Source organism: Streptomyces roseochromogenus subsp. oscitans DS 12.976 (assembly GCF_000497445.1).
GTDB lineage: Bacteria > Actinomycetota > Actinomycetes > Streptomycetales > Streptomycetaceae > Streptomyces > Streptomyces oscitans.
In genome coordinates this window covers 9,108,161-9,163,835 of sequence record NZ_CM002285.1, presented here as the reverse complement: position 1 = coordinate 9,163,835, position 55,675 = coordinate 9,108,161, and the positions used below count along the sequence as shown (strand labels likewise).

General features: G+C 70.7%; 52 protein-coding genes and 3 pseudogenes (1 of these 55 only partly in view). 27 read left to right on the top strand and 28 right to left on the bottom strand.

From position 1 onward, the window contains the following. A protein-coding gene (locus tag M878_RS89345; protein ID WP_023553418.1) for a hypothetical protein crosses the window boundary here: on the top strand, positions 1-251 show its 3' portion. Its footprint begins 28 nt before the window's first position; the window shows 251 of its 279 coding nt (coding positions 29-279); the start codon falls outside the window, past its left edge; the stop codon is at positions 249-251. Positions 252-341: 90 nt separating this feature from the next. Here the strand turns inward: M878_RS89345 and M878_RS89340 are convergent, their stop codons facing one another. Then, a complete protein-coding gene (locus tag M878_RS89340; RefSeq protein ID WP_031227211.1) occupies positions 342-863 on the bottom strand; it encodes a GNAT family N-acetyltransferase in 522 nt (173 codons plus the stop codon). On the opposite strand from M878_RS89340, the gene M878_RS89335 reads away from it, so the two are divergent. Then, entirely contained in the window at positions 862-1,452 is a 591-nt protein-coding gene (locus M878_RS89335; RefSeq protein WP_031227210.1) for a helix-turn-helix domain-containing protein, read from the top strand. The genes M878_RS89340 and M878_RS89335 overlap by 2 nt on opposite strands. Here the strand turns inward: M878_RS89335 and M878_RS95530 are convergent. Then, positions 1,430-2,161: an alpha/beta fold hydrolase gene (locus M878_RS95530; RefSeq protein WP_158692849.1), complete on the bottom strand. Its 732-nt coding sequence runs from the start codon at positions 2,159-2,161 to the stop codon at positions 1,430-1,432. The genes M878_RS89335 and M878_RS95530 overlap by 23 nt on opposite strands. Positions 2,162-2,216: 55 nt before the next feature. Continuing rightward, positions 2,217-2,666 carry an Lrp/AsnC family transcriptional regulator gene (locus M878_RS89330; protein ID WP_023553414.1) on the bottom strand — a complete coding sequence of 150 codons (450 nt, stop codon included), beginning with the start codon at positions 2,664-2,666 and terminating at the stop codon, positions 2,217-2,219. Between the two features lie 120 nt (positions 2,667-2,786). On the opposite strand from M878_RS89330, the gene M878_RS89325 reads away from it, so the two are divergent. The 4 genes and pseudogenes from M878_RS89325 (at position 2,787) to M878_RS89310 (ending at position 5,710) form a co-directional block, all read left to right on the top strand. Further along, positions 2,787-3,479: a hypothetical protein gene (locus tag M878_RS89325; protein WP_023553413.1), complete on the top strand. Its 693-nt coding sequence runs from the start codon at positions 2,787-2,789 to the stop codon at positions 3,477-3,479. 587 nt (positions 3,480-4,066) lie between these two features. Beyond that, positions 4,067-4,282, top strand: a complete 216-nt coding sequence (locus M878_RS89320; protein ID WP_023553412.1) for a hypothetical protein — start codon at positions 4,067-4,069, stop codon at positions 4,280-4,282. A 228-nt stretch (positions 4,283-4,510) separates the two neighbouring features. Beyond that, positions 4,511-5,081 (top strand): annotated as a pseudogene (locus tag M878_RS89315) (LysR family transcriptional regulator); the annotation flags it as partial. A 113-nt stretch (positions 5,082-5,194) separates the two neighbouring features. Further along, on the top strand, positions 5,195-5,710 hold the full coding sequence (locus tag M878_RS89310) for a DUF2231 domain-containing protein (protein WP_023553409.1): 516 nt from the start codon (positions 5,195-5,197) through the stop codon (positions 5,708-5,710). A gap of 67 nt (positions 5,711-5,777) precedes the next feature. Here M878_RS89310 and M878_RS89305 read toward each other — a convergent pair whose 3' ends face one another. After that, positions 5,778-6,200 carry a CBS domain-containing protein gene (locus M878_RS89305; protein WP_023553408.1) on the bottom strand — a complete coding sequence of 141 codons (423 nt, stop codon included), beginning with the start codon at positions 6,198-6,200 and terminating at the stop codon, positions 5,778-5,780. 239 nt (positions 6,201-6,439) lie between these two features. On the opposite strand from M878_RS89305, the gene M878_RS89300 reads away from it, so the two are divergent. Beyond that, positions 6,440-7,099, top strand: a complete 660-nt coding sequence (locus M878_RS89300) for a dienelactone hydrolase family protein (RefSeq protein ID WP_031227205.1) — start codon at positions 6,440-6,442, stop codon at positions 7,097-7,099. A gap of 25 nt (positions 7,100-7,124) precedes the next feature. Here the strand turns inward: M878_RS89300 and M878_RS89295 are convergent, their stop codons facing one another. After that, positions 7,125-8,261 (bottom strand): CapA family protein, encoded by a 1,137-nt coding sequence (locus M878_RS89295; protein WP_023553406.1) that lies wholly within the window; start codon positions 8,259-8,261, stop codon positions 7,125-7,127. 240 nt (positions 8,262-8,501) lie between these two features. Between M878_RS89295 and M878_RS89290 the strand changes: the two genes are divergently transcribed. Beyond that, on the top strand, positions 8,502-9,536 hold the full coding sequence (locus tag M878_RS89290) for a sphingomyelin phosphodiesterase (protein ID WP_023553405.1): 1,035 nt from the start codon (positions 8,502-8,504) through the stop codon (positions 9,534-9,536). A gap of 103 nt (positions 9,537-9,639) precedes the next feature. Here the strand turns inward: M878_RS89290 and M878_RS89285 are convergent, their stop codons facing one another. Then, positions 9,640-11,223, bottom strand: a complete 1,584-nt coding sequence (locus tag M878_RS89285; RefSeq protein ID WP_037730275.1) for an alpha/beta hydrolase — start codon at positions 11,221-11,223, stop codon at positions 9,640-9,642. Positions 11,224-11,546: 323 nt separating this feature from the next. Here M878_RS89285 and M878_RS89280 point away from each other — a divergent pair, with 323 nt between their 5' ends. Continuing rightward, positions 11,547-12,362, top strand: a complete 816-nt coding sequence (locus tag M878_RS89280) for an SAM-dependent methyltransferase (protein ID WP_023553403.1) — start codon at positions 11,547-11,549, stop codon at positions 12,360-12,362. A gap of 231 nt (positions 12,363-12,593) precedes the next feature. On the opposite strand, the gene M878_RS89275 is transcribed toward M878_RS89280, so the two are convergent. Next, entirely contained in the window at positions 12,594-13,451 is an 858-nt protein-coding gene (locus tag M878_RS89275) for a winged helix-turn-helix transcriptional regulator (protein ID WP_031227201.1), read from the bottom strand. Between the two features lie 120 nt (positions 13,452-13,571). Between M878_RS89275 and eno the strand changes: the two genes are divergently transcribed. Beyond that, a complete protein-coding gene (gene eno / locus M878_RS89270) occupies positions 13,572-14,855 on the top strand; it encodes a phosphopyruvate hydratase (protein WP_023553401.1) in 1,284 nt (427 codons plus the stop codon). A gap of 42 nt (positions 14,856-14,897) precedes the next feature. Here the strand turns inward: eno and M878_RS89265 are convergent, their stop codons facing one another. Together M878_RS89265 and M878_RS89260 are read right to left on the bottom strand one after the other, a co-directional pair. Next, a complete protein-coding gene (locus M878_RS89265; RefSeq protein ID WP_023553400.1) occupies positions 14,898-16,118 on the bottom strand; it encodes a cysteine desulfurase family protein in 1,221 nt (406 codons plus the stop codon). Further along, positions 16,115-16,792, bottom strand: coding sequence for an ArsR/SmtB family transcription factor (locus M878_RS89260; RefSeq protein ID WP_023553399.1), 678 nt, complete (start codon positions 16,790-16,792; stop codon positions 16,115-16,117). Before M878_RS89260 ends, M878_RS89265 begins: the two co-directional genes overlap by 4 nt. A gap of 60 nt (positions 16,793-16,852) precedes the next feature. Between M878_RS89260 and M878_RS89255 the strand changes: the two genes are divergently transcribed. After that, a complete protein-coding gene (locus tag M878_RS89255) occupies positions 16,853-18,223 on the top strand; it encodes an MBL fold metallo-hydrolase (RefSeq protein ID WP_023553398.1) in 1,371 nt (456 codons plus the stop codon). Next, the gene (locus M878_RS89250; protein ID WP_023553397.1) at positions 18,220-19,482 is read left to right on the top strand and encodes an MFS transporter; all 1,263 of its coding nucleotides are present in this window, start codon (positions 18,220-18,222) and stop codon (positions 19,480-19,482) included. The genes M878_RS89255 and M878_RS89250 overlap by 4 nt, the downstream gene beginning before the upstream one ends. A 334-nt stretch (positions 19,483-19,816) precedes the next feature. On the opposite strand, the gene M878_RS89245 is transcribed toward M878_RS89250, so the two are convergent. The 4 genes from M878_RS89245 to M878_RS89230 form a co-directional block, all read right to left on the bottom strand. Next, entirely contained in the window at positions 19,817-20,584 is a 768-nt protein-coding gene (locus tag M878_RS89245; protein ID WP_023553396.1) for a CBS domain-containing protein, read from the bottom strand. 141 nt (positions 20,585-20,725) lie between these two features. Continuing rightward, a complete protein-coding gene (locus tag M878_RS89240) occupies positions 20,726-22,447 on the bottom strand; it encodes a sensor histidine kinase (RefSeq protein ID WP_023553395.1) in 1,722 nt (573 codons plus the stop codon). A gap of 382 nt (positions 22,448-22,829) precedes the next feature. Then, on the bottom strand, positions 22,830-23,516 hold the full coding sequence (locus M878_RS89235) for a pyridoxamine 5'-phosphate oxidase family protein (RefSeq protein WP_031227196.1): 687 nt from the start codon (positions 23,514-23,516) through the stop codon (positions 22,830-22,832). A gap of 99 nt (positions 23,517-23,615) precedes the next feature. Beyond that, positions 23,616-24,686 carry a zinc-dependent alcohol dehydrogenase family protein gene (locus tag M878_RS89230; RefSeq protein WP_031227195.1) on the bottom strand — a complete coding sequence of 357 codons (1,071 nt, stop codon included), beginning with the start codon at positions 24,684-24,686 and terminating at the stop codon, positions 23,616-23,618. A gap of 231 nt (positions 24,687-24,917) precedes the next feature. Between M878_RS89230 and M878_RS50165 the strand changes: the two genes are divergently transcribed. The 3 genes and pseudogenes from M878_RS50165 to M878_RS89220 all read left to right on the top strand — a co-directional run bounded on the left by M878_RS50165 (position 24,918) and on the right by M878_RS89220 (position 26,547). Further along, the gene (locus tag M878_RS50165) at positions 24,918-25,310 is read left to right on the top strand and encodes an STAS domain-containing protein (protein ID WP_023553391.1); all 393 of its coding nucleotides are present in this window, start codon (positions 24,918-24,920) and stop codon (positions 25,308-25,310) included. Positions 25,311-25,354: 44 nt separating this feature from the next. Next, positions 25,355-25,663, top strand: a pseudogene (locus tag M878_RS95520) (CBS domain-containing protein); the annotation flags it as partial. Positions 25,664-25,845: 182 nt separating this feature from the next. Beyond that, positions 25,846-26,547, top strand: coding sequence for a response regulator (locus M878_RS89220; RefSeq protein WP_023553389.1), 702 nt, complete (start codon positions 25,846-25,848; stop codon positions 26,545-26,547). 44 nt (positions 26,548-26,591) lie between these two features. Here M878_RS89220 and M878_RS89215 read toward each other — a convergent pair whose 3' ends face one another. The 4 genes from M878_RS89215 to M878_RS89200 form a co-directional block, all read right to left on the bottom strand. Beyond that, a complete protein-coding gene (locus tag M878_RS89215) occupies positions 26,592-27,035 on the bottom strand; it encodes a universal stress protein (protein WP_023553388.1) in 444 nt (147 codons plus the stop codon). Positions 27,036-27,205: 170 nt separating this feature from the next. Further along, entirely contained in the window at positions 27,206-29,956 is a 2,751-nt protein-coding gene (locus M878_RS89210) for a bifunctional YncE family protein/alkaline phosphatase family protein (protein ID WP_023553387.1), read from the bottom strand. Positions 29,957-29,963: 7 nt separating this feature from the next. Beyond that, entirely contained in the window at positions 29,964-31,346 is a 1,383-nt protein-coding gene (locus M878_RS89205) for an ABC transporter permease (protein ID WP_023553386.1), read from the bottom strand. Continuing rightward, positions 31,343-32,332 carry an ABC transporter ATP-binding protein gene (locus M878_RS89200; RefSeq protein WP_023553385.1) on the bottom strand — a complete coding sequence of 330 codons (990 nt, stop codon included), beginning with the start codon at positions 32,330-32,332 and terminating at the stop codon, positions 31,343-31,345. Before M878_RS89200 ends, M878_RS89205 begins: the two co-directional genes overlap by 4 nt. A 303-nt stretch (positions 32,333-32,635) precedes the next feature. Here M878_RS89200 and M878_RS89195 point away from each other — a divergent pair, with 303 nt between their 5' ends. After that, positions 32,636-33,175 (top strand): hypothetical protein, encoded by a 540-nt coding sequence (locus M878_RS89195; RefSeq protein ID WP_280923676.1) that lies wholly within the window; start codon positions 32,636-32,638, stop codon positions 33,173-33,175. Positions 33,176-33,755: 580 nt separating this feature from the next. Beyond that, positions 33,756-35,000, top strand: a complete 1,245-nt coding sequence (locus M878_RS89190; RefSeq protein WP_342452761.1) for a pyridoxal phosphate-dependent aminotransferase — start codon at positions 33,756-33,758, stop codon at positions 34,998-35,000. A 50-nt stretch (positions 35,001-35,050) separates the two neighbouring features. Here M878_RS89190 and M878_RS89185 read toward each other — a convergent pair whose 3' ends face one another. After that, a complete protein-coding gene (locus tag M878_RS89185; protein WP_023553382.1) occupies positions 35,051-35,950 on the bottom strand; it encodes a MurR/RpiR family transcriptional regulator in 900 nt (299 codons plus the stop codon). Between the two features lie 43 nt (positions 35,951-35,993). Continuing rightward, positions 35,994-37,133, bottom strand: coding sequence for a C45 family autoproteolytic acyltransferase/hydrolase (locus M878_RS92625; protein WP_023553381.1), 1,140 nt, complete (start codon positions 37,131-37,133; stop codon positions 35,994-35,996). Between the two features lie 154 nt (positions 37,134-37,287). Between M878_RS92625 and M878_RS89180 the strand changes: the two genes are divergently transcribed. Next, on the top strand, positions 37,288-38,703 hold the full coding sequence (locus M878_RS89180; protein ID WP_023553380.1) for an amino acid permease: 1,416 nt from the start codon (positions 37,288-37,290) through the stop codon (positions 38,701-38,703). A gap of 628 nt (positions 38,704-39,331) precedes the next feature. Here the strand turns inward: M878_RS89180 and M878_RS89175 are convergent. From M878_RS89175 to M878_RS000000100755, 3 genes are all read right to left on the bottom strand, one after another. Next, positions 39,332-40,189, bottom strand: a complete 858-nt coding sequence (locus M878_RS89175; RefSeq protein ID WP_023553379.1) for an SAM-dependent methyltransferase — start codon at positions 40,187-40,189, stop codon at positions 39,332-39,334. A 38-nt stretch (positions 40,190-40,227) separates the two neighbouring features. After that, positions 40,228-40,437 (bottom strand): hypothetical protein, encoded by a 210-nt coding sequence (locus M878_RS97965; RefSeq protein ID WP_023553378.1) that lies wholly within the window; start codon positions 40,435-40,437, stop codon positions 40,228-40,230. Positions 40,438-41,155: 718 nt separating this feature from the next. Beyond that, entirely contained in the window at positions 41,156-41,425 is a 270-nt protein-coding gene (locus M878_RS000000100755) for a hypothetical protein (protein ID WP_245238317.1), read from the bottom strand. Between the two features lie 412 nt (positions 41,426-41,837). Between M878_RS000000100755 and M878_RS89160 the strand changes: the two genes are divergently transcribed. The 3 genes from M878_RS89160 to M878_RS000000101210 all read left to right on the top strand — a co-directional run bounded on the left by M878_RS89160 (position 41,838) and on the right by M878_RS000000101210 (position 44,255). Then, positions 41,838-43,148 carry a hypothetical protein gene (locus M878_RS89160; protein ID WP_158692848.1) on the top strand — a complete coding sequence of 437 codons (1,311 nt, stop codon included), beginning with the start codon at positions 41,838-41,840 and terminating at the stop codon, positions 43,146-43,148. A 182-nt stretch (positions 43,149-43,330) separates the two neighbouring features. After that, positions 43,331-43,957, top strand: a complete 627-nt coding sequence (locus M878_RS97960; RefSeq protein ID WP_158692847.1) for a hypothetical protein — start codon at positions 43,331-43,333, stop codon at positions 43,955-43,957. A gap of 175 nt (positions 43,958-44,132) precedes the next feature. Then, on the top strand, positions 44,133-44,255 hold the full coding sequence (locus M878_RS000000101210) for a hypothetical protein (RefSeq protein ID WP_280923675.1): 123 nt from the start codon (positions 44,133-44,135) through the stop codon (positions 44,253-44,255). 243 nt (positions 44,256-44,498) lie between these two features. Here M878_RS000000101210 and M878_RS89150 read toward each other — a convergent pair whose 3' ends face one another. Next, on the bottom strand, positions 44,499-45,404 hold the full coding sequence (locus tag M878_RS89150; protein WP_023553373.1) for a LysR family transcriptional regulator: 906 nt from the start codon (positions 45,402-45,404) through the stop codon (positions 44,499-44,501). Between the two features lie 146 nt (positions 45,405-45,550). Here M878_RS89150 and M878_RS89145 point away from each other — a divergent pair, with 146 nt between their 5' ends. From M878_RS89145 to M878_RS89135, 3 genes and pseudogenes are all read left to right on the top strand, one after another. After that, the gene (locus M878_RS89145; protein WP_023553372.1) at positions 45,551-46,669 is read left to right on the top strand and encodes a PrpF domain-containing protein; all 1,119 of its coding nucleotides are present in this window, start codon (positions 45,551-45,553) and stop codon (positions 46,667-46,669) included. Beyond that, positions 46,666-47,004: pseudogene (locus M878_RS89140) on the top strand (cation:dicarboxylate symporter family transporter); the annotation flags it as partial. The gene M878_RS89145 and the pseudogene M878_RS89140, both read left to right, overlap by 4 nt. Positions 47,005-47,206: 202 nt before the next feature. Next, positions 47,207-48,076: an alpha/beta fold hydrolase gene (locus tag M878_RS89135; protein WP_023553370.1), complete on the top strand. Its 870-nt coding sequence runs from the start codon at positions 47,207-47,209 to the stop codon at positions 48,074-48,076. A gap of 535 nt (positions 48,077-48,611) precedes the next feature. Here the strand turns inward: M878_RS89135 and M878_RS89125 are convergent. Beyond that, the gene (locus tag M878_RS89125; RefSeq protein ID WP_023553368.1) at positions 48,612-50,021 is read right to left on the bottom strand and encodes a hypothetical protein; all 1,410 of its coding nucleotides are present in this window, start codon (positions 50,019-50,021) and stop codon (positions 48,612-48,614) included. A 273-nt stretch (positions 50,022-50,294) separates the two neighbouring features. Between M878_RS89125 and M878_RS89120 the strand changes: the two genes are divergently transcribed. Continuing rightward, on the top strand, positions 50,295-51,203 hold the full coding sequence (locus tag M878_RS89120) for a PD40 domain-containing protein (protein WP_078630697.1): 909 nt from the start codon (positions 50,295-50,297) through the stop codon (positions 51,201-51,203). Between the two features lie 48 nt (positions 51,204-51,251). Here M878_RS89120 and M878_RS89115 read toward each other — a convergent pair whose 3' ends face one another. Further along, a complete protein-coding gene (locus M878_RS89115; RefSeq protein WP_023553366.1) occupies positions 51,252-51,767 on the bottom strand; it encodes a hypothetical protein in 516 nt (171 codons plus the stop codon). Positions 51,768-51,947: 180 nt separating this feature from the next. Here M878_RS89115 and M878_RS89110 point away from each other — a divergent pair, with 180 nt between their 5' ends. Beyond that, positions 51,948-52,997 (top strand): alpha/beta hydrolase, encoded by a 1,050-nt coding sequence (locus M878_RS89110; protein WP_023553365.1) that lies wholly within the window; start codon positions 51,948-51,950, stop codon positions 52,995-52,997. A gap of 103 nt (positions 52,998-53,100) precedes the next feature. Here the strand turns inward: M878_RS89110 and M878_RS000000100750 are convergent, their stop codons facing one another. Continuing rightward, the gene (locus M878_RS000000100750) at positions 53,101-53,730 is read right to left on the bottom strand and encodes an FUSC family protein (RefSeq protein ID WP_023553364.1); all 630 of its coding nucleotides are present in this window, start codon (positions 53,728-53,730) and stop codon (positions 53,101-53,103) included. Further along, positions 53,676-54,053: an FUSC family protein gene (locus M878_RS000000100745; RefSeq protein WP_023553363.1), complete on the bottom strand. Its 378-nt coding sequence runs from the start codon at positions 54,051-54,053 to the stop codon at positions 53,676-53,678. The genes M878_RS000000100750 and M878_RS000000100745 overlap by 55 nt, the downstream gene beginning before the upstream one ends. On the opposite strand from M878_RS000000100745, the gene M878_RS000000100740 reads away from it, so the two are divergent. Further along, positions 54,028-54,243 (top strand): hypothetical protein, encoded by a 216-nt coding sequence (locus tag M878_RS000000100740; RefSeq protein ID WP_023553362.1) that lies wholly within the window; start codon positions 54,028-54,030, stop codon positions 54,241-54,243. The two genes, M878_RS000000100745 and M878_RS000000100740, sit on opposite strands and share 26 nt — an antisense overlap. Before the next feature lie 1,018 nt (positions 54,244-55,261). Here M878_RS000000100740 and M878_RS89100 read toward each other — a convergent pair. Then, positions 55,262-55,675, bottom strand: a 414-nt coding sequence (locus M878_RS89100; RefSeq protein ID WP_023553361.1) for a 5-oxoprolinase subunit C family protein, incomplete at its 5' end; no start/stop codon positions are given.

Sequence of the window (55,675 nt, the reverse complement as noted above, 5' to 3'; positions counted from 1 at the left end):
GCGACGCGGTGCGCCAGGCCGCCCGGCAACTGGCCGCCGACGCCCCGAGGCTCACCGCCGGCTCAGCGAGCGCCCTCAGGGCCGGGCTCGCCGTCCGCTCCGCGTGTCTCCGCCGAGCCGCACTCGCCGCCTGGCGCACCGGCGTACCGGAGCACGTGATCGCCGCTGACGGCCGCGTGCCCGTGACGGTCGTACGCCGCTGGATCGCGTCGGGATGCCCGCGACACCCCGACGACGGGCAGCCGGGCTGACGTACGCGGTGCGTAGAGGTGCGTGGAGGGTGGAGTCGACCGGCGTCGCGGTCCTGTGGCTCATGTGCCGACAAGGCGGCGTGACGCCGGTCAGGTCAGGGGCAGGCGCATGAGCGTCAGGGCGAGCCGGCGGCCGAACTTGATGCCGGCCTCGGGGACCGTGCCGACGTGCTGGAACCCGAACCGTTCATGGAGCCGGATCGAGGCGGCGTTCTCGGCTTCGATGCCGGCGATCATGACGTGGTGGCCGGCCTCACGGGCCGCGGTGACGAGGGCGGCCAGGAGCGCGGATCCGATGCCGAGCCCGTGCCGGTCCTCGCGGACGTAGACCGAGTTCTCCATCGTGTGCCGGTATCCCTCCAGTTCGCGCCATGGGCCGTAGACCGCGAACCCGGCCACCTCGCCGTCGGCCTCGGCGACGAACGCCGAGCCGCGCTCCAGGTGGGCGGCGAGCCAGGTGACGCCCTGGGCCGGGTTCTGCGGCGTGTCGGTCCACAGGGCGGTCGAGTGCTCGATCGCGTGATTGCGGATCGAGCGGACAGCCTCCGCGTCATCGGGCCGGGCGGGGCGCACGGTCACGGCGGCCGAACTTCTTGCATATATTGAATCCATGTCCAACATAGTAGATCCCCTGGTGGAGCGGATCGCGGCACGTGTCCGCACCGAGCGGGAACGCCGCCGCTGGACTCTGGCGCAGCTCGCCGATGCCTCCGGTGTCTCCCAGGCCATGATCAGCCGGATCGAGCGCGGCGAGAGCAACCCCACAGCCGTCGTTCTCGGCAAGCTGTCCGCCGCCTTCCAGCTCAGCGTCGCTTCCTTGCTCGCCCTCGCCGAAGGGCCGCAGGACGACTTCGAGGGTGCGGCAGGGGTGCGTCGCGGGACCGACACGGCCGAGTGGCGCGACCCCGCGACCGGCTACCGGCGCCGCCAGATCACCGGCCCGCACTTCCCCGCGGAGATCGCCGAGATCCGCCTGCCCGCCGGCGCCCGCGTGCCGTATCCGGCCGCCGCCTTCGCCTTCGTACGACAGGTCGTCTGGGTCCTCGACGGACGGCTGACCTTCCATGACGGCGACGCGGTCCATGAACTCGGCGCGGGCGACACCATCGAACTCGGCGAGCCCGCCGAGCGAGTCTTCACCAACACCACCGACACCGAATGCCGTTACGCCGTCATCCTCACCCGCGACACCACCCCGTGACCCGGCCGGCCCCTCCCCCGCGGGGGTTCCGGGGTACCAGGGGTTCCGGGGCGAGGAATGCCCGGACGATGGCATTGAAGGCATGCGGCGCCGCCATGGGCAGCAGATGGCCGCTGTGCGGAACCACGGACAGGTGGGCTCCCGGGATGGCGGCCGCGGCCCGTCGGGCGTCCGGCAGACCGGCGCGATCCCGCTTTCCGCACAGCACGAGCGTGGGCACGGCGATCCGCGGAAGTACCTGGGTGAGGTCGCTGGTTCGCAAGCCGTCCAGCATGTCGATCCACCCCTTGCGATCGCCGAGGTCGGAGGTCGCGCGGACCAGCCGGCCGAGGCGATGCCGTTCGATCCGCAGCCGCCGCGGCGACGTCCTGCCCGGGGCGATCTCAGGCCCACCGGACAGAATCAATCGGGCTACGAGGTCCGGGTTCTCAGCCGCAACCCGTGCCGCCACGATCGCCCCAAGCGAGTGACCGCACAGGTGAGTTGGCCGTAGCTGTCGGGTGATCTCGGTGACGGATTCGACTGCCGCCGCCAAGGTGAACGGCCCCGGCATGCCGCCGAACCCCGGCAGATCAGGGGCGACAACGTGAAAGCCGCCGGACAAGTCGCCCAGCTGTCGTCGCCACATCCGGCCGCCTTGCCCGGCCCCGTGCACCAGGACGAGCGCCGGACGCTCCGCATCGCCCGCTTCCAGAGCATGCGTCCTCACGATCACACGATGTCAGCCTCACAGGCGCCGGACCAGCCCCACCCGAGTCCTGCCATCAGGGCTCCAGGACGCGGTCAGGCCCCAATGGCACCTCGTGCAGGAGGAGCCGGCTGCGCAACTCCCGTACGCCGAGGTCGGCCTTGAGCCGGTCGATGACCGTTTCGAACTCGCGGGCGTCGGTGCAGGCCACGCGTAGCTGGTAGTCGTAGTCCCCGGTCAGCCGCATCGCGCCGACGACCTGGGGCACTTGATGCAGCTGAGCCTCGAAGGCCTGGCGGTCCACGCCCTCGCGCAGACGGATGTCGCTGAGCAATTCCATCCCGCGCCCGAACGCCGCCAGGTTCAGCTCGGCCCGGTATCCGCGGACGACTCCAACGGCCTGGAGCCGGCGTACGCGGTCGGCGACGGTGTTGGCCGAGAGCCGGACCTGACGGCCCAACTCCTGATAGGTCGCCCGGCCGTCGCTGAGGAGGATCGAGAGGATCTGCCGATCGATGCGGTCCATGGCGCCATGCTACAAATACTCGGCCAGATACGGGGATGGCCGCGTTTTTCTCGGCAGAGCGGCCCGATGTGCCGAGAAGTCCGAGCCAAAATCGGCGTCATCGGTGCCAGGCTCGCAGGCATGGAGATACTGCTCCTCCGGACCGCCCTCGCCCCCTCCCTCGTACTCCTCGTCTCCGTCGTCGCCCGGCGTTCGGGCCCGCGCCGCGGCGGGCTCCTGCTGGGCGCACCGACGACGTCAGGGCCGTTTCTGGCCCTCATGTGGCTCAACGGCGGGAGTGAGGCGGCCTCGCGTGCCGCACACGGCAACGTCGCGGCACAACTGATCGTCGCGGCCTTCTGCCTCGTCTACGGCCGCCTCGCTCCCGTCCTGCGTCCGGCGCGGACACTGACGGCGGCTCTGGTCTGCGCGGCTGGAGCCGGTCTGCTCGCTGCGATGTGCGCGAACGTCTGGCTCACGGCGGCGCTGGGCCTGGCCGTCATCTTCGCCGGTCTGCGGACCTGGCCCGCTCCCGCCCACACGGACCGGCCGCCGGACCACGCCCGGCGCTGGGACATCCCGGTGCGGATGGCGGTGTCGGCGACGACCGTCCTGCTCGCCGTGCACGCAACGGAAGCCCTCGGCTCCTTCACGGGCGGCATCTTCTCCGCCCTCCCGGTCCTGCTGGCCGTCATGGCCCTCTCGACCCACCGCTCCACCGGTGCGGCGGCCGCCGCCGCGATGATGCGCGCCGCACTGACCGCCACCCCGTGCACTCTCGGCTTCCTCCTCATGATCTATACCGCCCTTGCCGCTTCCGTGACGAGGAGTTGACGAGGAGTCAGGGCAGTGAGGCTCTCCCATAGGCTCCGGAGACCAGCCTTTGCACAGCATCGGTGGCGAAGCTTCCGGGAGTACTCGCCGATATGCGCGGAACCCATGAAGGCTTTCCCGCCTCGTATCGCGGAGACACAGTCCGCCGACGAGAACGAACCGTCCGGGTCGGCCACCACCGTCTCGCGCAGATCTTGCTCAGGCCCCTGCCCGCGCGCCCCCGCGACCTCAAGCGGGTGTCGAACCTCCGCTACGGCGATGGGGTGCAGCGGCATCTGCTCGATCTCGGCCGCCACCATTCCCGTCCGGTCGGCCACCCATGCGGATGCACGTGCACCGCGGTCGCTGCTGTCGGGCCGCAAGAGCACCCCGGCGCTGCCCGTGCTGTACCGGTTCGCCGGCCGGGGCTGGGGTTGTGTGAGCGCCGACTGCCGTCTGCGGCTCCAGACAGGTGCGCTGTCCCGATTGCGGGGTGAGCGGCGGGGCCATCAGGATGTTGTCAGGTGGTGTCCATCGGTCGGCGCGGGCCGGTTTGGTCATGGTGGGCCAGGAAACGGCGCGCACCCCCCTGTGGCAAGGAGCACGGTATGGCCACGGACTCGCTCGGACGATTCATGGCGGCCCTGAACCCGGACAACCGGGAGGCCGTCCGCGCCAAGCCGCCTCAGGAGCAGAAGCGCCTTGCGGCGGCATGGGAGCGGGAACTGGAAGCGGATGACGAGCTCGACACCCTCGACGAGCTGTCCCCGCCGGCGGCGGAGGCCGAGGCGGCCCGCCGCGTCCTGCGCCAGGGAGCCGACTAGCGCCTGCCCGGCGGATCATGTCGCAGGAGATCGACGGCACCTCATCAGCGCAGGTGAACGGGGGCGATGGGGGTGCCCCCGCGATGGGGGTGCCCCCGCGGTGGGGGTCCCCCCGCGCGAGCGCAGCCGAGCGTGCGGGAGTATTCGAGCGGGGGAGAGACCAGCTGCAAGGCAGAGGAGGGCGGCGACGCGATGGGGGTCTCCCCGTTATGTTCTTCGCGGTCCTGCGTGGACGCCTGCGTCGCCCCCTCGCACGCGCAGGCCGCCCGCGTCGCCGACGGCGGCCTGGACCTCGCCGTGTGCTGGGTGGGGACCGGGGATCTGGAGCGGCTGGGCCTGGTGGCCGGGCTGATCGGCGCGGACCGGCGCTACGCCGTCGCCACCGGTGACGACACCGGCGAGGTGTCCGCCCGTGGCACCGCCGTCCTGATCGACGCCGACACGACCTCGTGGTCGTCCTGGAACGTCTGAGCAGAACAGCTGGCCCGGGACACCGGGGCCCGCCCGGTCCTTGTCCCGACGGCGGCCTCACCGGGCCCGCGTTCTTCGACCACGTCCGCCGCAGCGACCGGCCGGTCATCAATTCCCCCAAGGGCCAGACCAGCCTTCTCCCGCCCGATCTGGTACGACGCCCGGTCGTGGCGCCGGAGATCGACTGGACCCGGTCCGTGGTCCGGCGCGCCGACGAGGCCCGTCCCGCGGTCCTGGCCGTCGTCGACGCCCTCTGCTCCACGGCCGCAGACCTCGGCCTCCATGGCCCGGACGCCTGGCTGCCCCCGGCGATCCGCACCGGCGCTGACCGGCTGACCTGGGCATCGGGCTCAATGCCTGCGCGAACCCTGGTCGGCTGAGAGGGAACTGAGAGCCGGCTGTGCCAGGCTGACGCGCCCCATCCCCCTCAGGAGCGCCTGGATGACACTGATCAACGGTCTGCCCGCCCATGTCCTGCTGGTCCATGTGGTCGTCGTGCTGATACCGCTCGCCGCGCTGGCCCTGGTGGCGGCCGCGCTGTGGCCGCAGGCCGCCCGTCGGCTGGGCGTGCTGCTGCCTGTGCTGGCCTTCGTCGCCCTGGTCAGCGTGCCCCTGACCACGAACGCCGGTGAGTGGCTGGAACGGCATGTGGAGGAAGACGCGCTGGTACGTCGGCACACCGAATTGGGCGACGGTCTGCTGCCGTGGGCCCTGGGCCTGTTCGTGCTGGCGGCGGTCGTGTGGTGGGCGGGGCGGCGCGCACCTGCGGAGCCCGGACAGGGCGGCAGCGGCATGCGCTGGTCCGCCCTGCCGGTACGGATCATCGTCGGCGTACTCTCGCTGGCCGTCGCGGTGGGAGCCGTCGTGGACGTCTACCGGATCGGCGACTCCGGAGCGAAGGCCGCCTGGCACGACGCCTACTCGAAGACGGCGACCGGGTCAGAGAACGGCTCCTGAATCGACTGTCTTCTGATCGACTGTCGCCTGGACGACGCGCCACGCCGATCGGGCGTCTCGCGGGGGATCACGCTGCGTACACGCGCTGCACGAACTCCGCGAGCTGGTCGTCGGAGAGGTGCCGGGCGATGTCGGTCTCGCTGATCATCCCGATCATTCGCTTGTTCTCGACCACCGGGAGGCGCTTGATCTGGTGGCTCTCCATCTCGCGCAGCGCCTCGGAGATGTCGGAGCCGGCGTCGATCCAGCGCGGGGTGCCCTCGCACAGGTCACCGCAGGTCATCTGCGCGGGGTCGTGGCCATAGGCGACACACTTCACCACGATGTCGCGGTCGGTGATGATGCCGCACATCCGGTCCTTGTTGTCGGGGTCGCTGACCGGGAGCGCGCCCAGCCCGTGGTCCCGCATCATCTGTGCCGCACGGTCCAACGTCTCGTACCTGGGTATCCACTGGGCACCCGGGTGCATGATGTCCTTCGCAGTCGTCATCGCTCGTCCCTCCATCTCGAGCGCGGAGAATCCGGCTCCCTCAGGGATCGCCGGCGCCGTGCACCAGCACATCGAGTACCCCTCGCACGGCCTGTAGCCATCGTGCGCGCGGCGCGTTGCGCATGTCTTGTTGGGCTTTCAATCGTGGGTTCGGCGAGCACGGTGGGCCGGTGCGGGGTACGCAGTGAGTACGAGGAGACGACCGAGGTCTTCGGAGTCTGTCGGGGAAGTTGATGGCCATGAAGTCCGAGACGGTTGTGGTGCCGGCCGACGGCGCCGCGCTCCCAGGTGATCTCGTGGTGCCGGAGTCCGCGGGTGCCGTGGTGCTGTTCGCGCACGGCAGCGGCAGTTCCCGGCACAGTCCGCGCAACCAGGCGGTCGCCGCGGCGTTGCGGGAGGCCGCGCTGGGCACCTTGCTGATCGATCTGCTCACCGAGGAGGAGGAACGCCGGGACGTCGTGACCGCCGAGCACCGCTTCGACGTCGCGCTGCTGGGGCGTCGTCTGGTGGCGGCCATGGAGTGGCTGGGCGACCGGCCCGGCACCAGTGAGCTGCCGGTCATCCTCTTCGGCGCGAGTACCGGCGCCGCCGCTGCCCTGCGGGCCGCCGCCGAGCGTCCCGACCGCGTCCTGGCCGTGGTCTCCCGGGGCGGACGGCCCGATCTGGCGGGCGACGCGCTGCCCGCCGTACGCGCACCCGTCCTGCTGGTCGTCGGCGGCAGTGACACCGAGGTGCTGCGGCTCAACGAGGAGGCCGCGCGACAGCTGCAGACCCCGAACACCCTGCGGGTGATCCCGGGAGCCACCCACCTCTTCGAGGAACCCGGCGCCCTGGAGCAGGTCGCGGAGACGGTGCGGGAATGGTGCGTGGAGTGTCTGGGCGCGGCATCGGCCGAGTAGGAGAAGCTTGTGCTCGGGCGGCCGTTCACCGGCGGGGCTCCGGTCCGGGGGCGGCGGCCTGGGGTACGAGGCTGAGCATGCCGTCGGCGTCCACGTCGATGTGTACGCCCTTACTGATCCGGTCGAGGGTCGTACGCAGCCATGCGCGGTCCTCGTCCGCCGCGGTCTCCAGCCGCATCCGGCGTGCCCGCAGCGGGAACATCCGCAGGCCGGTCGGGCACCCGGTGTCCGCCGCCACCGAGACGAGGTAGCCGAGCCGGAGGTCGTCGCGGTACTCCTCGTAGCCCGAGATGCCCTCGTAGTCGTCGATGAAGTCGCCGCAGCCGTAGAGGATCAGGCGGTCTCGGTACAGCTCGACGGGGCGGGGATGGTGCGAGGAGTGTCCGTGGACGATGTCGACGCCGCCGTCGATCAGGGCGTGCGCGAAGCGCTTCTGGTCGCGGGGGACGAGATAACCCCAGTTGGAGCCCCAGTGCACCGACACGACCACGATGTCGCCCGGTCGTCTCACCCGCCGCACCCGCTGGAGGGCGGCCTCGGCAGCCTCCGATGACAGCTCACGTGCGTAGGCGACGCCGGGCCAGTCGGTGCTCGCGGCCCAGTCGGGCGGGACGCCGCTGGACAGCGTGCCGAGGGCGAAGACCAGGATGCGGCGGCCGGGGCCGACGGGGACCTCCGCGGGTGCGTAGGCTTCGTCGGCGTCCCGTCCCGCGCCCGCGGTCCGCAGCCCCGCGCCCGCGAGCGAGTCGAGCGTTTCCGCCAGGCCCGGCCGGCCGAAGTCCAGCACATGGTTGTTGGCCAGCACGCACACGTCGGGGCGCGCCACCGCCAGGGCGGGCAGGTTGGCCGGGTGCATCCGGTAGTGGACCGCCTTGCCCGGCGCGAACGCGTCACTGCGTGTGACCGCCGTTTCCAGATTCACGATCCGGGTGTCCGGGGCGGCCCGCTCCAGCACCCGCAGCGCCTCGCCCCATGGCCAGGCGGGGTCGACAGGCGCGGGAATCGGACCGCTGACCGCCTCGGCCAGCTCCACGTACGACCGGGCGTCCGTGACGTACCCCTCGCGCAGCACCGGATGTCCGGGGTGCGGGAGGATCTGGTCTACGCCGCGCCCGAGCATGACGTCGCCGCACAGGAACAGCGTCACCACGCCGCCGCTCATACCCCCACCCTAGGCGTGCTTTCCCAGCCGGCTTCACATGTGCGCACGGTGCGGGGAACAGGTGGCGCCGGCCGGTGGGATCCACCCGCGATAAGGCGAACTTGTCCATACACCTTTTCTCCACGGGCAGATCGATCGAAGTTCCCTCGGCCGTACCGACGAGCACCTAGAGTCGCGCTGTCATGTACGCGACCCGACCGTTCAGGGGTCGGGACTACCCCACTGCCACCAGGAGAACGCATGGTCTCGCGTCGTACAGCTACCGCCCTCACCGCCGCGGCGGCAGCCGCACTGCTCGGCTTCAGCGGCTTCGCGGCCCCCACTGCGAGCGCGGGCACCAGCACCGACCTCTCGGTGTTCGCATGGAACGTCGATCTCGGCACCGCGATCGTCGACAGCACCCAGCACGAGAAGGCGGCCCAGCGCACGCCCACCATCGAGTCGATCATCCGTCAGCACAACGCGGACGTGGTGGTGCTGGACGAGAACTTCAACAACACCTCGACCCCCGACATCGTCAGCAAGCTCGCCGACCTCTACCCGTACCACACCCCGGTCGTCGGCCAGACCTGCTCCGGGGGCGGCTGGACGGGCATCAGCGGTGACTGCTCCAACTCGCTGTTCGTCATCAACGGCGGCACGATGATCCTGTCCAAGTACCCGATCAGCGCGCAGTACGCACACATCTTCAGCAACTCCACCTACGGCACCTGGGACTACCACGCCAACAAGGGCGCCGCGCTGGTGCAGATCGACAAGAACGGGGCGACGAGCTGGGTGGTCGGCACCCATCTGCAGGCCGACGAGTCCGACACCTCCACCGACACGACCCAGTCCACCCGGCTCGCCCAGCTCAAGGAGATCCGCTCCTGGGTCGACGGCATCGTCGGTTCGAGTGCGCCGGTGCTGATCGGCGGAGACATGAACGTGGAGTACTACGGCGGCCAGTCGCGCGGCGACTACGCCAACGCCCAGAGCGCGGTGAACGGTGTGCTCGGCACCCCGGCCACCGACCCGGACCAGACCCTGCGGACCATGGACTGCCCGGTCTCCGCCTGGTGTCAGTACATGTCCGGCGTCGAGTCCTTCCCCAAGGACTACCGGGACGACCTCGACTACATCGGCTATCTGAACGCGCCGGGCCGCCCGACGCCGGCCGCGATGTCCGCGGTCAAGGTGGACTTCGACCCCCAGTCCGGCTGGACCAGCGGGCAGACCGACACCAACGCTCCCAGCGACCACTACCCGGTCGAGGCGACGTTCCAGCTCAACTGAGCCTGGCCGCACAGGCGGTGAGCAATGCAGAACCCCCAGGTCCTGCCTGGGGGTTCCCACTGGCCCCCTGCCCGTCGAGCAGGGGGCTGACACCGACGCGGCGTCAGAAGCGCGGCGCCTGCGGTGTGTGCTGTGGTGCGGGGACGATGCGCTGGTTCACACCGGGGCTCTGACGGCCGGACACCTTGCAGGTGACGTCCTTCGCCGGGAGCGTTCCGGTGCTCAGGTAGGAGTTCACGGCGATGTTGGCGCAGGCGCGCGGGTCGCCGGAGTAGACGCCGTGGCCCTCGCCGCCCTGGACGTACACCATGCGCGAGCCTTTCAGGGCGCGGTGCATTCCCAGGCCGCTGACCAGAGGTGTCTGGGGGTCCCACTGGTTCTGGACGGTGAGCACGCCGACGTCGTTGTTCACGGCGGTGACGGGTTCGGCCGGCTTGTTCCAGAACGCGCACGGCGTGATGTTGGAGCCGAAGTCGCCGTAGACGGGGTACTCGGCCTTGTTCCGGATCGCGTCATGCCGGTACTGCTCGGGGTCGTGCGGCCAGGCCGCGGTGTCACCGCAGACGACGGACCAGAACGCGGCCGAGCCGTTGTCGGCCGGCGTCTGAGCGGTGGAAGAAGCCGCGGGCCGGGGCTCCCCCTGCGGATCGGCCGGTACGAGCGAACGGCCGGGGGTGGCATGGCCGTCGGCGGCCTTCTTGAGGTTCATGACGGCCTCGGCCGCGTACTTGGGGCTGAAGAACTCGGCGCGCAAGGCGGCCCGGATGTCGTCGCCGGTGAGTTTCTGGCCACCGTCGTCGATGGGAGAGCGGTCGGCCCGGGCGATCAGGTTCCAGAACGTCTTCCTCACCTTGGCCGGGGTGTTGCCGAGGTGGTAGGTGCGGTCGTGCTGCGCGGTCCACTTCGTCCAGCGCGTGAACGCCGGCTCGGTGCCCTCCGCCCAGACCTGGATCATGCCACGCCACACCCGGGCGGGGTCGACCGCACTGTCCAGCACCCAGCGGTCGGTCCGCTGGGGGAACATCTGCGCGTAGACGGCGCCAAGGTATGTGCCGTAGGAGTAGCCCAGGTAGGAAAGCTTCTTCTCGCCCAGCACCGCGCGGATGACGTCCATGTCGCGGGCGGTGTTGCGGGTGGTGATGTACGGAAGCCTGTCGCCGTTCCTGGCACGGCACTTCTCGGCGACGGTGCGGGCCCATGCGACGTCACGGCTGAACGTGGCCGGCCTGTAGGCGTGTTCCATGTTCAGCTCGGCACCCTTGAGACCGCAGGTGACGGGGCTGCTTCGGCCCACACCGCGCGGGTCGAACCCGATGAGGTCGTACTGCTCCAGGACCTTCTTGGGCATCGCGTCCTTCATCATCACCGGCATGTCCAGGCCCTCGCCGCCCGGACCGCCGGGGTTGAAGAGGATCACACCGTGCCGCTTGCCCGGGACGCTGGTCTGCATACGGGAGATGGCCAGCTTGATCGTCTTGCCGCCGGGGCGGCCGTAGTCGAGCGGGACCTCGATCGTCGCGCACTGTAAGGCGGCGGGCTGCGAGGCGTCGCATCGCTGCCACGCCGGCTTCTGGGTCCCGAATCTGTTCAGCGGTTCCGCCGCGGATGCCTGCGCCGGAGCGAGGGCGGCGACCAGTGTCGCCGTGATCCCCACGGTGAACAGGGGCGCCACACGTCCTATCCGCACGATGGCTGTTCCTTTCCGTCAACTTACAGGACGTCGCCACCCTTTCGTCTCTGCGCCGGTGTGCGGATCCGTCTGCCGGGCGACCTTGCTACGACTCCAGGCGTACGAAGAAAGAGACGTGCGGAGGAGAACCCACAGGGGTTGTTCACCGTCACGCGTACGCCGCGGGACCGTGCCCGGACGGTGGATCAGGAAGGGCCCGGCAGCGGGGAATCCGAACCGACAGGCGAAAGGCGGGCTCTCGGACGTAAGTTGTGCAAGGAATGATCGATCCACGCCACGCCCGAGACGCACGCCACGACAGAGAAGACGGATTGCGACTGATGACCGACCCCGCGACGACACCGGAACCCGAGATGCGCCAGAAGATCGACACCTCGGTGCCGCACTCCGCCCGCATCTGGAACTACTGGCTCGGCGGCAAGGACAACTACACCGTCGACGAGCAGGCCGGCGACGCGTACACCGCCGTCTTCCCCGGCATCGTCACCATCGCCCGCAGCAGCCGTGCCTTTCTGCACCGCAACATCGCCTATCTGGTGCGGGAGGCGGGCATCCGGCAGTTCCTGGACGTCGGCACGGGCCTGCCGACCGCCGACAACACGCATGAGGTCGCCCAACGGCTCGCGCCTGAGGCGCGGATCGTCTACGTCGACAACGACCCGATGGTCCTGGCCCACGCCCGCGCCCTGCTCTACTCCTCCCCCGAGGGCGCGACCGCCTACATCGACGCCGACGTGACCGATCCGGAGCGGATCCTCGCGGTCGCCGCCGAGACACTGGACTTCGACCGCCCGGTCGGGCTGATCCTCAGCAACATCCTCGGGCATGTGGCCGACCACGCACAGGCCCGCGCCATCGCCACCCGCCTGATGGACGCCCTGCCGTCGGGCAGCTACCTCTCCGTCAACGACGGTTCACTCGGCATCGACCCCGTCTTCGAGCAGGCCCAGGACGTCTACAACAACAGCGGCGCCGTCCCGTACAACCTGCGCACCGTCGACGAGATCACCGCATTCTTCGACGGCCTGGAGCTCATCGAGCCCGGCGTAGTGTCGGTGACGCAGTGGCGCCCGGACCCCGGTACGCCCACCCCGGAAGTCATCGCCGAACACGGCGGCCTCGCCCGCAAGCCGTGACGGAGCCTGGATCCTCCAGCCGTTCGAGGAGGCGCCGTCCGAGGACGACAGTGTCCCTGAACGGCACCTCCTGCCCGTGATCGGATGGCGTGATGACACGGTGACTGTTTCCCACTCGCCAACGAGGCCGTCGACACAGGCGAACTCGTCGGTGCCATCGGCTCCTCTCCCAAGTGCGAAGCGCGGATCTTCGCACACAACGAGGCGGCAGCTGCTGGACTGCCTGACCACTCAGGCGGATTCGGTGGCCAGGCTCAGGCTCTGGGCTACGGCGTGCGGGATGTCGACCACTGGGAAGAGGGTGTGCCGCACGATGCGTTCGGCGTCGACGACGAGGATCAGGCGTTTGTGCCGGAGTCGGCCCGCGCCGCGGAAGGTCGGCAGGCGCAGCGCCGCCGCCAGATGATGCCGGGCGTCGGAGAGGAGATCGTAGGGGACTTGTTCGGCGCTGCCGAACTCTGCTTGTTCGTATGGGAGTTGAGTGCTGATGCCGCGTACGTCCACGCCCGCCCGCCGGAAGTCCGGCCAGGCGTCCCGGAAGAGCCGGTTCTCCAGCGTGCAGCCGGCGGCGCCGGGGATCGGCTCGCCCCAGTCGACTCCTGTGCCGGGATAGGTGAACAGCACGGTCGCGGCCGCGTCGGGTGAGACGAGGGGCAGGTCGGCGCCCCGCGCGCCCGGCAGTTCGAGGCCGTCGGGCAGGCGGGTGCCGACCAGGGCGTGCACTCGGGCGTGCTCGGCGCTGTCCTCCGTGGCCGTCGCGGTGACGCTGCCGTCGCCCAGCACCCAGCGGTCGCCCCAGTCCTGCATGGCGACCAGCAGCGGCAGCAGCGCGGCCCCGGCGTCGGTGAGCAGGTATTCGTAGCGCACCGGCCGCCGCTGGTAGAGGCTGCGGTGCAGGACGCCGTGGGCGACGAGCCGGCCGAGCCGCTCGGTGAGGACCTTGCGGGACAGGCCGATCTCCGCGGCCAGCTCGTCGAAACGGACGTGCCCACGGGCGACTTCCCGCAGCACCAGCACGTTCCACCAGTCCCCCAGGACCAGCGCGGCCTGGGCGATGCCACAGGTCTCGTCAGCGTTGTGCATCCTCATGCATCCATAGTAGGTTCCTTTTCGGGACTCACTTTGTTTGTCAGCGGAACTTTCCTGGGCGCTTTTCTTGAGGGAACCAGTCGCTCGCCGCCAGGCGGGCCCAGCATGAGGAGTTGCAGCGTGACCGCCATCAGCCGGGTCGTCGCACGGGAGATCATCGACAGCCGGGGCAATCCCACGGTCGAGGTCGACGTAGAACTCGAGGACGGCTCACTCGGCCGCGCCGCCGTCCCGTCCGGAGCCTCCACCGGCGCCCGTGAGGCCGTGGAACTGCGCGACGGCGACCCGGCCCGCTTCCACGGCAGGGGCGTACGGCGGGCCGTGGACGCGGTGAACGAGAGCATCTCGGACGCGGTGATCGGACTCGACGCCGAGGACCAGGCGACCGTCGACCGCGCCATGATCGAGCTGGACGGCACGGACACCAAGTCACGGCTGGGTGCCAACGCTCTGCTGGGCGTCTCCCTGGCCACCGCCAAGGCCGCCGCGGCCGCTCACCGCCTGCCGCTGTACCGCTACGTCGGCGGAGTCGACGCCCGTCTGCTGCCGGTGCCGATGATGAACATCGTGAACGGCGGTGCCCACGCCGACAATCCGCTCGACTTCCAGGAGTTCATGATCGCTCCCATCGGCGCGGCCGGCTTCGCCGAGGCCGTCCGTATGGGCTCGGAGGTCTTCCACACCCTGCGCAACTCCCTGCGTGCCGCTGGTCACAGCGTGAACGTCGGCGACGAGGGCGGTTTCGCACCCGATCTGCGAACCGCGGACGAGGCACTGGACTTCGTCGTCCGCGCCATCGAGGAGACCGGCTACAAGCCCGGCACCGACATCACCCTCGTGATGGACCCGGCCACCTCCGAGTTCTTCCGCGACGGCGGGTACGACTACACGGGCGAGGGCATCCGGCGCACCCCCACCGAACACGCCGACTACCTCGCCGGCCTCGTAGACCGCTACCCCGTCGCCTCCATCGAGGACCCGATGGCCGAGGACGACCACGCGGGCTGGCGGGAGCTGACCGCCCGGCTCGGCGACCGCTGCCAGCTCACCGGGGACGACGTCTTCTGCACCAACGAGACACTGCTGCGCGCCGGTATCCGGGACGGGATCGCCAACTCGATTCTGGTGAAGGTCAATCAGATCGGTACTCTCACCGAGACCCTGGCCACCATCGCCACCGCCCACCGTGCCGGCTACACGGTCGTCATGTCCCACCGCTCGGGCGAGACGGAGGACACCACCATCGCCGACCTCGCCGTCGCCACCGGCTGCGGCCAGATCAAGACGGGGTCGCTCTCCCGCGCCGACCGCACCGCCAAGTACAACCAACTGGTCCGTATCGAGGAGGAATTGGGCACCCAGGCGCGCTACGCGGGCCGGGAAGCTCTGGGACTGCGCCGCTGACAGCCGGGCGAGGACAGCTCCTTCAGGATCACGGCGGCCCGCCTATCGCATGGCAGCCGCACGGATCAGGACGGCTGCCGCGGTCGCGATGTCCTTCTCGCCGCTCCAGCGCCCCAGGGACAGCCGCAGTGCGCCCAGGGCCCGTTCGGCAGGAAGGCCCATGGCGGTCAGGACTGGTGAGGGCTCATGGGTGCCGCTGTGGCAGGCCGAACCGGTCGAGGCCGCGATCTCGGGGCAGGCGGCGAGGAGTTCATGCCCGAGAGCGCCGTCGATGGATACGTTCAGTGTGTTCGGCAGGCGGTCCCCGGCCGGGCCGTTGAGACGGACGCGGCCGGGCAGGCCCTCGGTCAGTCGCCGGTGCAGGGTGTCCCGCAGTGCGGCGAGCCGCCGCATCCGGCCGTCGGCCAGATCCTCGGCGGCGAGCCGGGCGGCAGCGCCGAGGGCGACGGCCAGGGCCACGTTCTCGGTGCCGGCGCGCAGGCCGCGTTCCTGACCGCCGCCGTAGACGACCGGCTCCAGCAGCACGCCCTCGCGTACGTACAGGGCGGCCGTGGCCTTGGGCGCGTACATCTTGTGCCCGACCACGGTCAGCAGGTCCACGCCCAGGGCCCGTACGTCGAGGGGGATCTTCCCGGCGGCCTGGGCGGCGTCGCAATGGAAGAGCGCGCCGTGGGCGTGGGCGAGGGCGGACAGGTCGGCGATGGGCTGGAGGGCGCCGGTCTCGTTGTTGGCGGCCATCACCGACACCAGCACCGTGTCCTCGGTGAGAGCGGCGGCCAGTGCGGCCGGGTCGACCAGCCCGTCACCGTCGACCGGCAGCACCGTCACCCGCGCACCGTGCAGGCGCTCCAGGGCACGGGCCGTCTCCAGCACCGCCGGATGCTCGGTGACCTGGGTGATGGCATGGGGCCGGGTACGACCGGACGCCAGCACCGCACCGCGCAGGGCGAGCAGGTCGGCCTCTGAGCCCGAGGACGTGAAGACGACCTCGGTCGGGGGCGCGCCGATCAGCGCAGCCACCTGAGCACGCGCCTCGGCGAGCGCCCGGCGGGGTTCGGTGCCGTAGGAGTGACTGCTGGAGGGGTTGCCGAAGAAGTCGGTCAGGTACGGCAGCATCGCCTCGGCGACCCGTGGGTCGACCGGTGTGGTGGCGTTGTAGTCGAGGTAGACCGGATGGCCGAGGGAGACCGGCTCTCCCGCCGACCCCCGCTGAGGCGACTCCCACTGAGCCGGTCCGGGCGGAGACAGGTGCGCGTCGGTCACGTCAGCTCCGCCGCGTCCACGGGCAGCTCGGCCAGGCGCCATTCGAGCATGCCGTCGTTGAGGCGGATGGCGCGTCGTCCGCGGTCGGTCAGGAGGCGGACGGCGTCGTACGCGAGGACGCAGTACTCGCCACGGCAGTACACGACGATCTCGGTGTCCTCGGGCAACTCGTTGATACGGCCGGCCAGTTCGTCGACCGGGATGGACAGCGCGCCCGGGATGTGACCGGCCCGGTACTCCTCCACCGGCCGCACATCGAGTACGGTCACCTCGCCCGCCTCGACGCGCGCGTGGAGTTCCGCACGCCCGACCTCCACGGCGCCGTCGTCACCGAGGTAGGCGTCGCGGGCGGCCGGCACGGCGGCCTGGTGTCTCTCCGCGACCTTGCGCAGCAGGGCGAAGAGCAGGGCGACGTCGTCGCCGGCGAGCCGGTAGTGGATGCGCACGCCCTCCCGGCGGGTGGCGACGAAGCCGGCCTGTCTGAGCGTCTGCAGATGCGCCGACGCGGTCGTCAGGTTCAGCCCGGCCGCCTTCGCGAGGGCGTCGACGGTTCGCTCGCCCTGGGCGAGCAGATCGAGCAGTTCCAGGCGCTTTCCGCTGGCCAGCGCCTTGCCGCTGGCCGCGAACGCGTCGTACAGCCGCGCCTTCGAGCCGGTTGCCGTGGTCTCCGCCATGCTTCCTCCATAAATCCATGGAATATTGTAGATGACGTACCGGACCTTGGAGGAATCGCCGTGGGCTTCGCCGACGACTATCTGATCCCGCTGGTCGACGAGGGGCTGGGCAACAGCGCCTACCTGGTCGACCTGGGCGACGGCCGTGCCCTGGCCGTGGACGCGAGCCGCGATCTGCGCACCCTGCACGCCTCCGCCACCCGGCGCGGGCTGCGCGTGGCGTTCGCGGCCGACACCCATCTGCACGCCGACTTCCTGTCCGGTGCCGTCCAGCTCGGCCACGACCACGGGGCCGCCGTGCTGGCCTCGGCCGCCGGGCGTCGTGCCTTCGAGCACCGGGGCCTGGTGGACGGCGACGAGGTCGATCTGGGCGGGCTGACGCTGCGCGCCCTGGCCACCCCCGGGCACACCGACGAGCACCTGTCCTTCCTGCTGCTGGACGGCGACCGCCCGCTCGGGGCGTTCACCGGCGGCTCCCTGATCGTGAACTCGGCCGCCCGCACCGACCTCCTGGGCGCGGAGCGTACCGAGGAGCTGGCCCGTGCGCAGTACCGCTCCCTTCGGCGGCTGACCCGGCTGCCGGACGAGACGGCGGTGTGGCCCACCCATGGAGCGGGCTCGTTCTGCTCCGCCCCGCCCGGTACCGAGCGCACCACCACCATCGGCGCCGAGAAGCGGGCGAACCCGCTGCTCGCCGCGCCCGACGAGGACGCCTTCGTGGCCCGGCTGATCGCGAGCCTGGGCAGCTACCCCGCCTACTTCGACCGGCTCGCCGAGCTCAATCGGCGCGGCCCCGCCGTCCTGACCGCCGTACCGCTGCTGCCTGCTCTGGAGGCCGAGCAGGTGCGTGCGCTGCTCGCCGACGGCGGCCACGTGGTCGACGTCCGTCCCGCGGCACGCTACGCCGCCGTACACATACCGGGGTCGCTCTCCATACCCCTGCGCGACCAGTTCGCCACCTGGCTGGGCTGGCTCCTGCCCGGCGACGCCCGCATCGCCTTCGTCACCGACGAGGACCAGGATCTTCCGGAGGTCGTCTGGCAGGCATACAAGATCGGCTACGAGCGTCTCGCCGGCCGTCTCTCGGGAGGCATGGCCGCCTGGCAGGAGGCCGGCCTCCCCACCTCTGCCACCGCGTTCGTCACCCCCGACCAGGCGCCGGCGGCCCCGTACGTCGACGTCCGGCAGGCGGCCGAGTACGCCGCCGGACACGTGCCCGGCGCTCTCCACCTCGAACTCGGTGCCCTCGCCGCCCATGCCGCCGAGGTCCCGCACGGCGCCGTCGTGGCCTGCGGGCACGGGGAGCGAGCCATGACGGCCGCCAGCGTCCTCGAACGCGCCGGCCACAGTGGCCTCACGGTGCTGAACGGCGGCCCCGGCGACTACGCCGCCGCCCAGGGCCGGCACCTCACCGAGGGCGACGCCCGATGAGCACGAGGACCGAGTCCGCGGCCGAGCCCGTTCGGCTGGGACTCCGGGAGAACTGGCTGCAGTTCACGCTGCTCGTGGTCGTCAACGTCTGTGTCGGCGGTCTGGTCGGGCTGGAACGCACCACCGTCCCGCTGATCGGTGCCCATACCTTCCGCCTCGCCAATGACCTGGCCGTCTTCTCCTTCATCATCGCCTTCGGTCTCACCAAGGCCCTGACCAACCTCGCCGCCGGTGCGCTCACGGCCCGCTTCCGCCGCAAGCGCCTCCTCGTGACCGGCTGGCTGATCGGCGTCCCGGTGCCGTTCGCCCTCGCGTGGGCGCCGTCGTGGGGCTGGATCGTCGCCGCGAACGTCCTGCTCGGCCTCAACCAGGGCCTGACCTGGTCGATGACCGTCAATATGAAGATCGACCTCGTCGGCCCGGCACGGCGCGGACTGGCCACCGGCCTCAACGAAGCCGCCGGCTACACCGCCGTCGGCACCACCGCCCTGGTCACCGGCTACCTCGCCACCGCCTACGGCCTGCGGCCCGTCCCGGAACTGATCGGGGTGATCTTCGTCGCCGCCGGGCTCGGCCTCGCCCTGATCGTGCGCGACACCGCCGCGCACGTCGCCCTCGAACTCTCCCAGCACACCAAGCCGCTGCCGTCCAGCGAGAGCACGGCACTGCGCGCCACGTTCGCCCGGACCTCCTGGCACCACCGGTCGCTGCGCGGCGCCAGCCAGGCCGGCCTGGTCAACAACCTCAACGACGGCCTCACCTGGGGCGTCTTCCCGTTGCTCTTCACCGACCACGGTCTCGGCATCGCCGCCGTCGGCCTCATCAAGGGCCTCTATCCCATCCTCTGGGGCCTCGGCCAGATCCCCACCGGCCACCTCTCGGACCGTATCGGCCGCAAGCCCCTCATCGTCACCGGCATGCTCGTCCAGGCCACCGGATTCGTCCTGGCCCTCGCCCTGCTGGACACCCCGCTGCTGGCGGGCGTCCTCTCCGCCATCGCGCTCGGACTCGGCACCGCCATGGTCTACCCGGCGCTGATCGCCTCGGTCTCCGACCACGCCCACCCGGCCTGGCGGGCCAACGCTCTGGGCACCTACCGCTTCTGGCGCGACATCGGCTACGCCGCGGGCGCCCTCGTCGCGGGCATCCTCGCGGACGCCCTCGGACTGAACGCCACGGTCGTCGCCGCCGCGGTCCTCACCGCCGGCTCCGGCCTCCTGGCCGCCCACTGGATCAGCGAACACGACACCGCCCGCTGAGGCCGGCGCGCACCGGCCCCGGTCCGGCCGCGGGTCGTCAGCCGGCCTGCGCCAGCAGGTCCTGGGACAGGCTCCACAGGCGGCGGGCGTGGGGCGTTGTCCGGGTCGACGGCGTACCGGGCGACGCCGTGCAGCGTCCCGGTGCGCCGGTCGACGACCTCCGTCTCGTCGCAGTCGACGAAACAGCGGCCACCGATGCCGTCGAGCAGGGGCGAGGTCGAGGAGGACGGAGGTGGCGGCGCCTGCTCGACCGTCTTGATCAGCTCGGCTCGGACCTTGCCGCTGCCCCGGCGGCCGGTGTGGCGCTGCAGGTCCGTGTACATGGCGCCGGGCATCAGGGCGTTGGCGGTGATGTTGTCACCGGCCCGGCGGCGGATCGCCTCCTCCGCGAAGAGGAAGTCGGCCGTGCGGCGTCGGCGCCAGAGGCGGGAAGGCGGGGTTCGAGGTCCGGGCGGCGGGGCAGTCCGGACAGGGCGCAGTGCACATCCACCACGCCCGGCACGGCCCGTGCGAGGCGCGCCGCGAGCGGGATCAGGGCGGTTTCGCAGACCCGGCCGGCCAGCGTGACGACGCCGTCGCGCACCTCGACGCGGATGTCGGCGGTGTAGGGGCCGAAGAGACGTACGACGACCTCGCGCCGGACCTCCTCGGCGATGTCCTCGTCGTGCCGCAGGAAGACCTTCAGCAGGTCGGAGCGGCTGACGACGCCCCGAAGAAGACCGTCACGCCCGACGACCGGCAGCCGTTTGACCCTGGTGCGGGCCATGAGGCGCGCGGCGTGGGCGAGCGTGGCGTCGGGTGCCACGGTCACGGCCGGCGCGGTCATCAGCTCGGCCGCGGTCACGGCGCCCGCCTCGCGGGCCTCGGTGGGGTGCCGTACCTGCCCGTACCGGCCGATATCTCCGTCGCCGTACTCCGCTCCGGGCAGCAGGTCGGCCTCGGAGACGACACCGACGACGTGTCCGGCATCGTCCAGCACCGGCAAGGCGCTGACCCGCCACTCGTGCATGACCCTCACGATGTCCTTGAAGGCGGCCCCTGCGCGCAAGGCGACGACCCGGTGCGTCATCACGTCGTTCACAAGGGCCGGACTGCCGTTCATGGCGTCCTCCAGAGGCTTCGATGCCGTCTTCGGACAGCTTCAGGCTGCGCCCACGGACCGGCCGGCGCCATGGGCCGAGTGGGCCCGATGCATCCCCCGTCGGCCCGGCGCACCCAAGCGCACGGACTGCGGCGAGGAGGCTCATTCGGCGGGGAGTGGCACCCACCAGTCCAGTGCGGCTCCGCCTCCCGCGGGACGGGTCACCTCGAGCCGCCCCCCGAGCGTTTCGGCCCGCTCGGCCATGTTGAGGAGTCCGCTGCGCCGGCCGACGGACGGGATGCCGACGCCGCTGTCCGAGACCTTCAGGCGCACCTCGCGGCCGTCGGTCGTCAGGACCACCTGGGCCCGGTCGGCCTGGGCGTGCCGGGCGATGTTGGTGAGGGCCTCGGTCAGCACGGCCACGACATGGTCGGCGATCTCGGGCGGCACATCGGTGTCGACCAGGCCTTCCATGCGCACGCTCGGGGCGAAGCCCAGCACGGGGGCGGCCTCACCGACCGCGCGGACGACCCTCGCCCGCAGTCCGCTGCCGCCGGTTCCCAGGCGTGTCCGCAGCCCGAAGATCGTCGACCTGATGATCTTGATGGTCTCGTCGAGGTCGTCCACGGCCCGCAACACGCGCTCGGCGGCCTTCGGGTGCTCGATGAACCGGCCCGCGCTCTGCAGGGTCATCCCGGTCGCGAACAGCCGTTGGATGGCGAGGTCATGCAGGTCCCGCGCGATACGATCGCGCTCCTCCAGCAGCGCGATCTGCTGGGCGTCCTGCCTGCGCTCGGCCAGTTCCATGGCGATGGCGGCCTGGGCGGCGAATCCCAGCAGCAGCTCGGTCTCCCGCTGGAGGAAGACCGGCCGGCCGGCTTCGCGGGCCACCAGGACCACGCCTCGCATGCCGCTCTCCCCCGTGCCGATCGGGACGGCCACAGCGGGGCCGAGCCCGCCGAAGCGCGGCGGCTCAGGGGTGATGCGCAGGTCGTGGACGATGTCGTCGCTGGTGACGGGCGCGGTGGCGGTGTATGCCAGCCCCATCAGGCTTTCGTGCATGGGCAGTACAAGACCGCGGTGCGCCTCGGCGTCCACTCCGACGGCGATCTCCACGGTGAGTGACTTCGTGCCCTCCATGGGCAGGGCGACCGCGGCCAGAGCCGAACCGGAGATCTCCCGCGCGCGCTCGGCGATCAGGCCCAGCGACTCGGCGCGGTCGCTGCCGGACATCAGGCTGTGGCTGATTTCCGCGTTCGCGCGCTGCCAGCGCTCGCGCAGCCGGGACTCCTCGTACAGACGCGCGTTGTCGATGGCCACGCCGGCCGCCACGGCCAGCGTGGACAGCACCGACTCGTCCTCCTCGTCGAACTCCGCACCGCCGCGCTTCTCCGTCAGGTACAGGTTGCCGAACACCTGGTCGCGGACCCGGATCGGGACGCCGAGGAAGCTGCTCATCGGCGGGTGGCCCGGCGGGAAGCCGTACGAGGCCGGGTGCCCGGAGATCCTTGCGATCCGGAGCGGCTGCGGGTGCCGGATCAGCTCGCCGAGGATGCCGTGCCCTTCCGGAAAGGGGCCGATCGCGGCGATCTGCTCCTCGGTGACGCCCACCGTGTGGAAGGCGGACAGCCGTCTGCCGTCCGGTCCGATGATGCCGAGGGCGGCGTACTCGGCGTCCACGAGCACCGCGGCCGCCTCCACGATGGAGTGCAGGACCTGCTCCAGGTTGAGCTCACGGCCGACGGAGAGCACCGCTTCCAGCAGACTGTGCACGCGGTTCTGGGTGCTGCGGGCCGCATTGATCCGGGCCTGCAGCTCCTCCAGCAACTCGTCGAGTTTCAGCTGCGGCAGTCGTACGCCGGGCTCCTCGGGGCCTGACACCATGTCCCTCCAGATCCCGTCGGCGCAGAACCACGCACCGGCGGGTCTCCTCCACGGTATCGGCTCCGGCCTGGGGCCGGTACGCCGAGCCGACGACCGCGACGCTGGGCACCGCGGCCCACCTGCCGCCCGCCCCGGCCGAGCCGATCAGCCCGGTCAGGGGCCGAGAGCACCTCCCTGGCGGCCCGCTCCCGTCCGACGGCCGCCAAGGTCCCCTACGTGTACGACTTCCAGGACGGCACCGACACTTGGCCGGCCCGCCTTCCTCTGTGTACCTCGACTGTGTACCTCGACGGCGACCGGACTGTGGCCGAGGACCGAACGGCACTGGAGAGGCACGAGGCCATCGCCCCGGACGCCGGATCGAGGGGAGTGCCGGCCGCGCTCAGGTCGTGATCCGGCGCCCGGTCACCGTGTGGGGCTCGATGCTCACCCACACATGGCGCTCCCCGCCCGCCCAAGGGGTGCTGTACGCCTGCTCGGTGAACCAACGCATGTCCCGCGGGTCGGTCACCGTCCGCGCGGGTCCACGCACCAGAACGCTCCAGCCCTGGCTGAAGGCGTCGTCGATGCGGTCGACCTCCAAGGCCACTTCCTGGCCGGCCGCGAGGGACGGGGTCGCGCCGAGGCCGGTCCGGAATACGATCGAACCGTCGATGACGCTGTAGTTCACGGGCATGATCACCGGCCCGGTGGCGGTGGACACCGCAAGCCGGCCCACTCCGTGCGAGCCCAGCAGCGCCCGGCACTCGCCGGATCCCATCTCGGTCAAACGGGGTTCGCGTACGGCACGGCCGAGGCCGAGTGGCAGGTCGGCGGCGGCGCCGGTCAGCTCGGTCACCGTGGTCTCCAGCGCCTTGGCCAGCCTGGTCAGGGGGCCGGTGCCGGGGGCCGCACCGGGATGCTCCTCCAGATATCCGAGATAGCCGACGGCCATGTCGGCACGGTCGGCCACCTCGCCTCGGGTCAGGCCGAGCCGTGCCCGCCGGGCGGCCAGCCGCCGGCCCAGGTCGCCCAGTGGCACCTCGGTCACCGCGTCCGCTCGCCTCGTCGGTGTCGTGTGTCGGGTCATGGCCGGCCCGTTCCCTTCGCCCGGCGTCGCCTCGGTCGCGACGTTCGCCAGGTCGGCTCTCGTCGTCTGTTCGGTCATGGCCGGCACGCTCCTTCTCCATCAGGCCGCGGGAACGGCGACTTCCGCGTGCTGCTCCCCGCCGAGCACCACCTTGAGCGCGCCGGTCTGGGCGGCCTTGGCGAAGACGTCGTACGCCTCCGCCATCTGCTCCAGCGGGAACGTGTGGGTGACCAGTTGCCCCGTCGGCAGCCGGCCTGCGGTGGCCAGCCGCAGCAGGACGGGCGTGGAGTAGGTGTCCACCAGGCCGGTCGTGATGGTCACGTCCTTGCTCCACAGGTCTTCGAGGTGCAGCGTGGCGGGCTTGCCGTGCACGCCGATGTTGGCCACATGCCCGCCGGGACGGACCATGCGGGTGCACAGCTCGAAGCTCTCCGGTACGCCGACCGCCTCCATGACCACGTCCGCGCCGAGTCCGTCGGTCAGGTCGGCGACCAGTTGGCCGGGTGCCTCGTGGACATCGGCCACGGCGTCTGCGCCGAGCCTCCGGGCGGCCTCCAGCCGGGCCGGTGCCAGATCGACCGAGATGATCCGTTCCGGAGCGAACAAGCGGGCCGTGGCGATCGCCGCGAGCCCGATCGGTCCGGCGCCGACGATCACCACGGTGTCCCCGGGGCGTACCTGCCCGTTGAGGACGCCCACCTCGTAGGAGGTCGGGAAGATGTCCGCGAACAGGACGGCGTCCTCGCCGCGCAGGGTGGCGGGCAACGGGTGGACGGACAGGTCGGCGTAGGGCACACGGACGTACTCGGCCTGGGTGCCGTCGATCAGATGGCCCAGGATCCAGCCTCCGCCGCCCCGGCACTGCCCGTAGGCGCCGTCCCGGCAGAACCGGCACCGGCCGCAGGAACTGACGCAGGAGATCAGCACCCGGTCCCCGGGCCGTACGGAGCGCACATCGCCGCCGATCTCGACGATCTCGCCGACCGCCTCATGGCCGAGCACCGTGCCGGAGCGGACCTCGGGGACGTCGCCCTTGAGGATGTGCAGGTCCGTCCCGCATATGGTGACGACACCGACCTTCACGATGGCGTCGGTGGGTTCCTTGAGGGCGGGGTCCGGGACGTCCTGCCAGGACGCCTGTCCCGGACCGTGGAAGACGAAGCCCTTCATGGCAGCTCCCTGTTCCTCTTCGTCGGCCCACTTGCTCTTCGTCGGCCCGCCGCGGGTTCCGTGATTCCGGCACGAGACCGAGACCGCCCGCACATACAGCTTCGCCACTGGCCCGTCGGTCCCGCTTGGGCCGTCCGGCCCTGCCGCGCGGGCGAGCCTGCCCCGTATGGACCGGCGCCCAGGGCCGAACGGCCCTACCGCTCGGTCCCGCGTCCCCGTTTCCCTCGTGCCATGTCCGAGAGCGACCCGGCCGGCGTGGCGGCGGACCACACCGAACAGGACGTGGTCAAGGCCCAGCGCGTGGCCGACGGGACCACCGTCGTGTCTCTGCACGGCGCCATCGACGCGCTGACCGCGCCGACCCTGTCGGAACGGCTCGACGTCCTGACCGCGTGCCACCGCCCCGACCTGGTGCTGGACCTGCGGCCGGTCACGTTCATCGACTGCGCCGGCCTCGGGGTCCTGTGCCGCACACGCAACCGCACGCTGGCCCGGCGGGGCCGGTTGAGGCTGGTCACGGAGAGCGCGGCCTTCCGGCGGATCTTGCGGGTGACGGGCCTGGGGGACGTCTTCGAGCTGCATGCACAACTCCCCCAGCCTCAGGCCGGGGCCCCATACGGCTGACGTGCGCCCAGCCGACCGGGAACCGAACGGCCCACCCGGGAGGCCTGGTGGCCGCCGTCGGTCGGCACGCCCCCGTCGAGGAGATCATGCCGCTGATGCGGGACCGACAGGTCAGCACCCTGCCCGTGCTGGAGGGCGCGGGCCGGGTCGTCGGCGTGGTCTACGAGGCCGACGCCCCCACCGCCGAGAACCTCATGCCGTCCCCCGCCGTCACCGTCCGGGCCGACGCCACCCTTGCCGAGGCCGCACACACCATGGCATGAGAGCGAGTCAAGCGGCTGCCGGTGGTGGACGAGGCGGGGCTGCTCCGGGGCATTGTCAGCCGCGCCGATCTGCTCAAGGTCTTCCCGCGCGCGGGGACGACATCGCCAGGAGGCCCGCTGCCAGGTCGTGTCGTACGCGGTTCGACATCGCGCGCGACGATCATGGAGTGAGTGGGGCCGGTCGGCCCTAGCCCGTACGACGCCGATGGATGGATGATCAGCCTCGTGGACAGCCCGCGGTCTGTCTGTACCCGGGGAAACGAGAGGTCGTCATGACCGAGACACGCATCTTCACGGAGCAGCACCCGATCCGCGTGTTCCTGCTGGATGATCACGAGGTCGTACGGCGCGGTCTCACGGACCTGCTCGACGCCGAACCGGACATCTCGGTGGTCGGCGACGCGGACACCGCCGAGCACGCCCTCGTCCGCGGCCCCGCGCTGCGGCCCGACGTCGCCGTGCTGGACGTACGGCTGCCGGACGGGGACGGCATCTCGGTCTGCCGGGAGCTGCGCAGCCGGATGCCGGAACTCGCGTGTCTGATGCTGACCTCGTTCGACGATGAGGACGCCCTGCTGAACGCCATCATGGCCGGCGCCTCGGGATATGTGCTGAAGCAGATCAAGGGGTCGGATCTCGTCTCCGCGGTACGCACCGTCGCCTCGGGGCAGTCGATGCTCGACCCGGCGACCACCGCCCGCCTGATGCGCTCCCTGCGCACCGATCCGGCGGAAACGCCCTCGCTGCCGTCCGAACTGGCGGGCCTGTCGCCGCGGGAACGGGACATCCTCGCGCTGATCGGGGACGGTCTCACGAACCGCGAGATCGGCAGGAAGCTGTATCTGTCGGAGAAGACCGTCAAGAACCACATCTCCCGGATGCTGTCCAAACTCGGCGTCCAGCGCCGGGTCCAGGCGGCGGTCCTCGCGTCCCACCTGGAACCGCGGGGCTCCGGGGAACACGTGAACCGCTGAAGGGCACCCGGGCCCGGACCCACCCAGACCCTCAGGGACTCAGGTCACCGCTTCTGGGCCCGCACGATCACGACCGGGCAGCTCGCATGCTGCGACACATGCTGGCTGACCGAGCCGAGCAGAGCGGCCGCGAACCCGCCCCTGCCCCTGCTGCCGACGACCAGGACCTCGGCTCCTTCGGCCGCGCGCAGCAGCACGTCGGCGGGGTTGCCGTGCACCACATGGCTGCGGACCGAGTCGGCCGCGTCCGGGCCGAGCACGTCGGTCAGCTCCTTCCGCATGCGCTGCCGGGTCTCCTCCTCGTCGACGTCCATGTCCACGGCGGGCGCCGACCAGCCGTACAGCCCCGGCAGCTCCCACACCGCGACCGCCTCCACGGTGCCGCCGACGAGTCCCGCGTAGCGCACGGCCCAGCGCAGGGCCTCGTACGAGGACGACGACCCGTCGACACCGACGACCACCCGACGCTCGGAGGCATCCCGTTCCATGTGTCCCACCTCTCCCATGGCTCACCCACCCCGTCGACTGCCCCTCCGTTTCCACGCTGCACGCGCTCCCGCCATCCCGCCATCCCGCCGGGCGGACGCGTCCGGAGACGGCGAGGGCCCTTGGCCGGCGGTGATGCCGGCCAAGGGCCCTCGGCCTGAGCCAGGCTGCGTCAGCCGTCGTTCTCCGTGGACGGGATGTACGCGCCCGGTACGTCGTTCGGGGCGTAGATCTTGTTCTCACCGGGGTACGGCTTGGTCCAGTTGTAGGTCTCGTACCACGTGAGGTGGTTCATCTGCGCGGGGTTCGCGTAGTCGGGCACGGCGTTGGTGCCGGTCAGCCGCTGCTGCGACTTCCAGGCGTTCCACTGGGCCGCGAGCGACTGCTTGTCCGCCGGTACCTTCGCCGACGGCACGACCGCCGCCTTGGGGTCCTGCGCGGCCGGGTTGTCCACTCCGCAGGAGGGCGGGGTCTGCAGGCCGTCGGTCAGCGAGGTCCGGTTGGGCAGCGCGGTGAACGGCGTGTAGTCCGGCCTCCGGGTGAACGCCCCGGTCATCGGCGTGGCCGCACTGTCCTTCTGGTTCATCGGGTGGATCCCGAGGATCTGCTCGATGGTCCGGATCATCGTGATCTGCGAGTAGTAGTGGTCGTCGACGGTGCCGTGCTGGGCCCAGGGGCTGATGATCTGGATCGGGGCGCGGTGGCCGTCGATGTGGTCGAGGCCGGCCTGGGAGTCGTCCTCGACGACGAAGATCGCCGAGTCCTTCCAGTACTTGCTCTGGGAGATCTCGTCGACGATCCGGCCGGTCGCGAGGTCGTTGTCGGCGACCTGGGCGGCCGGGCTCGCCGGACCACCGGTGTGGTCGCTGGAGAGCCAGAACATGTTCAGGTTCGCCGGACCGTTCTTCTCGAAGTCCTGCTTCCAGATCTGCTCCCGGTAGACGTCCGGGACGCTGGTGTCGAACTTCGGGAAACCGGGCACCGACACGCTGTTGAGCGACGGGATCGGCGAGGACGAGTTCAGCGGGTAGGCGGTGCCCTGCCCGGTCGCGGCCATGTTCTTGGCGTCGCAGTACAGGTTCTGCCAGCTCGCGTCCGCCGGCTTGGTCAGGAACTGCTGGAACTCGCCGAAGTCCCGCACGCTGTTGCCGGCCGCCTGCGCACCGCTCCACAGGAAGCCCGACTTCTGGTGGCCGAGAGCGTCGTCCTCGGTGTCGTAGCTGCGCGCGTACTCACCGGCCGAGGACTCGGTGTACTCCGGGTTGTCGGCCTGCATCAGCCAGTTGTGGCCCTCGGCGGAGTTCGTGCCGATGTCGTAGGTGTTGTCGTACAGCCCGAACTGCTCGGCCAGCGCGTGCTGGTTCGGCGTCACGTTCTCGCCGAACTGTGTCAGCGACGGGTCGCCGTTGCCCTTCGGGATGTCGCCGTAGACCTGGTCGTAGGTCCGGTTCTCCTTGACGATGAGGAAGACGTGCTTGATCGTCGAAGGGTCGCCGATCCGCCGCGGGACCGGCACCGGCTGCGCGTGGCTCGTGCCCTGGGCCAGCCTGACCGAGCCGGGGGTCCAGCCGTTCTGCTGGAAGACCTTGGCGGTCTCGGCCCTGATGACCCGGTCGCCGGGCAGCGTGAACTGGGTGAGGCTGGACGTCGTGTCATGGGTGCCGTGGCCGGCGCTGTCGGGGCGGCGAGCGTCGATACCACGGGTGTTGGAGACGACGACCTTCTTGCCCACGGTGGTGATCTCCGCGGGGAAGTAGTCCGTCGGGAGCAGGCCGACGTAGCTGACCGGTTCCTGGGGGGAGGTGTACCGGTAGACGGCCACGGCATTGGCGCGGCCGAGGGTCACCAGCAGGTGGCCGTCGTCGGTGAGGGTCACCGCGTCGGGCTCGTACCCGACGGACGCCTCCGGCCACGGCTGGGTGGAGATGGTCTGTACGACCTTGTCCTTGGCGGTGTTGATGACGGACACGTTGTTGTCCGCGGTGTTGGTGACGAACACCGCTCCGTGCTTGGCGTACACGGCCGTCGGGTGCAGACCTACGTCGATGCTGCCGACGGCGGCGGACGGGTCCTCCAGGTCGATGACGCTGACCGTGCCGGTCGTGGTGGCACCGGTCTTCGGGTTGGCGGGCACCTGGGTGCCATAGGAGTTGATCGTGGTGTCGTCGGGCTTCGCCGGACGACCGCCCTCGTTGCTGACGTAGAGCTTGCCGCCGACCTGGACCATGCCGCGCGGGGCGTTGCCCACGGACCAGCTCTGCTTGACGGTCCCGGTCGCCGCGTCGATGGCGACCACCTTGTTCTGGCCGTTGACCGCGGAGTACACGGTGGAGCCGTCGGCCGAGAACACCGCCGCGGCCACCAGGGCGTGCTTGCTGCCGTCAGCGGGAATCCTGACGGTCGTCGGGTTGGCGAGGGTGCCGTCCGCGTTCACGGTGAACTTGGTGTAGCCGTCGGTCTGACCGAGCCACAGCTGCTTGCCGTCGGGCGAGTACGTCGGGCCTTCCTGGCCGACGGACCCACTGCTGATGCGCAGGTCGTCCGCCGCGTTGGTGCCGACGCGCTGCTTGATCTGCCCGGTCTCGAGGTCCACGACGACCAGCGCCGCATCGCCGTCGGTGACCGCAGCCGCGAGGTGGCTGCCGTCCGGGCTGACCGTGGACGACATGATTTTGCCGTCGTTGAGGACGAGGCGGTTGCCGTACGGGGAGATGTACTGGTCGCCGGCGACGACCTGGCCCTTGGCGGTGACCTGGCCGACCTGATCGGTGCTGAACTGGCGCGTGGACGCGACGGCGGTTCCGGTGGCCAGGGCGACCGTGGTGATGCATGCCGTGACCAGCGTCGCCCGGCGGCCGACTCGTCTGCCGAACAGGTCGAAGTACTCCTTCTCGACTGGACGGCGGCGGCGAGTTACCTGCATGGAGGAGTCATCCCTTCGCGGTGGCGGGAAGCAGGTCGACATTGCCGTCGAACTGCCAGAGCGGGTTCGGTGCGTCTCCGGTGGCGGTCCGCACCAGGAAGTAGCCGTTCACTTCCTTCGGTCCGTCGCCGTCGGCCACGAACCGCCCGTCTGCGGTGATGTCGAGCTGGTAGATGGCCTGTCCTGTGGCCTGGACGCCGGGCAGATGCCAGGAGACGACGCAACGCCAGTCGTTGCCGGCGCCCTCGGCGTCGTCCTTGACGTCGCCCTTGGTGCAGGCCGCCGTGGACTTCAGCTGTGCCTCGGTCACGGCCGGGCGGTTGAGCTGGGCGGTCTGCATCCGGTACAGATGGGCGAAATCCTCGGCGAGCGAGACCTGTACCTTGTCCTGCCGGATCCCGGAGCCCGTGGTCGCGCCGGTCGTCACGGCGACGACCGCGACCGTGACGGCGACCAGCCCGGCGAGCGGCAGCAACCCGGCGGTGACCGCGCGCCGCGCCGATCCGTCGTCGGTCAGGTTGGTGAAGTCGCGCCGCAGGAAGAGCAGATAGGCGATCAGCGTCGCCATCACGGCCCAGACCAGGCTGACCACGATGCCGATGACGAGCGGGCCGAGCTGTGCCGGGCTGGTGAACAGGCCGTTCCAGGCGATGAACGCCCAGCTGGGCAGGGCGAGTCGTACGGCGACGGGCAGCGGCAGCATCTGGGCGACCTGCATCGCGAGCGCGACGACCGCCGGCAGCAGCAGTCCCATCGGGGACCGCCCCAGTGCGACGGACCCGAGGAGGCCGATACCGGCGAGGGCGAGGGTCGGGGCGAGCACGCAGACCCAGGCGAGCAGGACCTTGCCTGCGGCGCCCCCCGGGGAGAGCAGATGGCCGTCGAGGCCGACGAGGGGATGGTTGCCGACCGCCAGCAGGCCGCCGACCGTACTCGAAGCGGCCAGTCCGGCCACGAGCAGCAGAATCACGGTGAGACTCGCCAGCGCCTTCGCCGCGAAGATGCGGCGAGGCGAGCGGATCGCCACCAGCAGATGCCGCCAGGTGCCGAGCCGGTCCTCGGAGGCGAACACATCACCGGCGACCACCGAGGTCAGCAGCGGCAGCGCCCAGGTGCCCGAGAAGCCGAGGATGACCAGCGGTCCGGCCCAGCCCGTGGCGAGCATCCACCGGCCGAAGAGGGTGTCGGCGGGCAGCGTGCTCTGCTGGCTCACTCCGGCGACGAAGAGCGCCGGCGCGATCCAGCAGGCGGGGACCAGCAGACGGATCCGCCACTGGGAGACGAGCTTGACGAGTTCGAAGCGGTAGCCGCGCGCAACCGAGACACGGGGGGAGCCGGCGTTGGACGCGGGGGTGGGGGCTACGGCGGTCGCGGATGCGGACGCGGTCATCGGCCGGCCTCCTGCTGCTGGGCGTCGGTCTCGCACGGCTGGGCATCGGTCTCCTGCGGCTGCTGCTCGGTGAGGGCCAGGAACGCGGCCTCCAGCGGGGACACCACGGGGGCGAGTTCACGCAGCGCCAGGCCCGCCTGCACCAGTCGCACCAACAGTTCGTCGAGGGCGGGCACCAACGCCCGTACGACGAGCACCTCGGCGCTGTGGCGCCCTCCCGGGTCCTCGACGACGCGCACCCCGGGCGTGCCGGCGGCCAGCCGGCGGGCGGCCGGCGGGTCGGAGGTGACCAGCCGGTAGTCGAGTTCGCGGTTCTCGGCGGCCAGCTTGCTCAGCGGACCGGAGAAGACGATCCGCCCGGTGGCGAGGATGGTGACCTCGGAACACAGTGCCTCGAGGTCGTCCATGCGGTGGCTCGACAGCACGACACCGGTGCCTTCCGCGGCGAGCCGCGCGAGGACGCCGTGCACATGTTTCTTGCCTGCCGGGTCGAGGCCGTTGGACGGCTCGTCGAGCACGAGCAGCCGGGGCTTGGTGAGCAGGGCGGCGGCGAGTCCCAGCCGTTGACGCATGCCCAGCGAGAAGCCGCGGGCCCGGTCGTCGGCGACGTCGGCGAGGCCGACCTGTTCGAGCGCGTCGTCAACGCCCGCCGTGCGCACGTCCTGGCCGCGCAGCGCGGCCAGCGCGGCGAGGTTCTGCCGGGCGGTGAGGGAAGGGTAGAGCCCCGGCCCGTCCACGAACCCGGCGACACCGTCGGGAACGGCGAACGTCCGGCCCACCGGTGAGCCGAGGATCTCCAGCCGGCCCCCGTCGGCCACGGTCAGGCCGAGCATGAGCCCGAGGAGCGTCGTCTTGCCGGCACCGTTCGGTCCGACCAGGCCGTGGATCTGTCCCTGCGCCACATCCAGATCGACGCCGTCGAGTGCGACGACGTCACCGAAACTCTTGGTGATCCCCCGTGCCCGGATCGCGAGAGGTGTGTCCATGAGCCCCTTCTTTCGAAACCCTCAGGGACCCTAGGGACGGCACACAACTCTCACGGCAATAGCCAGTTGAACGCTCAGGGAACGGAAGACAACAGACATCCGCCGCGCCGATAGCCGTAAGGACCCGCCAATATCCTTGCCACATGAGGAACATGACTATCCATCAGATCTGCGCGGATACTTGTTCACATCCATGAACTATGCACAAGTGCATGCACTTCGCGTCCACTCCCGTGCCAGACTCGCTGCTCAACGCCCAGCCGCACTGCTTCTTGGCCGCACTGCTTACTTGGAGGCCCATCCATGAGCATGTCCCGGCGCACTGTGCTCGCCGTCGCAGCCGGCGCCAGGGCAACCGCCGCCTCGTCCGCGCAGGCCGTGGCGGCGTCCGGCGGCCAGGGCTCGGCAACGGCCGGGCCCGCGCTGCGCGCGGCGGCCGACTACGCGGTGGAGAAGTTGCGCGCTGTCGCGCCGGGGGTGAGCGCCTTTCCCGTGGGCACGAAGTTCGAGAAATGGGTCTTCTCCCAGAATGGCGACTGGGTGGGCGGATTCTGGCCCGGGACCCTGTGGATGGCATATCTCCACAGCAAGGACGAGACATTCCGCACGCCGGCCCTCGACTCCGCCCGCAAGCTCGCTCCGCGCCGGTACGACACGAGCACCCACGACCTCGGCTTCCTCTTCCACCCGTCCTGGGTCACCGCCTGGCGGCTGACGGGCGACGACAGCTGGCGTGTGGGCGCGATACAGGCGGCCGGCTCACTGATCCAGCGATACAACTCCAGGGACCGCATCTTCGTGAGCACCGGTTGCTGCAGGGATGGCGTTTTCCGCACGCAGTGAGCACGGTTCGTGGGTGCGGATCACGAGCAGAACATCCGAGCGGGCTGCCATCGGCGGTCGCTCTGCGTAGCGCCTGTTGTCTTCGGCCTTCCGCCGCAAGGGCACCGAGGTTGCGCGGATGGTGCGTTGTGAATGAGTTCTCCGGTGGTGCTGCTGGGGCGGGGAGTGCACCAAGGATCGGGGCGGACCCCCGGTTTCGCTGACCGGGGGTCCACAGCCGTATATGGCAACGCGTGCGTCAGGGACGGCTCAGCGATCGGACGGTCCACCCGGCTGCGCGCCCGGTCTCGGTGTTGAGGGTGACGCGGCCGTCGATGAGCTTCGGGCTCGCTGCGCGGGAGGTGAGCCGGTGCGGGTCGACGTGGGAGAACTGCGGCCACTCAGTCAGGTGCAGTCGACCCGAACGCGGCTTGGATCACTGCACGGGTCCCGCACTCCACCAGCGGCATCAGCCGGATCTTCGCAAACCCGGAGCAGCCCTCTGGCCCGAATGCAAGTCCATTTGCATATACTCTCGATTGTGCAGCTGCACTTGCTCTGCCCGTGCCGATCCCTGTGAGGAGAGTGGGGCGCCGTGACCATGCATTCGGCGACCTTGGCCATCGACGAGACACTGCGGGCCCGCCGGTCTGCGGGGGAGAAGGTGTTGCACCTGGGGTTCGGCGAGGCGGGGCTGCCGGTGCCGGATTCGGTCGCGCAGGTGTTGTCGGCGGCGGCCGGGCGCAACGGGTACGGGGCCGTCGTCGGGTCGCGGGAGGCCCGCGAGGCCGCTGCCGGGTGGTTCGGCCGGCGTGGGGTGGAGACGGAAGCCGAGCAGGTGCTGTTCGCCCCCGGTAGCAAGGCGCTGCTGTTCGCGCTGCTCGCCGTGCTGCCGGGGGACGTGGTGCTGCCGTGCCCGGCGTGGGTCAGCTATGCGGCCCAGACGGCTCTGGTGGGCAAGAAGACCATCAGTGTGCCGGTTCCGGCGGAGGCGGGCGGTGTTCCGGACCCGGAGCTGCTGGAGCGGGCGCTGGCCGACGCGCGGGCGGCCGGGGCGGACCCCGGTGTCCTGGTGGTGACGGTGCCGGACAATCCCACGGGGACGATCGCCCGCGAGGAGCACCTGCGTGCGGTCTGTGAGATCGCCGAGCGGCATGGTCTGGCAGTGGTCTGCGATGAGATCTACGCCGAGGTGTGCCACTTCGGGAAGGCTCCCAGCGCGCTCGGCTATCTGCCCGAACGGACCGTTGTCACCAGCGGGTTGAGCAAGTCGATGGCCCTGGGCGGTTGGCGCATCGGGTTCGCCCGGGTGCCGTCGGGTCCCTGGGGCGAACGGCTGATGGGCGAGCTTGTCGGGGTGGCCAGTGAGGTGTGGTCCAGCCTGGCTGCGCCGATGCAGGCCGCCGCCGCGTACATCCTGCAGGATCCGCCCGAGGTGCTGGCCCACATCGATGCCGCTCGCGGGCTGCACGCGACGGTCGCGGCGGCGGTGTACGAGCGGTTCACGGCGGCCGGTGCGGTCTGTTGCCGTCCCGAGGCGGGCTTCTACCTCTACCCGGACTTCGAACCGGTGCGGCCGGTGCTTGCCGGCCGGGGCATCGACACCGGTGCGGGGCTGGCCGCAGCCCTGCTGGAGGAGCACGGGGTCGGTGTGCTCGCCGGTGAGGCGTTCGGGGACGCGGTCGGCGGACTGCGTGCCCGGGTGGCGACAAGTCTGTTGTACGGGGAGTCCGAGGCGGAGCGCTGGGAGGCGTTGCGCAGCGACGACCCGCTGCGGCTCCCGTGGATCGCGGCCTCCCTGGAGCACCTGCGCGGGGCGCTCGCCGCGTTGACGGCGCGGGGCTGAGGTGTGCGTCCGCCGGGCGGGCCGCACGGGTGTAGTGCGGCGCCGGCGGGCTACGGCAGAGGTGTGTCCGGGGCGTAGGCGCCGAATTCCTTCAGCAGCTCTTCTTCCTGCAGCAATGTCGAACGCGCCTGGTGCCCGCGCAGTTGTGCGACCCCGGCGGCGAGCGCCTGGACCAGCGCGGTGAACGCGGTCAACGAGCGCAGCACCGACGGGCTGGAGGCGTCCACGAAGAAGACCTGCTCGGCCGAGGACGCCAGGGGTGAGGAGGGGTTGTCGGTCAGCGCCACGCAGCGGGCGCCGCGTGCTCGGGCCCAGGCCGCGGCCCGCACCGTCTCAGTGCTGTAGCGGCGGATCGCGATGGTCACGAAGCAGTCGCCCTCCCGGACCCGGCGCAGGTCGTCGGTGAGCGTGCCCGTGCCCAGCGTGACGGTTTCGACGTCCTCGCGCAGCATCCGCAGCAGGTAGCCGAGCAGATAGGCCGGGGCGTGGCACTTGCGCAGGCCCATGACGTGGACGCGGGGAGCCTCGGCCAGCGCCTTGACGGCGGCGTCCCAGGTTTCGGGGTTGATCCGGGCGAAGGTGCGGGCGATGTTTGCCCCCTCTTGTGCGGCCGTTTGTTGGAGCAGGTTTCCGCCGCCGGCCCCGAGCTGCTCCAAGTTGTCGTAGCGGCGCAGCAGGTGCACCTGTTCGCGCAGATGCTCCCGGCACAGTCTGGTCAGCCCGGGGTAGCCCTCGAGGCCGAGGCTGGTGGCGAAGCGCACCACGGTGGCCTCGTTGACACCGACGGCGGACGCCAGCTCCGAGATGGTCATGAACGCCACGCCTTCCGGGTCGGCCATGACACGCTCGGCCAGGAGGCGCTGGGAACGGGTCAGCGCCGTCGCCGGGTTGTGCAGGGTGGCGACGAGCGCGTCGTAGGTCTGCGGAGGTCGCTGCGATGCTGTGGCCATACGAGGAATTCTCTCTTGGAACGGCCGTGCCGCGGCCTCGGGGTCATCCGGTGGCGGGGGCGGCACGCCCCTGTGCGAAGTCCGACAGCGCCATCTCGGCGGTCTTCCCGGCCGGTCCGCGCACCGTGATCCCGTCGCCGGTGAGGTCGGCCACCACTGAGCACAGGGTCATCAGCGGGTCGGCGCCGGCGGCCGTGCGGTGCACCCCGTCGGGCAGCGGTGCCGAGGTGAGGATGTCCAAGTACCACTGCGCGTCGGGGTCGTCGGCGGGGACCGGCAGAGCGCTCAGGACCTTGCCACGGGCGACGCTCTCCTCGAACTGGCCCAGGCTGCGGGCCGCCCGCGCGCCGTCGTCCGTGGCCGGCGCGGCGATGGGGGCGTCGGCCGGTTCGGGCAGATGGCGCAGGTGGTTGGTGTGCCAGTGCAGGGGGTGGTGGACCGGGTCGGCCTCCACCACGGCGGTCCGTCCGGCGACGCTCTCCACGACGACGACCCGACCCTCGGCACGGTCGCCGATCGTGTAGGCGAAGCCGCCGGCGCTGGGGCGGGTGCGCAGGTGATCGACGGCCGCGTCCAGGGTCGGAGCCTGCTGGAGGGCGCGGGCGACGAAGTGCCGTCCCGGGGCGTCGGCCGGACGCGCGGCCTGGACGTGGTTGATGCCCCAGACCAGGCCGTTGCCGGTGGCCGTGAAAGTATTGGCGGGCAGGAAGCCCGGATACCACTGGACCGTCACCGGCGCATCCCCCTCGACGAGCAGGGTGAGCAGCATCAGCCGGCCGTCGAGGGCGGGTGCCCCGTCCTCGTTGTGCGCGACGTAGGAACGCGTCCGGCGCCAGCCGAGGTCAGTGCATCCGGTGCCGTCGTCGACGCCGAGGTCGCCGCGGAGGTTGGCCAGCAGCAGGTCGTGGAAGTCCACGCCGGCGCCGGCGGCGAGGGCGCGCAGCTCGGCCAGCTGTCGGCCGCACGCGGCGTGCGTGGCGTCCAGCACTCGGCCGACCCGGATCCGCCCTCGTTCGGTCGCCGCCCAACGGTGCAGCGCGGAGCGTTCGGGCAGGGCGTCCTGGACCGCGTGGACATCGGCGCGGGCGGCTTGGCCGAGGGCGCGGAACACTTCCGTCCGCTCCCCGGAGACGACCAGCCACCGCAGCCCGGCGAGTTCCTGCTCACGGATGCCTGCCGCCATCTTCCGACCTCCTGCCGGCCACGCTCCGCCGACCGCTTTCGCGGACCCGCTTGCCGCAACCCGTGACGTAAATTTAATTGCAGCGATACTACATCCTGCAATTCTGCTTGCATATCTTGTTGTTCCCGCCCCTCTCCCGAAGGTCAGGAACCCCGTGAAACCTTCCGCTCACTCCAACGGCTCTGCCCAACTGCGCGGTGCGCTGGGCAACCGGCAGATGACCATGATCGCGATCGGCGGCGTCATCGGCGCCGGGCTCTTCGTCGGCAGCGGCAGCGCCATCCGCGAGGCCGGACCCGCCGTACTGGTGGCCTACGCCGCCGTCGGCGCTCTGGCCGTCCTGGTGATGCGCATGCTGGCCGAGATGGCGGTCGCCCAGCCGGAGACCGGTTCCTTCTCCAGCTACGCCGGCCGCGAGCTGGGCCCCTGGGCCGGGCTGTCGGTGGGATGGCTGTATGCCTACCAGTGGTGCGTCACCGTCGGATTCGAAGCCATCGCCGGCGCCGCCGTCGCCCATCACATGCTGCCCTCCATACCCACCTGGCTGGCCGCGCTGGTCCTGATGGTCGCGTTGATCTCGGTCAACTTCGCACGCGTCGAGTCCTTCGGCACCTTCGAGTTCTGGTTCGCCATGATCAAGGTGGCGGCGATCATCGCCTTCCTGCTCATCGGCCTCGCCGCCGTGCTCGGCGCGCTCCCTGACACCAGCGCCCCCGGCACCGCCAACCTCCTCGGCCACGGCGGCTTCGCCCCCAACGGCTGGCTGGCCGTGCTCCAGGCGTCGTTGGTCGTCTTCTTCTCCTACTTCGGCACCGAGGTCGTCACCATCGCCGCCGGTGAGGCCAAGGATCCCGCCCGGGCAGTGCGGCGCGGCATCAACAGCGTCGTCTGGCGCATCCTGCTCTTCTACATCGGCTCGATCACCGTCGTGGTGATGCTGCTGCCCTGGAACTCCACCGCCGTCACCGACAGCCCCTACGTCGCCGTCCTGGGCCACCTCGGCGTGCCCTACGCCGACACTGCAATGAACTTCATCGTGCTCACCGCCGTCCTGTCCTGCCTCAACTCCGGGATCTACTCCTCCTCCCGGATGCTCCACTCCCTGGCCGAGCGAGGCGAGGCCCCGGCGCTGTTCGCCCGCACCACCCGGCTAGGCGTGCCCGCACCGGCCGTGATCGCCGCCTCCAGCATCGGACTGCTCACCGTCGTGGCCAACTACTTCCTGCCCACCACGGCCGTCTACCAGTTCCTGCTCGACTCCTCCGGCGCCGTCGCCGTCGTGGTCTACCTGTGCATCACGGTCACCCACCTGCGCGGGCATGCCCGGCTGATGCGGGAGCGGCCGGAAGCCCTCACCGTCCGTATGTGGGCCTACCCCTGGCTGAGCCTGCTCGTCCTGGCGGCACTCCTGGCCATCATCGTCGGCATGGCAGCCGACTCCGGAAGCCGGCGCTCGCTCCTGCTGACCCTCCTGGTCACCGTCTTCGCCGTCGTCGCTGGACTGATCACCCAGCGGGCCCGACACCTGAAGACCGCTGCCGAACCGGCGCCCTCACGCACCCTCGTCTGACCACGACCTCCCGCCGAACAACACCCCAGAACCGGAGGCACGCGCCTCGGTGGGTGGGGCGGGATGCCCCATTATCGGATGCCGCGCAGGGCGCGGGGACCGAGGCGAGCAGCAGGCGGGCCGACTCCAGGCGGCTCTCGTACGCGACCTGGCCGCCCGTCGTCGCCGAGGCGTAGTCGCCCGAGTAGTGCGCCATCCCGTGTACGGAACGAACCCGGCGCCACGGGTCCGACTCGTCGAAGTCCCTCAACCGCAGCAGATTGAACGGGACTTCGCGAGTCGACCCGTCGACGTACCAAATCGACGCCATGGGAGTGCTGTGCCATCAGTCAGTTCGCGTGCGGCGGACCGTGATCGGATCTCCGGCTGCGCGGGCGTCGACCGGGCCTGTCCGATGGGTCGTGTGACCGCTTGAGGCACAACTGGCTTCGGCCGGTGTGGGCCGGGGCGATCAATCGGATCAGCAATGGGCTTGATTGGGGCCGAATCTGTCAGGGGGCCTGCCTTGATCGCTGCTACATCACCCGGCGGGACGCCATACGCGATCGGCTGTCAGGTATCACCGTGGCCGGAGGGGGCTGGCTTGCACTGCAGGGCGCAGACGGTTGAGGCCCCGCCCCGTCCCGGATCAGCGTGGCGAAGGTTGGCGATGTGACTGCTGACTGGAGATGGTGGCGGTGACCAGCCAGCACGCCGATGTCCCGGGGCTGGTGTGCTCCATCGCCGCGGCGGGGGCGCGATGGTGGGCCACCGCCTGATGGATGATGTCATGGGCGTGTGCCTGCCAGCCGTGGCGTGCCAGCCAGGGTTCGGGTCGGCCGGGCAGCGCCGGGTGAGCTACGCCGACGCTGCCCAGATGCCGGCCGCTGGGAGCGGCCGCCAGCGTGCGTAAGGCTTCCGGGTTGTAGGTGAGGGCGAGCGTGCTGTCCGGTGCGGACAGGCGTCCGATCGCCGTCAACAGCCGGTCGGCGGACTCCACTTCGAGATAGGGCAGGAGCCCTTCGGCAAGCCAGGCGACCGGTTGCGCGGGATCCAGACCGACAGCGCACAAGGTAGCGGGCCAATCGTCGGTCAGGTCAATGGCCAGTGACGTGCGGTGGCAAGCTGCGGCCGCGTCCTGACGGGCGAGGACGGTTTCCTTGAACGCCAGCAGTTCGGGTGTGTCGAGTTCGTAGAGAGTGGTTCCGGGTGGCCAGGGCAGGCGGAAGGCTCGGGTGTCCAGGCCGGCGCCGAGCAGCACCACCTGTCGGACGCCGCCGGCAGTCACGCTCCTGAGGTGCTCATCGAAGAAGGCGGTCCGGGTCGCTACTGCCGCAGGAAGCGCTTCGCGGAACTCGGCGGGAGGCGTGCTTGCTTCCGCGCCGGCCGCGGCCAGGAAAGCAGCTGCGTAGTCGTCGGCGAACAGTCGGTCCGGGCGGCGGTGCTCCACCGCCCGGGCCCAGGCGACCCACAGAGCGGTCGTGCCCGGCGAGCGCGAGGAGATCACGTGACTCACGGTTTGTGCCGGCTCCACCGCGGACTGCTTCAGATGCCGCCGAGGCTGCCCAGAAGGTCGCCGAGGGGTCCAAGCCCGCCGCCACCGGCAGGCTTGGCGACGGCCTCCTTCGACAGGGAGGCGGCCTGTGAGTGCTGGGCCGCCGAGGCGGGCTGGGTGCCGACCAGGGCGAGGGTGACAAGGGCCAGGGGCAGCGCCGAGGTGATGACGGTGACGCGAGTGACGCGGACGGATCGCATGCTGTGACCTCCAGGATGATGGGTGAGGTGCCGCAGACCGCGCTGACTCCGTGCTCGTGGTCCCGCGGGCAATACCATGCCTAACGCATCGCGGGAGCGAGGAAACGCTGATCGGGCCGTACATCACTCGTGCGGGTACGACTCCATGGGCCGTCCGGGGTGCGGCCGCGGGCGGCAGCTTGTGTCCACGGCCCAAGTTCGGGTCTGTCTCCGGGGCTATGTGCGAAGCCAGAGACGAACGCGACGGTCTCGCGTGGCGGGCTGAGCACGAAGATCCGTGTGGCGGGTGAGGGAGGGCTGCGGCGCCCTTCCCGTACTCCTTCGTCAGACGCTCCTCGATCTCGACCAGGATCAGATTCCGCACCGGCCGGGACGATGACGTCGTCCAGGCAGCCACGAGCACCTACGCAGCACCGACTCACCCGACAACGGACGAGACAGATCCGTCCTCAGCCGTCCGGACCACAACAGCGCCATCAGAAGTGGCCCCCCTTCCTCGGGCGGCCGGTCACTCGCCAGCCGACGCTCGGCCGGGCCCAGTTCCTCGCCGTCCACGACCTGTACTCACGCTTGCTCCACCTCGCCCTCGGGCACCACACCGGGGCTCCGGTAGGCGGCCCAGGAACCGCACGTTCTCCAGCAGCACCCGATCTGCCCCGGACCAGATCTCGTACTCCCAGCCGTGCTGCCGAAACAGCTCACCTGGCCATGCCAGGGCTTACACGACCTCCGGGTCCTGCAGCCGGTCCGCGGGCTTGACGTTGACCACCCGCACTGTCCCCGAGCACATGACCAGCAGAAAGTCCGGCACATGGTGCTGCACCCGGTCGCCGACTCGAGCCGCCAGCCGACACGGCTGTCCGCCCGTCGTCGCGCACGCGTACTTGCCCGAGTGGTGGGTCATCCCGTGTACCGACCGGACATCCCGCCACGGCTTCGACTCCGTGAAGTCCGCCAACCGCAACTGCCGTACTGGCACTTCACGCACTGCTCCGTCCTCGTACCGGATCGACGCCATTGGAACCTTGCGCCTACGACGAGACCCGACGGAGATCGCCACTGACCGTAGTCAATGTCAACCGATGCGCACTCCTCGTGTCTGTGTTCTGTGAGCAATCAGGGCCACTGAGACGGCAATCTAGTGACCGTGCGTAGACATAGGTAGCCAAGTAGGCACTTGATCTTGTTGGGGCTCTCCTACTTCGTGGGGCCTTCGAGCCGCCGGGGACGGGGCCAGCACGACACCTTCCGCCATGCCTTCACGGGGCCGCAGGCAGAGCAGGTCGGATCCCGAACTCAGCGAAGGTGACGAGGACGTTGAAGAACATAGTCGGGGCTCGCATGCTGCGCCCGCCATGCAACTCCCGACATCACGGGGTCGAGTTCAGTAGCGTGGCGGGATGAGAACACGTAGGGGGAGGCTCGCCGCCGTCGCGGGCCTGATAGCCGGCGTGGCCCTGGTGCTGGGCGGCTGCGGCAAGATCAGAGCAGGGAACACCGGTACGGGAGAGACGAGCGCGACAAAGCTCGGGTTCAAGAAGTACGCGGGCGCGGTGGGCTACCCGTCGGTGACCGGCCCGCACGACAAGGGGTACGTGGCGCCTGGCCGGGGCCTGCGCCAGCTGGTGCCGCTGGGCGACTGCGCTCTGGGAGAGGGGACGTTCGCCAACGGGTACCACTATGTGAACGTCAACTGGACTGGTTCCGACGGCTGTACGAAGCTCTCGATCACCCCGAAGCCGGGCGCCGACGACGAATCCGACGTGCCGTACTCCATGCGCAGCGGCTGGCCCGGTGGCGGCCTGCCGGGCGACGTGGTGGTGCCGTGGGACGACGGTTCGCTGATCGGTGTCGGCGCCACCGTGACCCGCCGGGCACCGAACGGCGGGGAATCCCGGCTCGCCGCGCTGCCGCTGACGTTCAACACCCACCCCGAGCAGGAGACCGCGGACGACGCCTCGGTGAACACCGCGGTGAAGGTCGACTCACGACTGCTGATCGGCGGCGGCCAGACCGTCGACCAGGTGGAGTCTCCGTACGTGTTCGCGTCCGACGACGCGGGCAAGACCGTGCGTCGCGTGCCGCTGCCGGCGATCGACGGCCGACAACCCTCCACGCCCGTGGGCGATTTCGGTGTCAACGGCAGGACGGTCGTCGCCTTCGGCGCGGCTGCGACCAACGCCTACGACTTCCACTCCACGGGCACGATCCCGTTCTGGCGCAGCGCGGACGGCGGCGTGCACTGGACGTCCGGCGACTTCACCGGGATGCCACCGGGCACACAGGTGCACAGCGTCCTGTACACGTCGGGCCACTGGTTCGCCGTGGGTGGCTACGCGAAGGTCGGCGCCTTCTACGACTCCCTCCCGCTGGTTCTGACCAGCCAGGACGGCACCCACTGGGCGCGGACGGACAGTTCGGCCATGGGCACCGGCACGATCACTGCCGCGACCGTCGACTCTGCGGGTCACCCGGTCCTGGTCGGCTCGGCCCCGAGGCCCAAGTCCACGCCGAACACCCGCACAGTGCTGTGCGGTTCGGTCTGGGTCGGCGACGGGACGACCACGGGCTGGCAACGCGGCGGCCTCGGCTGCAGCGAGGACCCCCCGAGCGCGGTGGCCACCCTCGCGGACGGGCGCGTGCTGATCGCGGGCAACCGAGACCTCTGGCTCTCTCGAAGCCCGCGGCCGGGGCGCGGTCACGAGTCTTGATCTCTTTCCGCGACGGGTGGGCCGTCACAGGATCCACGAGATCGGCGTATGTGCGACCTGCAGGTTTCCAGCAGCGAGGGGATAGGCGATGGGTACGCATCGGCTACAGGAACGGTGACGGCGTCGTAAGTGACTCGCCTGGCTTCCTACCGGGTCCACATGCCCCCGCGGATCCCCTCCACATGCGTCAGATGGACAGCGGACACCAGCACAGGGTACGCACGCGTATCGCACTGTTCATCATCCCAGAACTCGAGGACAAGCCGATGCGTGCAACGCAGCTCATACCCGGAGTGGCCGTCGTGCTACTCGCAGCCGCTCTCACGACCGGCTGCTCTGATGGACACAGCACTAAGGCCGGGCCCGGGCCCGTGGATTCCTCCGTCACGGCGACGCCGACGCCCGGGATCACTGCGGCAAAACGGGTCGGGAGTTTGCCAACACCGAGCACCGCCACGTCGACTGGCTACCCGACCACCCTGGCCGCTCCGGGCGCGGCCGTGCCGCAGGTACGAGATGCCTTCGCAGTACTGCAAGCAACGTACAACGACAGCTGCGGGACGCCCGGAAACTGCCAGTACTTCCTCAACCGTCTCTTGACCAACCTCGACGACCTTGGCAACTCGATGAAGGTCAGCCCGAAGGGCACTTCCCACTTCAGGCAGCCGCTCGCCTGGATCGGGCAGATGCAGAACGCGCTGGGCGGCGACTTCACGTTCGATAACCTCCACAAGCACCAGAGCCTGCTGGTCACGACCCGCGACAAGATCAACACTTGGATGCAGTCGTACCCGGACGACTACCGCTAAGCGGTTGCGGCGAAGTCGAGTACTGAGGATCTACCATCTTGAATGCGCTGGTCACGGGGCTGGCGTGGGTGGTGGGTTGTGTACTCGCGCTGATCGGGGGCGATTGTCTGACGTCAAGATCGTCTGTCAGCGCACGATCTCGATGTTGGTCAGTGCGAGCAGGGAGCGTGGTGGCGTGACGGACGTGCAGGCGGAGCTTGGTGAGGATGCGCCAGTTCTTCAGGTGGGCCACCCCAAGATCGCCGTCAAGTACGTGCACGCCGCGCACCCGGACATGGCGCTGCCCCGGATCCGCTGACCGGGTGCACCGCCCCCACCTCGCAGTGGAAGACATCGACCATGCCCTCGGCCTGGTCACTTCCGGAGCCGACGCTCGCCACGCTCACCTCGGATCCCGTGCTTCCGGATCACGCCGCCGAACCCAACGTATGGCCAGGGTTTGCTTGCCGCCGCCCGTTGCTCAGGTCTAACACCGAAGTGCGGGGCCTGGATTGGCGGCGGTGAGTGCGACGGTTCCATGGCCGGTGGGCGTGGTTCGGTGTCAGAGGGTTCGGGCCGCGGCGGTGTCGTGGAGGAGTCCGGCGAAGGTCAGGGCGGCGGGGGTGAGAGGGTGGTCGGCCATGCGAACCAGGAGGATGCGGCGGACGGGGGCCGGCGGCTGGAGGGGCAGGACGTTGACGCCGGGTCGGATGCCCTCCAGAGCCAGGGTGGGGGCGAGAGCGACGCCGATGCCGGCGGCGACCATGGCCTGGGCTTCCTGGTAGTCGTGGGCCTCGTAGGCGATGTGGGGCTCGAAGCCGACGGCGCGGCAACCGCGGACGAGGGCTTCGGCCACCGGGTGATGGTCGGCGCGGGTGATCCAGGAATCGTGTGCGAAGTCGGCGAGTGAGGCGGCGTCACGGTCGGCGAGTGGATGGTGGTCGCTGACGAGAAGGGCCGGCGGGTCGTCGAGGAGTGGGGTGACGACGATGTCCTCCCGGTCGATTCGGCTCCAGTCGTAGTCCCACATCAGCGACATCTCGATCTCCCGGTTCTCCAGCATGGTCCAGAGTCCGGCGATGCGGGCGCTGCGGACGGTCAGCCGTACGTCGGGGTGGGCGTCGCGGAAGGCGATCACGGCCTGCGGGAGGAGCGAGGCGCCGACGGTGGGGAAGGTGCCGATGCGCAGTGTACCCGCGCGCAGGCCGGCGTAGTCGGCGAGTTCGTTTTCCGCGGCCTGCAGTTCGCGTTCGATCCGTTGCCCTCGTTCGGCCAGCGCCCGTCCGGCGCCGGTGAGGGTGACGCCCCGGGCGTGGCGTTCCAGCAGGGGCTGGCCTGCCTCCGTTTCCAGGCGGCTGATCTGCTGCGATACCGCTGACGGGGTGTAGTTGAGGGCGCGGGCTGTCGCGGTCACCGAGCCGCGCCGGGCGACCTCCGTGAACAGCAGGATGCGCCGGACGTCGAGCATACCGTCACCTCCAGCGTTCACTTCAGCTTAATAGCTATCCAGTTTTCCGAGATTGTACTTCACACTGCCGTAACTCACCGTGGAGGACACCACGCACGGCGAGACCGTCGGTGGGCTTCCCCTTCCCTGGCTGTGAGGAGTCGGTTGTGCTGCGTCTGCAGGGCGAGATGATCCGCGGAGGAACCAGCAAGTGCTGGATCTTCGACCACCGCGACGTGGCCGCCACGGGCGTGGAGGTCGATGCCCTCCTGCTCGCCGCCTTCAACGCCGCCGACCCCCGTCAGATCGACGGCGTGGGCGGCGCCTCCTCCACCACCTCCAAGGCCGCCGTCGTACAGGCGTCGACCCAGGCCGGCGTGGATGTCGAGTACGCCTTCGCGCAGGTCGGTATCGGCGACGAGCGCGTGGAGTGGGCCAGCAACTGCGGCAACTGCGCCACCGCCGTGGCCCTGTACGCCGTCCACCACGATCTCGTGCCGATCGTGTCGGACACCACCACCGTCCGCATGCTCAACGTCAACACCGGGGCCCGTCTCACCGGCACGATCCCCACCCCCGCGGGCGTGGCCCCGGAGGAAGGCACGGCCGTGGTGCCGGGTACCTCGGCGCCGGGCGTGCCGGTCCTGCTCGGGTTTCAGGACCCGGCGGGCTCGACGACCGGCCGCGCTCTGCCGACCGGCCGGGCACTGGACGAGCTGACCGGCCCGGACGGCCTTGTCGAGGCATCCCTGGTGGACGCCGGCGCTCCGGCCGCGCTGTTCGAGGCCAAGGCGTTCGGCCTCGACGGCACGGAATCCCTCACCGCGTTCGCCACCGCAGTGCCCGCGCTGACGCTGCTGCGCCGCCAGGCAGCGCCGGCCATGGGCCTGGCCCGCGAGGGCGGTCCGGTCAGCCACGCGGTGCCGAAGGCGGGCATCGTCGCCCGACCCGCGCTCTATCGCACCACACAGGGCATGCTCGTCAACCAGGACGAGTACGACCTGGCCGTGCGCATGGTCTCCATGCACGCCCCGCACCCGGCGATCGGCCTGACCTCCGCCGTGGCCCTGGCCACGGCCGCCGCCACCCCTGGCACCCTCGCCCACCGCGTCGCCCGGCAGACCGCCGACGGCACGCTGCGCCTGGGCACCCCCGCCGGCGTCGTCGCCACCCGAGCCGTCCCCGCACTGGACGGCGCGTCCCCCACGGTGCTGCTGCACCGCGCCGCCCGGCGTATCGCCCGAGCCGAACTCCTCGTTCCCGTCCTGGAAGGACGCCCCGCATGAGCCGCAACGACGCCGCCCCGGGTACCGTCACCGCACCATCGTGCCGCATCCACCGGATGCTGTCCCACCTGTACCTCCAGTGCCTGATCGCCGTCCTCCTCGGCGCCGCCGTGGGCGGGCTGTGGCCGTCCGCCGACGCTGATCTGAAGCCGCTCGGCGACGGCTTCATCGCGCTGGTGAAGATGTTCATCGCGCCGATCATCTTCTGCACGGTCGTCCACGGCATCGCCTCCATGGGCAACGCCCGTGCGGTCGGCCGGGTGAGCCTGAAGGCTCTGGTCTACTTCGAGGTGCTGACCACCGTGGCCATGGTGATCGACCTGGCAGCTGCGCACGCGGGGGGCGGCGTCGCCGCCGCCGCCGGAGGCGCACGGAAAGGTACTGGCCCTCACGCGCCTCCGACAGGGAAGCCGTCGCCGACCTCCCCTCGCCCACCTTCCCACATCAAGGCTAACCAGTAATACCTTCTTGACAGGTTAGATCGAGCATGCTCGACTGGATTCATAACCATTAAATGTCGATAGAGGGGTTAGAGGCGTGATCTCTGCAGTCCACCACCGCACCGCCACCGTCGGGGGCCTCGAGGTCTTCTACCGGGAGGCCGGTGACCGTACGGCACCCACCGTGCTGCTCCTGCACGGCTTCCCGACCAGCTCGCACATGTTCCGCGACCTGATCCCGGCGCTCGCCGACAGATACCACGTGATCGCCCCGGACCACATCGGGTTCGGGCAGTCAGCCATGCCGGCCGCGCAGGACTTTCCGTACACCTTCGACGCCCTCGCCGAGGTCACCTCCGGCCTGCTCCGGCATCTGGGCGTCGAACGGTTCGCGATGTACGTCCAGGACTACGGCGCCCCCATCGGCTGGCGGCTCGCCCTGCAGTCCCCGGACAGCGTCACCGCGATCATCACCCAGAACGGCAACGCCTACGAAGAGGGCTTCGTCAAGCCGTTCTGGGAGGGCGTCTTCGCCTACGGCAAGGCCCCGGGACCGGACACCGAGGCTCCCATGCGCGGTGCCCTGACCGCCGAGATGACCCGGTGGCAGTACGTGACCGGAGTCGCCGACCCCAGCCTGGTCAGCCCCGACAACTGGGTCCACGACCAGGCGCTGCTGGACCGCCCCGGAAACGACGAGATCCAGCTCAAGCTCTTCCGCGACTACCTCACCAACGTGGACCTCTACCCGCGGGTGCACCAGTACTTCCGCGACTCCCGGGTCCCGCTGCTGGCGGTCTGGGGAGCGAACGACGAGATCTTCAGGCCCGAAGGCGCCAAGGCCTTCAGCCAGGACCTGCCCGACGCGGAAATCCATCTGCTCGACTCCGGGCACTTCGCCCTGGAGAGCCACCTGGAGGCCATCACCGGGCACATCCGCGACTTCCTCGCCCGCGTCCTCGCCTGACGCCCCACCCCCGTACCCGGAAGTACCCGTCATGGGACTGTCCTGGCAGCAAGGCCCCCTCTCCGCGGGCGCCATCGGACCCTTCCTCACTCCTCACCCGCTGCACGAGCCGAGCCGCTACCCGGTCGCCCACTTCCCCGCGCGGACATCGACGCGCAGGCCTGGTCGCAGGCGACAAGGTCACCCGGCACCGGGATCTCGGCGAAACGGCCTGGTACGCGGTGCGGGCCGGCGACCCCACCGCCGAACGCACCGCCTGGGAGTTCACCGCACTCCCCCATCACACCACCCACTTCCAGGGCCGTATCGCCTTCGGGGAGCGATGAACGGTTCAGGCTCGGGCCACGGCACGACGAGGTGCGGCAGGCGATCGGGAGTGAGCTGGATCGGTTGGGCGGGATGGCCTGACGGGCGGGCGGGCGCCGGTTGCCCGGCGGATCGCCGATGCCGAGCAAGCGGTGCTGTTCGGCATCGGCGTGCGGCCGTGGCTCACCTCAGTTCAGCCTGAGAGCCTCTCAGTTCGCCTGAGAACCGCTCAATTCAGCGTGAGAGCCGCCGAGTCGTCGCCGCCGTTCGGATCGAACGCGGGCCGCTGGGAGTGGGCCGGATCGGGGCCCCAGACCAGTTGGACGCTGCCCTTGGCATGCGCGGCCGGTTGGTCGACCCGCAGGGTCAGGGAGAACTTGGTGACCTGTCCCTTGGGCAGTTCGATGCCTGGCGGAAAGCAGATGTACGGCCCGTGGGCCTCGGCCGTCGGGTTGTGCAACTGCCAGGGTGAGCAGTTGGCCGAGTGGCCGACGGCGGTGGTGCCGGTCGGCAGCGTCACCCAGACCGTGGGCACACCGTCACCGCCACTGCGGTCGAACAGGGTTGCCGGGCCGTTGGCGGACAGACGGAAGGCGAAGGTCGCGTTCTTGCCCACGCCCGCTTGCGCACTCGCGCCGGTGACGCCGAAGTCGGCCGTGTTGCGGGCCTGCAGGGATGCGATCCGGTAGTCGGTGACGTTACCCATCTGCGGCAGGGACACCGAGCCGGCCGGGGCCGAGGACTTACGGCCCGCCTTGAGCACCTTCAGCGCGAGCGTGGACCCCTTGCCCCAGGTCCACTTGACTCCCTGGCCCAGCCCGCTCGGGCCACCGAGCGGGCTGGTCATCGCGTCGAGGTACGTGAACAGCGCGGCGGAGTTCACGCGCAGACGCACCGGTGCGGCCAGGGCGGCCGTCTCGCCGAGGTTGATCCCACCCTTGGGATAGCACTCCGCGTAGTGGGCCGTGCCGATGTTCCCGTACTTGCAGTTGGAGTAGTGGTCGGCGAAGTCCAGGCCCGGCGAGAGGGCCAGGACGGTCTGGACGCCCTTGGCCGGCCGGTTTCCCACGTTGGTGAACCGGACCGGTTCGCTCACGGTGCTGCCGACCTTCAGGCCGGTGTGGTCGGTGAGCGCGTCGAGGCCGAAGGAGGGGCCTCCCACCTCGACCTCGCCGGTGCCGCCCACGACCTGCGCGTGCGCGGACCGTCCGGTGACCTTGTACATCCCCGTGGCACCGAGCGCGGCACCCTTGAGCGGGGTCAGGGTCAGCCGGGTCTCGGAGCCCATGTGCGTGGTGGTGGGAGAGGAGTCTGACTCGAAATCCTCCGAGCACGTGGCCACCAGGCCCTTGGCCGTGCAGTTGTCCGAGAACGTCACCTTGGCGATCTTCGACAGCCCCCGGGCGTCCACGGTCAGCGTGGTGTCGTACGCCTTGAGGTTCTTCGTCCTGGTCTGGAACTCGAAGGACACGTCCGCGGTGGCGGGCGCGGCCGGCAGGGCGACCGGAGCCGGGGCGTCCAGCGTGATCACCGGCTGGACGGTCGCGGCGCCGGCCGGGGCAGCGCCCAGCAGCGCCGCGGTCAGCCCGGTGGCGGTCAGGAAGACCGCGGCCGGACCGGCGAGGGATCTTCGTCTCATCAACGTCCTCTGGTCTGAAGGAGCTTCACGGGATCGTCACAACGATCAGGGGGACCTTAGCCCCCACGTGCTTCGCTCCGATCACCGGGCGGCGGATGCCAGGCCCGGCCCGTGTGCCGAGCCGTCTTACCCTCCCCGCCAGGTGTGTTACGCCCCTGTGACACCGAACGGACGATTCAAAGATCGGCATCTGTCAGTCTCGGAGCAGGCGCCGGTGTACCGCGCCGTCCGACCTTTCCATGTTCCTGATCCATGTTCCTGGGGGAATACTTCATGACGACCCGTACCCGCACCATCGCGGCCGCCATCGCCGTGGCCGCAGCCGTCACCGGCACCGCGCTCCTGGGCGCCTCCGGCGCCGCCTCTGCCGCCACCGGCGCCGCGCACGGCACCCTGACCGTCAGCAACGGCACCAGGGACGTGCTCATCGGCGGCCACAAGGTTGACTTCGGAGTGCCGGTCCGCGACCTCGCCTGGTCCCCGAACGGCGCCAAGGCCGCCTTCATCGACGGGTCCGGGAACCTGGACATCGCCAACCCCGACGGCAGCGGGCGTGTGGTCGTCGCCAAGAACCCCGGAAACCAGAACTGGTCCCACCCCACCTGGCAGGTGACGGCGAAGGACACCCAGAACAGCATCCCCGCCAAGGACAACCTCATCTTCGCGGCCCGGGACAACGGTGTCTCCCGGCTGAAGTACGTCTCCGCCAAGGCGGTCCACGGCACGCCCAGGACGCTGTCCCTGTTCGGCGACCCCGGTCCGGGCGGGGCGATCCCGCAGACCGGCAACGTGTGGCCCAACGCGGCCGGACAGTACGGCACTTCGGTCTACGCCAACGTCGACACGGGCGCCGTCTACATCCGTGACGACTACACGCGCCAGCAGGGCGGCAAGCTCACCAAGGGCTCCCAGCCGGCCCTCTCCCCGAACGAGGAGGAAGTCGTCTTCGTGCGCTCGGTCGCCGGCCATGACCACGTGCTGGTCGAGGACTTGATGCACGGCAACCACATCAAGGACCTCACCCCGCACGCCACCACCGACTACACCGAGCCGGCCTGGTCCCCCGACGGCAAGACCCTCGCGGTGCGCACCCCGTCCGGCACGGTGACCCTGCCGTCCGACGGCACCGGCCACCCGGCCAAGGTCACCTCGACGGTCGGGCTGGCGGCGTACCGCCCCTGACGTCGTACGACGGGACGGGCCGGGCGCGTCCGGGGCGCGGAGTGCGGGTCACTTCGCGGTCCGGGCGAGCTCGGCCCGCAGTGCGTCCAGGTGCGCGTCGGCCGTGTCGTGCGGCAGGAACTCGACGACGTCGAGGAACCGGAAGAGCACCCGGCTGTCGGTGACGGCGTACTCGAACTCGGCGAATCCCACCACGGCGCCCATGGCGCCCCGGACGGCGCCACGCACCACATGAGCGGTCAGGTCGTCCGGCTCCGTCGCCGACATGCCGCGCCGGGCGTTGGGCCGGGCCAGATACGGGCACACCATCGAGGCGTACAGCATGCAGGCCCGGTGCCCGGGGCCTTCGAGGGTCGGAGCGAGATTGCGGTAGGGCCGGCCGGCGGCCAGCGCCTCCCCGATCGCCGCGCTCTCCCCCGCCCCCACCACACGCCATACCGGACCCTGCGGCATGCCCTGGTTGCACACCGAGCACAGACGCTTGCGCGCACACGCGGCGCTGCGTTCGTAGTCGGTCAGGGCGAACTGGGGCTCCTCCCCTTCCCAGGGCGTGATCGCCGGCACGGGATATCCACGAGCGTCGCGGGGCCGTGCCTCGACCCCCGCCGGCATGGGAACACTCTCGAATCGCACAGGCCATGCCTACCAGGCCAGGCGGCTTCCGGCCAAGGCCGCCAGGGCGGCCACCGTCGCCCGGGCGGCCGGCAGGATCAGTGCATGACGGCAGGTGATTGACTGTGCCGCATGGACCTCGCCGCTGACACGCCCTCCGAGACCGGCCCCGTCGCGACGGCTTGGGGCGCGCCGCCGTTCGACCCCGAACTGGCCGCTGTGCTGGCGGAGTTGGGGGACGGGGGCAGGGAGCCGTTCACCCCGGAGAACCTCGCCGACCGGCAGGCGCGGGACACGGCCGTCCGGCCCCGGCCGACGGTGCGGGATCTTGAGGCCGACGGCCGCTTCGCGGTGGCGGAGCTGCGGGTGCCGGGGCCGCCGGGCGGGCCGGACGTCACGCTCGTGAGCGCGCGTCCCGCCGGGATCGCGGGGCCGCTGCCCCTGTTGTTCTATCTGCACGGCGGCGGAATGATCACGGGCAATGCGTGGTCGGTCCTTCCGCGGCTGCTGCGGGAGTGGGCCGGCAGTCTGGAGTTGGCCGTGGTCTCCGTCGAGTACCGGCTGGCGCCCCAGGCTCGGTATCCCGCGGCGGTGGAGGACTGTTACGCCGGGCTCGTCTGGGTGGCCGCGCACGCGGCCGAGCTGGCCGTCGACGGCGACCGGATCGTCGTAGGGGGAAAGAGCGCCGGTGGTGGACTCGCCGCGGCGCTCGCCCTGCTCGCGCGTGACCGGGGCGGGCCCACTCCGGTCGGGCAACTGCTGCTGTGCCCGATGCTCGACGACCGCAACGACACGGTCTCCAGCCACCAGCTGGCCGGTGTCGACACCTGGGACCGAACGTCCAACGCCACCGCGTGGCAGGCGCTGCTGGGCGACCGGTACGGCGCGGCGGACCTGCCGCCCTACGCGGCTCCCGCCCGCGCCACGGATCTGTCCCGGCTGCCGCCGGCCTACCTGGAGGTCGGTTCGGCCGAGACCTTGCGGGACGAGGGCGTGGCCTACGCCCAGGCGATCTGGCAGGCCGGAGGCCAGGCCGAACTGCACGTCTGGCCCGGTGCCTTCCACGGCTTCGACACCGTCGCCCCACGGGCGGCGCTCAGCCGGGACGCTCGCGAGGCCCGTACCCGCTGGCTCCGGCGCGTCCTGACCCCCTCCGATGCGCGCCGCGGCTCTGCCTGTTGACGCCTGTCGTCGGCACACCCGCGTCTCACCGCGCCGCGCGGCCTTGCCCGGGCCCGGTGCCGCCGCGTGCGATCCGTGTCAGGTCGGTCATCAGCGACTCCAGTCATGACACGGTCGCGTAGTACAGGCGCGGAGCGCCCGGCGGTTCGGTGACGGAGCCTTCGAGGGCAGGATCGATCAGTCGAATCCGCCCTGTCGGGGTGTCCGCTCCGGGTTCCAGCGCGGCCGAGACCAGCAGCACCCGCCCGGCCACCCGCTCGCCCAGCCCGCTGACCGACTCGGCGGCCGCGGGCCCCAGTGCCGCGAGCGGCGGCGTCAGCAGCCGGTCGGAACCCCACAGGGTGTGGTGCCCGGCCATCAGGGTGGCCTGCCAGTCCACGGTGTGGACGACGGCCCCGCGCGCCGCTCCGCCGAAGGGCGTCGGTTCGCTCTGGAACTGCGCGTACGCGGATTCGGCGAGGACGATAGCGCGCTGCAGGGACCAGTGACCGGACTGCCCCGACGCCGCGACGACCGCGCCCCCGCCGGCCACCGAGGCGCCGGTCGCCACCACGATCTCGGCCGCCCCGCGCAGGAGTTCCGCCGCCGCGCAGCGCAGCTCGTCATGGGCTCCGCGCGGGCAGGCCAGCAGCCCGAACACGGCGCCGATCACGCTGCCGGCCAGCACGTCCAGCACCCTTACCCCGGCCAGCCGCCAGGTCGGCACGGACAGCTGGGCGAAGACCAGGGCCATGAGCACGGTGAACAGGCCTGCGCCCAGCCGACGCCCTTGACCGGCCCCACCGTGAAGGCGAACAGCATCCACACCGGCAGCACGACGGCGTAGACGGCGGTGTGGGGCCCGGCCAGGCTCAGGGCCCCGGCGGTGACGAGGGCCCCGGCCAGGGTGCCCGCGAGTGCCGGCCGGATGGTGTGCCAGGTCTCGTCCATGGTGGTCCGGGTGAGGGTGAGTGCCGCCGGCGTGGCCCAGAAACCGTGGGGGAGCGTGTCCGCGCCTGCCACGAGCCGGGCGGCGGTCAGGGCCAGGGCGATGCGGGCCGCGTTCTGGACGAACACCGAGCGGCGCCCGGCATGGCCGCGCAGCCGGTGCCACCACAGCAGCGGCGCCCAGGTCCTGGCGTACCAGAAGCGGCTCTGCGCGGACCTCCAGCGCGGCGTGCCGGCCGCGTACCGCCAGATCGGCCGCCGCGGCCATGGCGGGTACGGCGTCGGCGATCTCCAGCACGGCGGGGTGCCGGCGCAGTAGGGCGGCCGGGACTTCCGGTGCGCGGGCGGTTCCCGGGGCGGGATTCCCGGCGGGGCTCAGGGACACGGCCGACGGCCGGGCACGTGCCTCGGCGAGGTCCTCATATGCTGCCGCCGGCGACGGCCCGGCACCCAGGCAGGCCGCGGTCGCCGTGGCCAGCCGTGCCACGGCCCGTGGTACGGCCGTGACCGCGGGGCCCGGGTGGCCGTCCGGCGGAGCGGGTGGTCGGGCCAGGCGGCTGAGGAGGGTGCGCGTGGCGAGACCGGTGTGGGCGAGGGCCCGGTCGCGCACTCCGGGTCCGGCCGGGCGTTCCGCCTCCGGGACCAACAGGGGCCGAAGCGCCGGGCTTGGGTCCCTGGCTGCCCGGATGTCCGGGCCGGCCAGCGCGTACGGCGGTGTGGCGAGGAGGGTCGCGCAGTGTGCGGCACCGCGCGCGGCGTGGACGGCCCGTTGCCGGTACGACGGCGGGCTGGGCTCTTGAAAGATCAGTGCATCGGCGGCGATGAAGAGGGCCAGTCCGGTGGTCGTACCGACGAGGCGCTCGCCGAGCGTGCCGGGAGCCTGAGGCGGGAACGACGGGACAATGCAGAGGAGTTGCAGACCCGGCCCGCCCCTGCCGGGCGCGGGGGCCCACGGCGGCGAAGGCCGGCGCGAAGCCGACCGCCAGCATGCCGATGACGGCGCTCCAGGTCCGCACCGACAGACAGGTGCCGAGGACGACCAGCAGCCAGCACACCGGCAGCAGACGCAGCACGGTCGCGGCGCGCTGCCGTCCGGTGCCGGGGATCTTGGCGAGCCTGCCGACCGCCACGGCGCGAACAGCGCGTAGGTGGCCGGCAGGGGGCGGTCGAGGCCGTAGCGGAAGAGGGAGAAACCGGCCGCGGCGACCAGCGTGACGCGCACCGCCCGTCGACCCGAGACGGCGTAGTCCGCCGGAATCCGGCGGACCTGGACATGACCCATCCCTCCTGAATCGCCCACCGCCGAAGGTCCGGCACGCCGCCGCCGGGATGAGCCATCACCCCAGGGTGAAGCGGATCGGCGTGCCCGCCGCTGCCTGGGCCGCCGCGGCAGGCGCGGTCTCGGCGACGACGCCGATCACCGGGTAGCCACCGGTGGTCGGGTGGTCGTGCAGGAACACCACCGGACGCCCGTCCGGGGGCACCTGGACGGCACCGAGCACCATGCCCTCGCTCGGCAGCTCGCCCGCCGACACGCGTTCCAGCGGCGGCCCTTCGGTGCGCAGGCCGATGCGGTTGCTGTGCTGCGACACGCGGTAGGTCGCCGAGGTGAGGGTGCGCAGCGCGGTGGGGGTGAACCAGTCGGTGCGGGGGCCGAGGCGCAGCGGCAGGGTCAGTTCGGTGGGCGGCGCCGGCCAGGGAGCGGCGTCCGGCAGCGCCGGCTGGTGGGCCGGAGCGCCCAGGGGGAGGAC

Excerpts from the sequence above, each read along its gene's own strand:
- M878_RS89195 (WP_280923676.1), top strand. The coding sequence starts at position 32,636 with ATGAGCATGTCCCGGCGCACTGTGCTCGCCGTCGCAGCCGGCGCCAGG.
- M878_RS89300 (WP_031227205.1), top strand. The coding sequence starts at position 6,440 with ATGAAGTCCGAGACGGTTGTGGTGCCGGCCGACGGCGCCGCGCTCCCA.
- M878_RS89150 (WP_023553373.1), bottom strand. The coding sequence starts at position 45,404 with ATGCTCGACGTCCGGCGCATCCTGCTGTTCACGGAGGTCGCCCGGCGC.
- M878_RS50165 (WP_023553391.1), top strand. The coding sequence starts at position 24,918 with ATGTCCGAGAGCGACCCGGCCGGCGTGGCGGCGGACCACACCGAACAG.
- M878_RS89320 (WP_023553412.1), top strand. The coding sequence starts at position 4,067 with ATGGCCACGGACTCGCTCGGACGATTCATGGCGGCCCTGAACCCGGAC.
- M878_RS89160 (WP_158692848.1), top strand. The coding sequence starts at position 41,838 with ATGAGAACACGTAGGGGGAGGCTCGCCGCCGTCGCGGGCCTGATAGCC.
- M878_RS89280 (WP_023553403.1), top strand. The coding sequence starts at position 11,547 with ATGACCGACCCCGCGACGACACCGGAACCCGAGATGCGCCAGAAGATC.
- M878_RS89215 (WP_023553388.1), bottom strand. The coding sequence starts at position 27,035 with ATGGAACGGGATGCCTCCGAGCGTCGGGTGGTCGTCGGTGTCGACGGG.
- M878_RS89260 (WP_023553399.1), bottom strand. The coding sequence starts at position 16,792 with ATGGCGGAGACCACGGCAACCGGCTCGAAGGCGCGGCTGTACGACGCG.
- M878_RS89230 (WP_031227195.1), bottom strand. The coding sequence starts at position 24,686 with ATGAAGGGCTTCGTCTTCCACGGTCCGGGACAGGCGTCCTGGCAGGAC.
- M878_RS97960 (WP_158692847.1), top strand. The coding sequence starts at position 43,331 with ATGCGTCAGATGGACAGCGGACACCAGCACAGGGTACGCACGCGTATC.
- M878_RS89120 (WP_078630697.1), top strand. The coding sequence starts at position 50,295 with ATGACGACCCGTACCCGCACCATCGCGGCCGCCATCGCCGTGGCCGCA.
- M878_RS000000100740 (WP_023553362.1), top strand. The coding sequence starts at position 54,028 with ATGCGGGCCGCGTTCTGGACGAACACCGAGCGGCGCCCGGCATGGCCG.
- M878_RS89220 (WP_023553389.1), top strand. The coding sequence starts at position 25,846 with ATGACCGAGACACGCATCTTCACGGAGCAGCACCCGATCCGCGTGTTC.
- M878_RS89235 (WP_031227196.1), bottom strand. The coding sequence starts at position 23,516 with ATGACCCGACACACGACACCGACGAGGCGAGCGGACGCGGTGACCGAG.
- M878_RS89210 (WP_023553387.1), bottom strand. The coding sequence starts at position 29,956 with ATGCAGGTAACTCGCCGCCGCCGTCCAGTCGAGAAGGAGTACTTCGAC.
- M878_RS000000100750 (WP_023553364.1), bottom strand. The coding sequence starts at position 53,730 with ATGGCCCTGGTCTTCGCCCAGCTGTCCGTGCCGACCTGGCGGCTGGCC.
- M878_RS89335 (WP_031227210.1), top strand. The coding sequence starts at position 862 with ATGTCCAACATAGTAGATCCCCTGGTGGAGCGGATCGCGGCACGTGTC.
- M878_RS89200 (WP_023553385.1), bottom strand. The coding sequence starts at position 32,332 with ATGGACACACCTCTCGCGATCCGGGCACGGGGGATCACCAAGAGTTTC.
- M878_RS89185 (WP_023553382.1), bottom strand. The coding sequence starts at position 35,950 with ATGGCCACAGCATCGCAGCGACCTCCGCAGACCTACGACGCGCTCGTC.
- M878_RS89295 (WP_023553406.1), bottom strand. The coding sequence starts at position 8,261 with ATGAGCGGCGGCGTGGTGACGCTGTTCCTGTGCGGCGACGTCATGCTC.
- M878_RS89310 (WP_023553409.1), top strand. The coding sequence starts at position 5,195 with ATGACACTGATCAACGGTCTGCCCGCCCATGTCCTGCTGGTCCATGTG.
- M878_RS89330 (WP_023553414.1), bottom strand. The coding sequence starts at position 2,666 with ATGGACCGCATCGATCGGCAGATCCTCTCGATCCTCCTCAGCGACGGC.
- M878_RS92625 (WP_023553381.1), bottom strand. The coding sequence starts at position 37,133 with ATGGCGGCAGGCATCCGTGAGCAGGAACTCGCCGGGCTGCGGTGGCTG.
- M878_RS89340 (WP_031227211.1), bottom strand. The coding sequence starts at position 863 with ATGGATTCAATATATGCAAGAAGTTCGGCCGCCGTGACCGTGCGCCCC.
- M878_RS89125 (WP_023553368.1), bottom strand. The coding sequence starts at position 50,021 with ATGAGACGAAGATCCCTCGCCGGTCCGGCCGCGGTCTTCCTGACCGCC.
- M878_RS89250 (WP_023553397.1), top strand. The coding sequence starts at position 18,220 with ATGAGCACGAGGACCGAGTCCGCGGCCGAGCCCGTTCGGCTGGGACTC.
- M878_RS89245 (WP_023553396.1), bottom strand. The coding sequence starts at position 20,584 with ATGAACGGCAGTCCGGCCCTTGTGAACGACGTGATGACGCACCGGGTC.
- M878_RS89290 (WP_023553405.1), top strand. The coding sequence starts at position 8,502 with ATGGTCTCGCGTCGTACAGCTACCGCCCTCACCGCCGCGGCGGCAGCC.
- M878_RS89205 (WP_023553386.1), bottom strand. The coding sequence starts at position 31,346 with ATGACCGCGTCCGCATCCGCGACCGCCGTAGCCCCCACCCCCGCGTCC.
- M878_RS89110 (WP_023553365.1), top strand. The coding sequence starts at position 51,948 with ATGGACCTCGCCGCTGACACGCCCTCCGAGACCGGCCCCGTCGCGACG.
- M878_RS97965 (WP_023553378.1), bottom strand. The coding sequence starts at position 40,437 with ATGCGATCCGTCCGCGTCACTCGCGTCACCGTCATCACCTCGGCGCTG.
- M878_RS89190 (WP_342452761.1), top strand. The coding sequence starts at position 33,756 with ATGCATTCGGCGACCTTGGCCATCGACGAGACACTGCGGGCCCGCCGG.
- M878_RS89275 (WP_031227201.1), bottom strand. The coding sequence starts at position 13,451 with ATGAGGATGCACAACGCTGACGAGACCTGTGGCATCGCCCAGGCCGCG.
- M878_RS89305 (WP_023553408.1), bottom strand. The coding sequence starts at position 6,200 with ATGACGACTGCGAAGGACATCATGCACCCGGGTGCCCAGTGGATACCC.
- M878_RS89325 (WP_023553413.1), top strand. The coding sequence starts at position 2,787 with ATGGAGATACTGCTCCTCCGGACCGCCCTCGCCCCCTCCCTCGTACTC.
- M878_RS89240 (WP_023553395.1), bottom strand. The coding sequence starts at position 22,447 with ATGGTGTCAGGCCCCGAGGAGCCCGGCGTACGACTGCCGCAGCTGAAA.